At 65.6% G+C, this 56965-nt stretch carries 52 protein-coding genes and 2 tRNA genes (1 of these 54 cut by a window edge); 39 read left to right on the forward strand and 15 right to left on the reverse strand.

Annotation, left to right across the window (positions count from 1 at the left end; genetic code table 11):
* Window positions 1-566 precede the first annotated feature (566 nt).
* Window positions 567-1466 carry a CPBP family intramembrane glutamic endopeptidase gene (locus tag SPR01S_RS04530; RefSeq protein WP_169803377.1) on the reverse strand — a complete coding sequence of 300 codons (900 nt, stop codon included), beginning with the start codon at window positions 1464-1466 and terminating at the stop codon, window positions 567-569.
* 627 nt (window positions 1467-2093) lie between these two features.
* On the opposite strand from SPR01S_RS04530, the gene SPR01S_RS04535 reads away from it, so the two are divergent.
* The 7 genes from SPR01S_RS04535 (at window position 2094) to SPR01S_RS04565 (ending at window position 13621) form a co-directional block, all read left to right on the forward strand.
* The gene (locus SPR01S_RS04535) at window positions 2094-2318 is read left to right on the forward strand and encodes a helix-turn-helix transcriptional regulator (RefSeq protein WP_066585570.1); all 225 of its coding nucleotides are present in this window, start codon (window positions 2094-2096) and stop codon (window positions 2316-2318) included.
* Window positions 2311-2880: a S26 family signal peptidase gene (locus SPR01S_RS04540; RefSeq protein WP_066585572.1), complete on the forward strand. Its 570-nt coding sequence runs from the start codon at window positions 2311-2313 to the stop codon at window positions 2878-2880. The genes SPR01S_RS04535 and SPR01S_RS04540 overlap by 8 nt, the downstream gene beginning before the upstream one ends.
* Window positions 2868-3431, forward strand: coding sequence for a lytic transglycosylase domain-containing protein (locus SPR01S_RS04545; protein WP_066585573.1), 564 nt, complete (start codon window positions 2868-2870; stop codon window positions 3429-3431). Before SPR01S_RS04540 ends, SPR01S_RS04545 begins: the two co-directional genes overlap by 13 nt.
* Before the next feature lie 180 nt (window positions 3432-3611).
* Entirely contained in the window at window positions 3612-9650 is a 6039-nt protein-coding gene (locus SPR01S_RS04550) for a hypothetical protein (RefSeq protein ID WP_066585575.1), read from the forward strand.
* Between the two features lie 620 nt (window positions 9651-10270).
* The gene (locus tag SPR01S_RS04555; RefSeq protein WP_084250938.1) at window positions 10271-11284 is read left to right on the forward strand and encodes an ArdC family protein; all 1014 of its coding nucleotides are present in this window, start codon (window positions 10271-10273) and stop codon (window positions 11282-11284) included.
* Complete coding sequence (locus SPR01S_RS04560) at window positions 11275-11685, forward strand: DUF2958 domain-containing protein (protein ID WP_066585577.1); 411 nt, start codon at window positions 11275-11277, stop codon at window positions 11683-11685. Before SPR01S_RS04555 ends, SPR01S_RS04560 begins: the two co-directional genes overlap by 10 nt.
* A gap of 124 nt (window positions 11686-11809) precedes the next feature.
* Entirely contained in the window at window positions 11810-13621 is a 1812-nt protein-coding gene (locus tag SPR01S_RS04565; protein WP_084250939.1) for a ParB/RepB/Spo0J family partition protein, read from the forward strand.
* Between the two features lie 52 nt (window positions 13622-13673).
* Here SPR01S_RS04565 and SPR01S_RS21455 read toward each other — a convergent pair whose 3' ends face one another.
* Window positions 13674-13826 carry a hypothetical protein gene (locus SPR01S_RS21455; protein ID WP_157081945.1) on the reverse strand — a complete coding sequence of 51 codons (153 nt, stop codon included), beginning with the start codon at window positions 13824-13826 and terminating at the stop codon, window positions 13674-13676.
* 386 nt (window positions 13827-14212) lie between these two features.
* Here SPR01S_RS21455 and SPR01S_RS04570 point away from each other — a divergent pair, with 386 nt between their 5' ends.
* Window positions 14213-14533 (forward strand): DUF736 domain-containing protein, encoded by a 321-nt coding sequence (locus SPR01S_RS04570; protein ID WP_066585707.1) that lies wholly within the window; start codon window positions 14213-14215, stop codon window positions 14531-14533.
* Window positions 14534-14578: 45 nt separating this feature from the next.
* Here the strand turns inward: SPR01S_RS04570 and SPR01S_RS04575 are convergent, their stop codons facing one another.
* Complete coding sequence (locus tag SPR01S_RS04575) at window positions 14579-15082, reverse strand: thermonuclease family protein (protein ID WP_369405259.1); 504 nt, start codon at window positions 15080-15082, stop codon at window positions 14579-14581.
* Window positions 15083-15321: 239 nt separating this feature from the next.
* Here SPR01S_RS04575 and SPR01S_RS04580 point away from each other — a divergent pair, with 239 nt between their 5' ends.
* The 3 genes from SPR01S_RS04580 (at window position 15322) to SPR01S_RS04590 (ending at window position 18483) form a co-directional block, all read left to right on the forward strand.
* On the forward strand, window positions 15322-15681 hold the full coding sequence (locus SPR01S_RS04580; RefSeq protein ID WP_245661867.1) for a hypothetical protein: 360 nt from the start codon (window positions 15322-15324) through the stop codon (window positions 15679-15681).
* Between the two features lie 330 nt (window positions 15682-16011).
* Window positions 16012-18006, forward strand: coding sequence for a DUF3363 domain-containing protein (locus SPR01S_RS04585; RefSeq protein WP_066585582.1), 1995 nt, complete (start codon window positions 16012-16014; stop codon window positions 18004-18006).
* Between the two features lie 84 nt (window positions 18007-18090).
* The gene (locus SPR01S_RS04590; protein ID WP_066585584.1) at window positions 18091-18483 is read left to right on the forward strand and encodes a ribbon-helix-helix domain-containing protein; all 393 of its coding nucleotides are present in this window, start codon (window positions 18091-18093) and stop codon (window positions 18481-18483) included.
* Between the two features lie 39 nt (window positions 18484-18522).
* Here SPR01S_RS04590 and SPR01S_RS04595 read toward each other — a convergent pair whose 3' ends face one another.
* Window positions 18523-19362, reverse strand: a complete 840-nt coding sequence (locus tag SPR01S_RS04595) for a DUF4062 domain-containing protein (RefSeq protein WP_066585587.1) — start codon at window positions 19360-19362, stop codon at window positions 18523-18525.
* Window positions 19363-19521: 159 nt separating this feature from the next.
* Between SPR01S_RS04595 and SPR01S_RS04600 the strand changes: the two genes are divergently transcribed.
* The 12 genes from SPR01S_RS04600 to SPR01S_RS04655 all read left to right on the forward strand — a co-directional run bounded on the left by SPR01S_RS04600 (window position 19522) and on the right by SPR01S_RS04655 (window position 31106).
* The gene (locus SPR01S_RS04600) at window positions 19522-21534 is read left to right on the forward strand and encodes a conjugal transfer protein TraG (protein WP_066585588.1); all 2013 of its coding nucleotides are present in this window, start codon (window positions 19522-19524) and stop codon (window positions 21532-21534) included.
* 3 nt (window positions 21535-21537) lie between these two features.
* A complete protein-coding gene (gene trbB / locus SPR01S_RS04605) occupies window positions 21538-22551 on the forward strand; it encodes a P-type conjugative transfer ATPase TrbB (RefSeq protein WP_218016705.1) in 1014 nt (337 codons plus the stop codon).
* A gap of 2 nt (window positions 22552-22553) precedes the next feature.
* The gene (locus tag SPR01S_RS04610; RefSeq protein ID WP_084250940.1) at window positions 22554-22886 is read left to right on the forward strand and encodes a TrbC/VirB2 family type IV secretion system protein; all 333 of its coding nucleotides are present in this window, start codon (window positions 22554-22556) and stop codon (window positions 22884-22886) included.
* Window positions 22886-23161, forward strand: coding sequence for a VirB3 family type IV secretion system protein (locus tag SPR01S_RS04615; protein ID WP_066585591.1), 276 nt, complete (start codon window positions 22886-22888; stop codon window positions 23159-23161). Before SPR01S_RS04610 ends, SPR01S_RS04615 begins: the two co-directional genes overlap by 1 nt.
* Window positions 23155-25569: a conjugal transfer protein TrbE gene (gene trbE, locus SPR01S_RS04620; RefSeq protein ID WP_066585593.1), complete on the forward strand. Its 2415-nt coding sequence runs from the start codon at window positions 23155-23157 to the stop codon at window positions 25567-25569. Before SPR01S_RS04615 ends, trbE begins: the two co-directional genes overlap by 7 nt.
* A 23-nt stretch (window positions 25570-25592) precedes the next feature.
* Complete coding sequence (gene trbJ / locus SPR01S_RS04625) at window positions 25593-26333, forward strand: P-type conjugative transfer protein TrbJ (RefSeq protein WP_066585595.1); 741 nt, start codon at window positions 25593-25595, stop codon at window positions 26331-26333.
* Between the two features lie 123 nt (window positions 26334-26456).
* Window positions 26457-27770, forward strand: a complete 1314-nt coding sequence (gene trbL / locus SPR01S_RS04630; protein ID WP_066585598.1) for a P-type conjugative transfer protein TrbL — start codon at window positions 26457-26459, stop codon at window positions 27768-27770.
* A gap of 4 nt (window positions 27771-27774) precedes the next feature.
* A complete protein-coding gene (trbF, locus tag SPR01S_RS04635) occupies window positions 27775-28593 on the forward strand; it encodes a conjugal transfer protein TrbF (RefSeq protein ID WP_066585601.1) in 819 nt (272 codons plus the stop codon).
* Window positions 28590-29438 carry a P-type conjugative transfer protein TrbG gene (gene trbG, locus SPR01S_RS04640; protein ID WP_066585604.1) on the forward strand — a complete coding sequence of 283 codons (849 nt, stop codon included), beginning with the start codon at window positions 28590-28592 and terminating at the stop codon, window positions 29436-29438. Before trbF ends, trbG begins: the two co-directional genes overlap by 4 nt.
* The gene (locus tag SPR01S_RS04645) at window positions 29435-30667 is read left to right on the forward strand and encodes a TraB/TrbI/VirB10 family type IV secretion system protein (protein ID WP_066585607.1); all 1233 of its coding nucleotides are present in this window, start codon (window positions 29435-29437) and stop codon (window positions 30665-30667) included. The genes trbG and SPR01S_RS04645 overlap by 4 nt, the downstream gene beginning before the upstream one ends.
* Window positions 30667-30888, forward strand: coding sequence for a DUF2274 domain-containing protein (locus SPR01S_RS04650; RefSeq protein ID WP_066585609.1), 222 nt, complete (start codon window positions 30667-30669; stop codon window positions 30886-30888). Before SPR01S_RS04645 ends, SPR01S_RS04650 begins: the two co-directional genes overlap by 1 nt.
* Window positions 30885-31106 carry a helix-turn-helix domain-containing protein gene (locus SPR01S_RS04655; protein ID WP_245661868.1) on the forward strand — a complete coding sequence of 74 codons (222 nt, stop codon included), beginning with the start codon at window positions 30885-30887 and terminating at the stop codon, window positions 31104-31106. The genes SPR01S_RS04650 and SPR01S_RS04655 overlap by 4 nt, the downstream gene beginning before the upstream one ends.
* A 39-nt stretch (window positions 31107-31145) precedes the next feature.
* Here SPR01S_RS04655 and SPR01S_RS04660 read toward each other — a convergent pair whose 3' ends face one another.
* The 3 genes from SPR01S_RS04660 to SPR01S_RS04670 all read right to left on the reverse strand — a co-directional run bounded on the left by SPR01S_RS04660 (window position 31146) and on the right by SPR01S_RS04670 (window position 33700).
* Window positions 31146-32315 (reverse strand): tyrosine-type recombinase/integrase, encoded by a 1170-nt coding sequence (locus SPR01S_RS04660; protein WP_157081947.1) that lies wholly within the window; start codon window positions 32313-32315, stop codon window positions 31146-31148.
* 310 nt (window positions 32316-32625) lie between these two features.
* A complete protein-coding gene (gene arr, locus SPR01S_RS04665; protein WP_066585612.1) occupies window positions 32626-33042 on the reverse strand; it encodes an NAD(+)--rifampin ADP-ribosyltransferase in 417 nt (138 codons plus the stop codon).
* 10 nt (window positions 33043-33052) lie between these two features.
* Window positions 33053-33700: a glutathione S-transferase family protein gene (locus tag SPR01S_RS04670; protein ID WP_066585722.1), complete on the reverse strand. Its 648-nt coding sequence runs from the start codon at window positions 33698-33700 to the stop codon at window positions 33053-33055.
* Window positions 33701-33798: 98 nt separating this feature from the next.
* On the opposite strand from SPR01S_RS04670, the gene SPR01S_RS04675 reads away from it, so the two are divergent.
* Window positions 33799-34371: a TetR/AcrR family transcriptional regulator gene (locus tag SPR01S_RS04675; RefSeq protein WP_066585615.1), complete on the forward strand. Its 573-nt coding sequence runs from the start codon at window positions 33799-33801 to the stop codon at window positions 34369-34371.
* Window positions 34372-34424: 53 nt separating this feature from the next.
* On the opposite strand, the gene arsH is transcribed toward SPR01S_RS04675, so the two are convergent.
* From arsH to SPR01S_RS04705, 6 genes are all read right to left on the reverse strand, one after another.
* The gene (gene arsH / locus SPR01S_RS04680; protein WP_066585617.1) at window positions 34425-35147 is read right to left on the reverse strand and encodes an arsenical resistance protein ArsH; all 723 of its coding nucleotides are present in this window, start codon (window positions 35145-35147) and stop codon (window positions 34425-34427) included.
* Window positions 35144-36220: an ACR3 family arsenite efflux transporter gene (gene arsB, locus SPR01S_RS04685; RefSeq protein ID WP_066585724.1), complete on the reverse strand. Its 1077-nt coding sequence runs from the start codon at window positions 36218-36220 to the stop codon at window positions 35144-35146. Before arsB ends, arsH begins: the two co-directional genes overlap by 4 nt.
* Window positions 36221-36227: 7 nt before the next feature.
* On the reverse strand, window positions 36228-36656 hold the full coding sequence (gene arsC, locus SPR01S_RS04690) for an arsenate reductase (glutaredoxin) (protein WP_066585619.1): 429 nt from the start codon (window positions 36654-36656) through the stop codon (window positions 36228-36230).
* A 35-nt stretch (window positions 36657-36691) separates the two neighbouring features.
* A complete protein-coding gene (locus SPR01S_RS04695) occupies window positions 36692-37045 on the reverse strand; it encodes an ArsR/SmtB family transcription factor (RefSeq protein ID WP_066585621.1) in 354 nt (117 codons plus the stop codon).
* 193 nt (window positions 37046-37238) lie between these two features.
* On the reverse strand, window positions 37239-39716 hold the full coding sequence (locus SPR01S_RS04700) for a TonB-dependent receptor (protein ID WP_066585624.1): 2478 nt from the start codon (window positions 39714-39716) through the stop codon (window positions 37239-37241).
* Window positions 39717-40009: 293 nt separating this feature from the next.
* Window positions 40010-40615, reverse strand: a complete 606-nt coding sequence (locus SPR01S_RS04705) for a prolyl hydroxylase family protein (RefSeq protein ID WP_245661873.1) — start codon at window positions 40613-40615, stop codon at window positions 40010-40012.
* A 155-nt stretch (window positions 40616-40770) separates the two neighbouring features.
* Here SPR01S_RS04705 and SPR01S_RS04710 point away from each other — a divergent pair.
* From SPR01S_RS04710 to SPR01S_RS04745, 8 genes are all read left to right on the forward strand, one after another.
* Window positions 40771-40847 (forward strand) — tRNA-His (locus SPR01S_RS04710).
* Window positions 40848-40950: 103 nt separating this feature from the next.
* Complete coding sequence (locus tag SPR01S_RS04715) at window positions 40951-42003, forward strand: Leu/Phe/Val dehydrogenase (protein WP_066585628.1); 1053 nt, start codon at window positions 40951-40953, stop codon at window positions 42001-42003.
* A gap of 104 nt (window positions 42004-42107) precedes the next feature.
* Window positions 42108-42830, forward strand: a complete 723-nt coding sequence (gene ccmC, locus SPR01S_RS04720) for a heme ABC transporter permease CcmC (protein WP_066585631.1) — start codon at window positions 42108-42110, stop codon at window positions 42828-42830.
* 106 nt (window positions 42831-42936) lie between these two features.
* Window positions 42937-43371, forward strand: a complete 435-nt coding sequence (gene ccmE, locus SPR01S_RS04725) for a cytochrome c maturation protein CcmE (RefSeq protein ID WP_066585634.1) — start codon at window positions 42937-42939, stop codon at window positions 43369-43371.
* A complete protein-coding gene (locus tag SPR01S_RS04730; RefSeq protein ID WP_066585636.1) occupies window positions 43368-45302 on the forward strand; it encodes a heme lyase CcmF/NrfE family subunit in 1935 nt (644 codons plus the stop codon). The genes ccmE and SPR01S_RS04730 overlap by 4 nt, the downstream gene beginning before the upstream one ends.
* A complete protein-coding gene (locus SPR01S_RS04735; protein WP_066585639.1) occupies window positions 45299-45826 on the forward strand; it encodes a redoxin family protein in 528 nt (175 codons plus the stop codon). The genes SPR01S_RS04730 and SPR01S_RS04735 overlap by 4 nt, the downstream gene beginning before the upstream one ends.
* Window positions 45827-45948: 122 nt before the next feature.
* Window positions 45949-46338 (forward strand): cytochrome c-type biogenesis protein, encoded by a 390-nt coding sequence (locus SPR01S_RS04740; protein WP_439646722.1) that lies wholly within the window; start codon window positions 45949-45951, stop codon window positions 46336-46338.
* Window positions 46338-46982: a tetratricopeptide repeat protein gene (locus SPR01S_RS04745; protein ID WP_066585641.1), complete on the forward strand. Its 645-nt coding sequence runs from the start codon at window positions 46338-46340 to the stop codon at window positions 46980-46982. Before SPR01S_RS04740 ends, SPR01S_RS04745 begins: the two co-directional genes overlap by 1 nt.
* Window positions 46983-47017: 35 nt before the next feature.
* On the opposite strand, the gene ald is transcribed toward SPR01S_RS04745, so the two are convergent.
* Complete coding sequence (gene ald, locus SPR01S_RS04750) at window positions 47018-48124, reverse strand: alanine dehydrogenase (RefSeq protein ID WP_066585643.1); 1107 nt, start codon at window positions 48122-48124, stop codon at window positions 47018-47020.
* A gap of 124 nt (window positions 48125-48248) precedes the next feature.
* Here ald and SPR01S_RS04755 point away from each other — a divergent pair, with 124 nt between their 5' ends.
* The 7 genes from SPR01S_RS04755 (at window position 48249) to SPR01S_RS04785 (ending at window position 55811) form a co-directional block, all read left to right on the forward strand.
* Window positions 48249-48692, forward strand: a complete 444-nt coding sequence (locus SPR01S_RS04755) for an Lrp/AsnC family transcriptional regulator (RefSeq protein ID WP_066585647.1) — start codon at window positions 48249-48251, stop codon at window positions 48690-48692.
* A 139-nt stretch (window positions 48693-48831) separates the two neighbouring features.
* Entirely contained in the window at window positions 48832-50769 is a 1938-nt protein-coding gene (locus SPR01S_RS04760) for a potassium transporter Kup (RefSeq protein WP_084250943.1), read from the forward strand.
* Window positions 50770-50889: 120 nt separating this feature from the next.
* Window positions 50890-51396, forward strand: a complete 507-nt coding sequence (locus SPR01S_RS04765; protein ID WP_066585649.1) for a 2'-5' RNA ligase family protein — start codon at window positions 50890-50892, stop codon at window positions 51394-51396.
* A 55-nt stretch (window positions 51397-51451) separates the two neighbouring features.
* Window positions 51452-51528: transfer RNA gene (locus tag SPR01S_RS04770), tRNA-Met, on the forward strand.
* A gap of 183 nt (window positions 51529-51711) precedes the next feature.
* The gene (locus SPR01S_RS04775) at window positions 51712-52725 is read left to right on the forward strand and encodes a DUF4238 domain-containing protein (protein ID WP_066585652.1); all 1014 of its coding nucleotides are present in this window, start codon (window positions 51712-51714) and stop codon (window positions 52723-52725) included.
* A gap of 775 nt (window positions 52726-53500) precedes the next feature.
* Window positions 53501-54853: an oligogalacturonate lyase family protein gene (locus SPR01S_RS04780; protein ID WP_066585654.1), complete on the forward strand. Its 1353-nt coding sequence runs from the start codon at window positions 53501-53503 to the stop codon at window positions 54851-54853.
* 172 nt (window positions 54854-55025) lie between these two features.
* A complete protein-coding gene (locus SPR01S_RS04785) occupies window positions 55026-55811 on the forward strand; it encodes an IclR family transcriptional regulator (protein WP_066585656.1) in 786 nt (261 codons plus the stop codon).
* Window positions 55812-55848: 37 nt separating this feature from the next.
* Here SPR01S_RS04785 and SPR01S_RS04790 read toward each other — a convergent pair whose 3' ends face one another.
* Window positions 55849-56965, reverse strand: the 3' portion of a protein-coding gene (locus tag SPR01S_RS04790) for a hypothetical protein (protein ID WP_157081949.1). It continues 794 nt past the right edge of the window; only the last 1117 of its 1911 coding nucleotides appear in the window; its start codon lies off the right edge, out of view; the stop codon is at window positions 55849-55851.

Raw genomic sequence — 56965 nt, forward strand, 5'->3', positions numbered from 1 at the left:
GGGTGGTTAGCGGCCGTTCACAAGAATGCTCGCGAGGGGTGGGCGGCGGGTATGATTTTCGTGGGCACCTCAGACATCGAGCGATGAGGTGCACTGAGCGCCCGATCTACAAGTTCTTCATCGGTGAGCGGCTCCAAGCACTCAACTATTAGCCAGCGAGCTTCAATCGGATCCGGACATCCTGCGCAGAAGTCGATGAGCACCTGATCGACTTCGGTTTGTGTAAGGCCGCTCGCTTTTGGATTCATGAGCGTTCCAAGGAGGTTCAACAATTCGGCCCTATCAAGTGATCTTGCGTTCAAGGCTCGCCTCCTTGCTTTGCCAGCTATCATCCCAAGCGGAACGTGTCAGCATTGAGTTCAGGCGAAAGCGATGTCAGCAATTGGGTCGGAAGCGGAATGGCGGTTTCCGGCTCGGCTCGGTCACCTGTCAAAGGCCGATAATCGGTGAAGAAGCGGCGACTACGATAGGTCGCCAATGAGGGGTGGCGGGGCTCTGGAGCGTTCGTCCAGAAATCCCCGTAGTCCACGCGCCTCGTCATGCGAAGCGAGGTGGCTGGAGGCGGCCTACACCCCTGGCGCTCCCAGCCTGGGCGGTTCGTTCGCGGGTAGAGCGAACACCGAGAGGCTGGCAATAACCAGCATAGCCAGGGTCAGGACGCTGCCCTCCGGACCATCGAATCCGCCTGTCAGGTAATCGGGCCCGATCGGTACGAGTTTGACCAGCAGGGCCGGCAGGTGAGCATCCAGCCCCGTAATGGGGACACCGAATCCAACGCCGGCAAACCAATTCCATCCGGCATGCCAGCCCATGACCCCCCAAATGCTGTTGGCGCGGCGCGCCCAGGCGCATGCGAAGACCGAGAACAGGAATGAGAGGCAGGTCACGCGCAGGGGCTGGTGCGGGGAATAATGGAGAAACGTAAAGGCAACCGAGGTCGCGACGATCCCCGCGACGAGATTCCATCTTCTCGTGACGGACGAGAGAAGCCAGCCGCGAAAGATGAATTCCTCGACGCCCGACTGGAAGGCGAAGCAAGGCAGCAGCAACGCGATCCAGGCAAGAGACGAGGCCGAGGCGAATGCCGGAAAACCCGCCTCGACCCGATAGCCGCCGGCCAGCCAGATTGCCGAAATCGCCAGACCCATCATCGCGATGCCGATGGCCAGGCCGCCCAGGAACTTTCGCAGCCGGCCGGACCCGGTAAGCCCCAGGGTCTTCAGTGCGCGACGCTCGACATAACGGGACCATGCGTAAGTTGCCGCGGCCATGGTCGCGAACGGCAGCAGGAGGAAAAGGCAGAAGGCCGCCGCAGTCAGCGGATCGCCCTTGGCATCGACCAAACCCCAATGCTCCATGAGGAAGTCGATTGGAACGCTCGAAAGAGCGACCAGCAAGATGCATATAACCGGGGCAAGCCAAACGAAGGGCAACCAGCCTCGATGCGGGGTCGGCTCGTAAATCATGTTCGGCACTGTATTGCCGTTATAATACACCTGTGCCGAAGTCAAGACTTCTACTTTTCGGCCATCCTGCTCGAGCTCAGGTCCGGGAGTCCGGCACGCCATCTTGAACGCAAGGCAGATTGGCGTCCGCCCCATAAAACGTTTTCCGCACGACGGGTTCAGGGATTGCTGAAGCTTTCGTAAGCGGATTTTGCCGGGATGCTTATCGAAATGACCGTCCCCTTGCCGAACTCGCTTTCGAGCGTGAGGGCGCCACCAATGCGTTCCGCCGGTTCCCGCATGCCGATCAGCCCGAATGAACGCCGCCGCGATCTTGACCGGTCATCAGCGGATCTACACCTCCGATAGGCCAGCAATGAATCGATTGGCTGGATGGGCGTGCCGCGGCGGACAGTCGTCTATAGTTGAGGATGGCTAGCGCCTGGAATCCTCGAGATTTCCGCTGCTCAGCTCCAGGCATTCGTCTCAGCCTGTGCGGAACTGCGCCAACGCTGAACCCTGTCCCGGTGTGGCAGGGGGGTCGAATTCGCGCATAGCCGTTTTCGACCCTGCACGGCGCGGGTCGAGCGGGCGAAAAGGAGCCCGACGCGGCGCACTCGGGCGCTGCGCTGGAACCCCGGATGCGCCATGCCCGATGTTGACGACCGCGCCGCCAAGGCGCGTACGAGCTGTCCGTTTCTGACCGCCAAGCAGGCGGCCTACCATCTCGGGCTGGCGGCCAGTTCGATGAAAGGGCTGCGCGCCAGGGGCAGGGGGCCGCGGTGCCGCCTCCACGGCCGTGCCTGGTATTATCATATCGACGATCTCGAGGCGTGGTCCCTCGCGCAAGTCCGGGGCGAAGGTCGTGATTGATCGGGTCGATCGTGCGCTCGCGAGCTTTGGCGACGCGCTGCGCCGGGCGCGTGCCCGCCGCCGCCGGCTGGTCTGGTTGAGCGGGCTCACGGCAATCGGGTGTCTGGCCCTTCTGGAGCCGATGGTTTTGCCATCGCGGCCACGGCTGCTCTGGAATGCCAGCGCGAGCATGCCGATTGGCCTCTATCGCGTCGGCCCAGCGCAAGCGCTCCGGGTCGGCGATCTCGCCATCGCCTTTCCGCCCGCCCCGGCAGCGGCGATCGCGGGGGCGCGCGGCTATGTGCCGCGCGCGGTACCGCTGCTCAAGGATATCGCCGCGATCGCCGGGCAGCGCGTCTGCGCCCAGGGCACGGTCGTTTCGGTCGACGGCTGGCCGGTTGCTCTCCGCCATCGGCTCGATCGCCGCGGCCGTCCTTTGCCATGGTGGTCGGGCTGTCGTCGCCTCGGCATGGGCGACCTGTTCCTCCTCGGGCGGTCGGCGGATTCGTTCGACGGCCGCTATTTCGGCCCGACCGATCGACCGGACGTGCTTGGTCGCGCGGTGCCGTTATGGCTGCGCTGAGATTGCTGGCGATCGCCGTGGCATTCGCGCCAGTGCCGGCCGCTGCCCGACGCGTGGCCGACTGGCAACCCTATATGGCCGAAGCGTCGCAGCGTTTCGCTGTGCCCGTCTCCTGGATCGCGGCGGTGATGCGCATCGAAAGCGGCGGCCAGACGACGCTGGGCGGGCGTCCGATCGTCAGCCGCGCGGGGGCGATGGGGCCCATGCAGGTGATGCCCGCGACCTGGGCGTCGCTGCGGGCCGCATTGGCGTTGGGCCAGGACCCGTTCGATCCCCATGACAATATCCTGGCAGGCGCTGCCTATCTGCGGATGATGTACGACCGCTTCGGCTATCCCGGTTGCTTTGCCGCCTATAATGCCGGGCCCGCCCGATATGCCGCCTATCTCGCGGGGCGCCCGCTCCCGGCGGAAACCGTCGACTATGTGGCGGCGGTCGGATCGCTGCGTACAGGCGATGCCGGGGTGACCGGGCGGGTTGGGTCCGGTGGTGTAGTGCGCGCGATTACGCCCGCTGCCGCCACTGTCTTCGCCATCCCGCCGCGATGGTGACCGGGCCTCGTTCGCGCGCGCACACCCGCTAACCTCATCATCTTGGCACCATCGGCTTGCTATTTGCCCCAGGCTTCAAGCAGATGGCGCGATGGGCGAGGGGGCTGAACTTCACGACTGTCTGCGGTTCGGCGTTTGCCGTGCGCCCGGCCTGTTCGCCGGGACGTCGGCGCGCGGCTGATGGCAGTGCCGGGCATCGATCCGCCCCAACAGGAAACGCGGCCGCCGCGGCTCGAAGGCTGGGACTGGCAGCAGCTCGAGCGCCTGACCGAAGCATTGCTGGCACACGAACCCGATGTGGTGACGGCCAGTCAGTATGGCATTCCGGGGCAGACGCAGTTCGGCATCGACACCAAGGCCGAGCTGCAGGGCGGCGGCTGCCATGTCGCGTCGTGCAAGGCTCATGCGGCAATCGAGAAGGGCGATCTCGCCACCTGGTCGACGGCGTTCCTGAAACATTGGGACAGCAAATGGAAAGCCAAGCGCGTCGGGCGCTTTATCCTTACGACGACCGCGCCGGTCGCGCCCACCCATGTCGTCGACGAGGCCGACACCGAGCGCGAGCGGTTCCGCAAGGTCGGGGTTCAATATGAATTGTGGGGGCAGCCCCAGCTGATCGAGCGGATGCGGCCGCACCGCGGCATCGTCGCTCAATATCTCGGCACCGACTGGGTCGACCGGCTGTGCGGGCCGCGGCAGCGCGAAGCGCTGCAGGCGCTCGGATCCTCGGTCGGGACCCAGCCGGTCGAGACGAGCCAGATCGCCGAATTGCGCGCCATGCTATCGGGCGAGGCCGAGAAGAAGGTCGCGCGCGCGCTCGACGACTTGCGCGCCGGGGAGGTCGGCGCGGTCGAGCGCAGCCTGGCGGAGTTGCGTGATCCGCAATTGTGGTGCCAGCTCGAGCCGGGCGCTCAGGCGCGCGTGCTGCGCTTTGCCGCCTCGACGGCGCTCCATCGCGAGGACCTCGATGGCGCCGCCGCGCTCGATGCCGAAGCGACGGCGATCCAGCCGGCGGCCGAACCGCGCATCGCGGCCCGGATCGCCGCCGTGCGCGACGGTGCCCGCGCCGGCCTCGCCACGCTCGGCACGCCTACGACCCGTGACGGCCGCCAGCTCCAGACGGCATTGTACCTGTCATGCGGCGATATCGACAGCGCGGAGGCGGTGCTCGCGCTCCTCGCCGCCGATGAGCCCGATCCGGAAACCACCCGGCTCCAGGCCTGGGCCCTGCTGATGCGCAACAAGCGAACCGAGGCGCTCGACCTCGTCGAGCAGCTCGAACGCGAGGCCGGACACTGGACCGCGTCGATACGCACGATTGCCATTGTACGCTACGCCGCCGCCTTGTCGCCGATGCTGGCGCCCGAATGGTTCCTCAATGCCAGCCCGGTCGATTTCGATCTCGTCCGCGACGATGACGAAGCCCATGCCTGGCTAGTCAGCGCCACCACCGGCCTGCAGTCGCTCGTCGACCGCGGCGGCGATCGCGACGATCGTCACTGGCTGCTCGCCGCGCTTTCGAACCAGCTTGAGCGCCGCGCTGACGCCGAGGCGCTGGCGTGCGCGCTCCTCCTGAAAGATCCCGGCGATCCGATTCCGGTCGCCTGGTCGCTCTCGCGCCGATTCACCGTGGACCTCGCCGAAAGCCGGCGGCTTTATGCCGACCGTTATGCCGCCGGCATGACCGAGCAGATCGAAGCCCGTATCCATGCGCTGCTGCTCGTGTCCGAGGGCGATACCGCCGCTGCCCGTGTGGCGCTCGAGGCCCATCTCGCGGCCCAGTCGGGCGAGGCGCGCAGCGAGGCGGAGACCTGGATCGCCCGGCTCGCCGCTGATCTCGGCGAGGGTGATACCGGGACACCGGTGCCGGCGACCGACACGTTCGTCGACGACATCCAGGCCGCGCGGTCGAGCGGCGACTGGTCGGGGGTCAAGCAGGGGTTCGACACGCTCGCCGGGAGCGGCCAGCCGCAGACGCTCGCGGCGGCCCAGCTGATCGCTGCAGAAGGCCAATGGTCGATCCTCCAGCCGCACCGGAGCGCGATCCTTGGTTTCGCGACGGCTGAGGCGGTCCGCATCGTCGCGTATCTCATCGCCTCGACCGGCGTCGACGGCGAGCTGGTCGAGTTCATCGAACAACATCGCGCCGTGTTCCGCAACGGCGTGCCGCCGCCCGATGTCCGGCGGCTCATCGTCGACCAGCAGCAGAAGGCGGGCGACCTGGTCGGCGCACTCGAGACCGCCCGCGCGCTCAGCGCCGAATCGGGCGCGGCGGTCGACCGCCACCTCGAGGCGCGGCTGCGGGCGGGTATCGGCGATACCGGCGGCGCGGCGCGGATCGTGCGCGACCTGATGCGCAGCGCCGATCTGGCCCCCGACGCCGCGCTTGCCTGGGTCGAGACCTTGCGCGCGAGCGACATGACGCTCGCCCAGGAACTGTGGCGGTTCGCCGTCGAGCGCGATGCGCAGCGCCGCCTTGCCGTGTCGGCGTTCGTCCAGGCCTTCTCGATCGGGCTCGAGAATGAGGCAGCGCCCTTCCGGCTCGACTTCATGCAGGCCGCCGATGAGGGGACAGGGCCCGCCCGTAAATTCGATGTCGCCGAGCTGCCGGCCTTCATCGCCTCGCAGAACGCCACCGCCGAGGAGCATTGGGCGCTCTATCTCGACGGCCGCATCCCCGCCCATCTGCTCGCCGAGCACCAGAACCTCTCGCTCGACGCCCTGCTGCTCGAATCGCCCAACAGCGCAGCCGGCCCGCTCAAACTCCGGCTGTGGCGGAACGGCGCCCGGCCGCGCCATCTCGATGTCGGGCTGCCATGGTCGCAGTGGCGTCTGCACATGGATATTTCGGCGCTGCTCGTCGCCGCGCATGCCGACCTCCTCGATATCGTCGAACGCCACCCCAATCCGGTGCGGATCTCGCCGGCCGTGCCCGCGGCGCTCGTCGACATGCATCGGCGCGTCGCACCGGCACAGCCCGCGCGCCTCGCCTCGCTGCGCACACTCGCCGATATGTTCGGCAACGGTCTCGTCGAGCGGGCGCGGGAGAGTGGCGGTCGCGTCGTCGCGCTGCGCGACCCGGATGGCGATCGGGACATGGACATGGATGTCGGCCAGCTGGTCGATGCCGCCTTTGCGGCCGGGGTGATCGACGAGGCCACGACGTTGCGTGCGCGCGCCGCAATGCCGGCGCCGGCCGCCGACCAGGCCGCGGTGACCACGCCGCTTGTCGCCGGCGACCGCCTGTGGCTCGCGGGTGCGGCCGCCGAGCAGCTCCTTGAGCTGGACCTTTTGTCCGCGCTGTGTCTCGGGTTCGATGTCGGGATCGACCCCGAGGTCGCGCGCGGGATACGCCATTATGTCGCGGCCGAGGAGGGCAAGGCGCGCCGCGCCGCGTTCCTCGACAGCTTGCGCGAGCGGATCCGGCTAGGCATCGAGGCAGGCCGGTTCGAGCTGATCCGGCGACATGCGGATCGCGAGGTTGATACCCGCAACCCCACGACCCTGTGTCTTATCGATCTGCTCAACGCCGAGCCGATCGACGGCGCGGTCGATTGGTACGAAGACCGCCAGCTGACTGGCTATCCGGCCAATAACAGCCATGTGATCGTCGAGCTGGTCGACATTCTCGGCGCGCTCGTCGCCGATGGCGTCCTGAGCGAGGCCGAAGCGCGGGCCCGATTGAGTCGCTTGCTCGGTGACGGGGCCGGGCTGATCCAGCTCGAGTCCGCCGACGTGGTCCCGGCAATTCTTGCGGCGCCCGTCGTCGACGGCGAATTGCGCGAGACGCCTGCCTTGGTCGCGATCCGCCGCAACCGCGCGGCACACCGGCTGTTGGAGCCGCGGCTGAAAGTCGGGAAAAGCGACGATCCCGACGATCACCGCCCCGACGAAACGCGCTTGGTGCTGGCCGATATGAGGCTCGCCGAAGAATGCCTCGCGGCGATCTGGTCGGACCCGGTGCAATCGATCGCGAGTTGCGCCGCGCGCTCTGAATGGGTCTGGGCAACGCTCAGAATGGAGCGATCACTGCGGGCGATTCCCGAGGACGCCCCCGGCGGCGCGGCGCGCACGCTCGCAGCGCTCTCCTTCCATTCGGCGGTCGAGACGCTCGCGATGCCGGGCGAGGTGCCGCTTGGGCTGCGCCGCATCCGCCGGCGCGCCTTTGCCAACTGGTTCTGGCTAACGGCGCTCGGCCCCCACCGCAAAGGCGATCCCGACATCCTCGAGCGCATCGCCGATCTCTTCGAAGCGCTTTATCTGCCCCGTTTGACCGGGCGCGACCCAACCGCGACACGCCCTGCAGTCGAGCTGTCGCTGATCAAGATTCGCGCCGGGGCGCTGCCGCAGCCCTTGATCAGCGTGCTGGCGACGCGCCCGATCGGCCCTTGGCTCGGGCTGCACTCGAACGAGGTTGTCACTATTCGCGGCGCGCGCTTCGAGGCCGATCGCTTCTGGCGCGCCGTGCGCACCGCGCGTCGCTACGGTCCGACCAACGTGCGCACGCTCGAGGGCAAGAAATGCCGTATCGTGCGCACCGACAATGGCGTCGCGATCAGCGGAGCGGTGCGCGCGCGGCTCGCGGATACGCTGTGCAGCCTGTTCGACCCACGGGTGCGCCCGATCGACCGATATGATGAGTTGCTCGCCGAGCTCGAGCTGACCGCGGCCGATCTCGAAAAATTCAGGGTCGAGGGGCGCGCGGCCCGCACGCCCAACCGGCTGGTCAGCGCGCTGATCGCCGCGCGCAAGCGCAGCGCCCGCGCGGTCTATGGCGATCTCGATGCCGCATTCCAGCCCAATCTGCGCATCGCACTCGGCGCCTTCTACCCGCCGCCAGCGAGCGCCCTGCTGCGCTACCTGCGGATCGAGCCGGGTGACGCTCCCTTCACCGACCGGCTGCGCACAGCCGGTCCGCGCCTCGCCGCCGATGTCGGCGCGCGGATGGCGCTGCGCCGCTTGAGCGGTTTGCCGATCGCCGGTCTGCTCGGCCTGGCCGGACTTCCGCTCTCGCCCGAGATTCAGGCCGAGCTCGATCGCGCCGTGACGCCGATCCAGCTTTATCGCCGCGCCGAGAACGCGCTCCGTGACGCGCCCGATACGGCCGGACGGCAAGCGATCGTGCACGCGCTGATCGAAGCGCTGCGCGCGACTGGCCCGGCGCTGACCGCCATCCTGCGCTGGACTGTGCGAGCCTTCTGGGAGGATTCGGAATTCCGGGCGCTGGGCGCGGCCGATCGGCTGGCGCTCACCTGGGTGCATGCCAATCGCGTGCTCGACACGTTCCTGCGCCGCAACGCCGATACCGACTTACTGACCCGCTTCTTCACCGAAGGCCATTTCGACGAGAATATCGCCGATCGCCTCAACTTCGCACGGTTTGGCGACCGCGACGCCGCGTCGTCGAGCGGGATGTCCGCCGATGCCTTGCTCTATCACGCGCTCGGGGCGTTGATCGGCGACGCGCCGATGGCCGATTATGTCGACGAGGGCGAGCTCGACGATCTGGTGAACGGTCTCCAGATCGCCGAGCCCGATGGGTCGGTGCCGATCCCGGCGCTGATCCTGCGCAACTTTGCCGGCCAGAACCTGCTCGGCAGCTTCCTGACGGCCCATGCGCCGGCGCTCGATGCGCTGATCGGGGATCCGATGGTGAAGCGCGCGAGTCTCGGCGACGACGCGATCCGAGATATCAGGGCGAACCGCGAAGACGGCATCGCCTGGTCGATGCTGATGCAGCATTCGCGCACCGGGCTGTCCCCTGAGCAGGAGGCGTCGGCGCAGGCCCTGTTGCGCGACAGCGATCTGGAGGGGCTGTCGATGGGGGCGCGCGACGGACTGCCGGTTCCGCGTGCCATGATCCGCACGATCGGACTGTTGTTGCCGCAAGCCGACCATGGGAGAGCGCTCGACGTGATCCGGGCGGTGGCGCGCGCAGCAGCGGCGGACGGCCTGTCGCCCTTGCTGTCGGGCGATCGCGAGGAAGGCAGCGCGCTCGATCCTGTCCATGAGCTGCTCGAACTCGCCGGATGCTATGCCGGGATCGAGGAAGCCGATCTGTTCGAGCGGTTCGAGGCGGCGATCGTGGCGGCGGTCGAGGAATGGCCGGCCGCGGCGCCGTCGTTGCGCAAGCTGGTCGACCGGCTGATCCGCAGTAACGGCGTGATCCACGCCGAGGCGCTGTGGCGGCTCTACCTCTACCTCAACGCCCGTCCCTGATCATTTATGGTCTCGCGCCTCGCGGGCTGGCCGCCCGCGACCGCCGCTCTATGGCGCTGGCGCATGGCGCCGCGCCACCGAGCCCCTGGACGGGTCTCGGCCGAAGGTGACGATCGGACTGGCGGGTCGGCTGACGCCGACCTTGGTGGAGCGGGGCTGAGGACGCGTTCTGGCGCCGCGCTGCGCTTGCCGCCAGGGAACGGCGCCTGACGAAAAGGGCCCCGCCGGCACACCGGCCGCGCGGCCGGGCGGGGCGCCCGGTTTCGCTGGCGGACGACAGGCCCCGTCCGCTGGCGCGAAGCCCGGTTCGACCCCGCTGATCCGCCCGTGCGGCGCGGAGGTCCGTTTTTGTCCGGGGCGGCAGAGCCGCCATCAAGCGGTCGCCGCGCGGGCGCGGCGGCGTTGTGGTCGCCCCCGGTCAAGCGCGGGTGGGCGGCGCTCCCGCCTAGGCGCGGCCGCGGGCGCGGCAAGCCGGCGCTACGCGCCGGCTCCTCCATTGCATTACGGTCCTGATCGGATGCCGCCCCCGCTCGGGGCCGCGCCTTTCTGGTCGCTGGTTGCCGCCCACCCCCGCTTTCCCGGGGGCCTGCTGGGTTCGGGGCGGGATCGGAGGCACGGACGTGGCACAGGCAACCAACCGCAGCGCGCGGCGCGCGCGCAGGACCCGCACAACGGCGAACGCGCGCGCGCATGCGCCGCGCGTCAATATCTATGACGAGGCGACGCAGCGCATCATCGCCGAACTCGAGGCCGGGACCGTCCCATGGGTGCGGCCGTGGGGTGGGGTCGCGGCGGGCCAGCCCGGTCTGCCGGTCAACGCCACCACCGGGCGGTCTTATTCGGGGATCAATATCCTGATCCTGTGGGGCGCGGTCATCGCCGCCGACTATCCCAGTCAGGGCTGGCTCACCTTCCGCCAAGCGCTCGACGCAGGCGGGTCGGTCCGAAAGGGCGAGAAGGGGACCGGCATCGTCTATGCCGACCGCTTCACCCCCCGTGATTCAAAGGAATCGCTCCGGGGGAGCGATTCCGGTGATCGCGCCGAAAAGGCGCGCGCCGCCAATGATGGCGGCGACGCGCGCGTGGTGCCGTTCCTCAAACGCTTCACCGTGTTCAACGTCGCGCAATGCGAGGGTCTGCCCGACCGCTACGCCGCCACCCCGCCACCCTTGCCGCCGCAAGCCCTGATCCCCGCCGCCGAAGAAGTGATCGCCGGAAGCGGGGTCGGATTTCGCATCGGCGGCGACCGCGCGTTCTATGCGCCCGGCCCCGATCTGGTCTGCGTTCCCCCGCAGCCCGCCTTCTTCGAGGCGCTCGATTATTACCGGGTCGCCTTGCACGAACTGACCCACGCCACCGGTCATCCGGCCCGGCTCGCGCGCAACCAGACGGGCGCGTTCGGGTCGAAAGACTATGCCCGCGAGGAACTGGTCGCCGAAATGGGCTCGGCCTTCCTGTGCGCGGCGCTCGGCATCGTCCCGACCTTGCGCCATGCCGACTATCTCGCCTCATGGCTTGAGGTGCTGCGCGAGGACAATCGCGCGGTCGTCCGCGCGGCAAGTGCGGCGAGCAAGGCCGCCGACTGGCTGCTCACCCGCCGCGCGCAGGAAGCGGAGGCGGCCCAATGCGCTTGATCCCCGAGGCCATGCGACTTGCGCTGCGCGCCAACGCCATCGCGCATCACGATGCGCAGCTATTCGGCCACGTCGACCTTGACCCCGCGCCGGTCGTCAAACTCTTCAATCCGGTCGGTGCGGCGACATGGCTCGCTACCGAACTCGACGAGGACGGCGACACACTGTTCGGCTTGGCCGATCTCGGCTTCGGCTGCCCCGAACTCGGCTATTTCAGCCTCGCCGAAATCGCCGCCGTGCGGCTGCCGTTCGGCCTTCACATCGAGCGCGACGAGGCATTCGCCACCGACGTGCCGCTCTCGCGCTGGGCCGACGTTGCCCGTCGCAAAGGCTCGATCATTCTCGCGCAGGCCGCGCTCGCTTGCCCGCACCCGCTTCCGCCCGATCCATCGGACGGCTGAGGGCTCCCATCGAAGTAGTACTTTGATGGGGCCCTGACGCAGCGGGCGCGTTTCGCCCGCAATCCTAGCCGGTCCCGTATCAGTGGAAGTGGCACGGGACCGGCGCTCTTGAAGGAGCAATGCCATGAAACTCGACTTTATCCCGCTCGACAAGCTGCATCGCAGCCATTCGAACATGCGTTTCGCCAGGAAAGCGCCCGACGTCACCGACATCCTGCCCTCGATCCGCGCGCGCGGCGTGATCGTGCCGATCATCGTCCGCCCCGAACCCGACGAGGCGGGCGCGCCCGGGTTCGGCGTGATTGCGGGCGACCGCCGTTACACCGCCGCCGTGCTGGTCGCGAACCACGTGGCGGCGGCGGGCGGCGATCCCGAGCCGATGCCGTGCGCGATCATGGAGGAAGGCGACGATGCCGCCGCGCTCGAAGCCTCGATGATCGAGAATATGGCGCGGCTCGACCCGGACGAGGTGAAGCGCTGGGAAAGCTTCACCCGGTTGGTCAAGGACGGGCGCAGCGTCGAGGATATCGCCGCGACGTTCGGGCTGCCCGAACTTGCGGTGAAGCGCACGCTTGCGCTCGGCAATCTCTTGCCACGCATCCGCAGCCTCTATTCGAGCGGTGAGATCGACCGCGCGACCGTCCGCACGCTGACCTTGGCGAGCAAGCGCCAGCAAGCCGATTGGCTCAAGCTGGTCGACGACCCGCAAAGCTATGCGCCACGCGGGTCCAACCTCAAATCGTGGCTGCTCGGCGGACAGACGATCAAGGCCGACTACGCCTTGTTCGACGCGACCGACGCCAAGCTCGCGACCATCGCCGACCTGTTCGGCGAGGACCAGTGCTTCGCCGATGCCTCGGCCTTCTGGACGGCGCAGAACGCCGCCATCGAGGCGCGGCGCGAGCAGTATCTGGCCGCTGGCTGGGCCGAGGTTGTGATCGTCCCGCCGTCCGAGCATTTCGCGACATGGGAATATGAGAAGCGCGCCAAGCGCAAGGGCGGGCGCGTCTATCTCGACGTGCGCGGCTCGGGCGAGGTCGTGATCCACGAAGGCTATGTCTCGCGCCGCGAGGCCGAGCGCGCCGCGCGCAATGTCGTCGCCGGCAGCGAGAAGCCCAAGCGTCCCGAAATCAGCTCGGCGACGCAGGCCTATGTCGATCTGCACCGCCGCGCCGCCGTGGCGGCGACATTGACCGAGCATCCCGGCGTCGCGCTGCGCCTGATGCTCGCCTTCGCGATTGCGGGGGCGCCGCTCTGGAACGTGAAGCCCGACCAGAGCGTCGCGCGCGACGAGGCTGCCCAGGAGAGCGTCGAGACGTGCGCCGCCGAAACCGCGTTCGACGCGCGCCGCCGCGCGGTCCTCGCCTTGCTCGGCTGTCCCGAGGACAAGCCGACCGTCACCAACGCTTATGGCAGCGACGACCGTCATCTGGTGACGATCTTCCTGCGGCTGCTCGATCTGCCCGATCCGGCGGTGCTCGATGTGGTCGCGGTGGTGATGGGCGAGACGCTCGGCGCGGGCCATGCCGCGATCGAGGCCGTCGGTCTGACGCTGGGCATCGACATGGCGCGGTGGTGGCAGGCCGACCCGGCGTTCTTCGACCTGATCCGCGACAAGCAGGTGCTGACCGCGATGGTCGCCGAGGTGGCGGGCCAGACCGTCGCCGACGCCAACGCCAAGGAGAAGGGCGCGACCTTGAAGAAGATCGTGACCGATCATCTGGCGGGCGCGGACGGGCGCGCGCAGGTCACCGGCTGGGTGCCGCGCTGGATGCGCTTCCCGCCCGCCGCCTATACCGAGCGCGGCGGCGTGGCGACGGTCGCGGCCAATGCGAAGGTCGCCGCAGCCAAGGCGGCGGCGGAGGAACCAATGGTCGAGCGCGTCGATGACGTGGTGCCCGAGGTCGCGCCGGAACCCGAGCGGCTGGCAGCCTGATCGCGGGGCGGGCGGCGGCAGCGCCGTCGCCCGTTACCCAATAGGGGAGGGATCAGATTTCGGCCGCTTGCCGCGCGCCGTCCCGGTCGTGCAGCATTTCGTAGCTGGCGCGCGACTGGGGTTTGTACCCGATCTTCTCGCGACACTCGCGCGCCCAGCGTTCGGCCTCGTCGGCCCGCCGGCGATATCCTTCGACATCGGTCATGCTGCCGAGATAGTCGGTTGCGCGCCGGTGCCAAGCGAAAGGCGCCGCGACAGCGCGAATGTTGCGGCCAGTCTGGCTCGATCTTGACGCCCACGCTCCCGTCAGACGGATCCCGTCGAACAGGGCCGCTCGGTCTACTTCGACGCGGGCAGGACCATATCCCGGTGGCGAACGCTGACGACCTATGGCCGGTCGGCGCCGCCCGAAACCATCGCGCCCGACTATTTTCCCCAGGCGCTTTCAGCGCCTTCCTCGCGCGGCAAAATAGCCGGGTCGCTCCGGTCCTCCGCTCATCGCTTCGGCCTTCGGTTCGGCGCCGCCTTGTCCCGGCCAGCTGGTCTGCGTGTCGCCGGGAATGGTCCCGGCCGCATGAAGGAGTGAAGACCATGCCTGCCATCGGATATGTGACCAAGAGCGAAGACGGTTCGTTCAAGGGCCAGCTCAAGACCCTCAGCATCAGCGCCGACATCGCGATCGTCACCAATCGCAGCAAGTCCACTGAGCAGCAGCCCGACTATCGGGTGCTGTCCGACGGCGTCGAAATCGGCGCGGGCTGGCTGCGCAAGTCGGAGACCTCGGGCCGCGATTATGTGTCGCTGAGCCTCGCGGCGCCCGAGTTCGGACCCCGACGCCTCTACGCCAATCTCGGCCAGGCGGCCGGCGGCCCCGAAGACCGGTTCGCGGTGATCTGGAACCCGGCCGACTGATCGGTGACCCGCCCCGGCGCTTCGGCGCCGGGGCTCTTCGTTGGATCAACGGGCGAGGTCCGGGCAGGTCGCCGCGACGAGCCCGTCATTGTCCCAGCGCGGCTTGTAGATCGCTTGCCCGTGCGCAAGTTGCCAGCAGGACAGGTCGCCCTTCGCGCCTTTCACCATCGCAAGCGTGCGGCCGTAGCGATCGGTGCCGACGATTGCTTCGGGGAGCGACCCACCGTCGCCCATCGCGTCGCCGAGGCTGCGGCTCGATTGATAAGGGTCGCCGGGCGCGCAGTCGCGCCCTTCAGCGCAATGGCCGGGAAGCTCCGGTGCGTCGATCCCGAGCAGCCGGATACGGCCGCCGTCGCAGTGGAGCGTGTCGCCATCGACGACGCGGCAATGGGTCGCGCTGTCGGCATAGTGCACCGGGCTTCCGCCTGCCCCCGCCGTCGATCCAGCACCGCTCGATGCCCACCAGCCGAGCGCGCCGCCCGCCACCACGACGGGGACGAGGGCTCCCATCGGCAAGGCTTTGCGCGCACGGCTGGTCGATCTGGTCATGTGCGGTGAACGCTCCGGGGCCAACGGGGAGGGACGTTACTCGTGGTCGTCCGAGCATGGCGGCCGGCGGCGCGGCTATCAAGGCCCGTGGGTGCCCCCCAATTTGCTGCGCAAATCGGTTCCCCCCACGTCCGCTTCGCGGCGCCTCCGCTTCGCTCCGGCGGCCCTGACAGCCGCGCCGCCGACCGCCGTCGACTGAGGTGTCTTCGAGGATGAAGACGCAAGCGATGGAGATTGTCATGACCATGATTCAACCGATTTCGGCGGCGTCGGATCGCGTGATGGGCGCACTGATCGCGGGTCTCGAACTTGAATTCGGGCGGGGTGCGGCGGAAGCATTGGCGGACCGGTTTATCGCAGCGGAGGAGTGCGATTTCTGCTGGGATGCGCGCGTCGAAGAGCGCTGGCTGGGGGCCTATTCAGCCGACGTCGAAGACGATTTCGAGCTCGATCGGATCGCAATCCTGGGCCGGCTGGACGGACGCTGGCTGGTCGCAGTGGTCATCGTGGACGGCGACGAAATGGCGCACGGCATGATGGGAAAGCGCGCGTTTCGCAGCCGAAAGGCAGCGCGGATTGCCTATGATCGGCTGCGGTGATCGCGCGTTTCGACTGCAGCCGGGATGTTGTGTCGCAGGGCATCGCATCCCGGCTTCTTCTTTGGCTGGCGGGGTGAGCTGTAAGGAGCGGTGATTGGGGGAGGGAAAGGGTTGAAGGCAGGGGGTTGAAGGCAAGATAAACCGCGTCACGGCTCGTCGCATGCGTGACGCTAACGCTTTGTCTGCACATCCTTTTTCCTGGAGCCTGTTTGTCTCCGATGACGGTCGCGGAGAGACTGTCACGCCGGATGTCCGTCGAAAATGGCGGATTTCCGCAGTTCCTGCGCGAGATACTTTAGCGCCTCGGTGAACCTCTCCATATCTTCACCGATGGACAGTGAGGACGACGATTTCGAGCCGAGACTGGGCCGGATGCGCCCGCGCGGCCGGGCGCCCCGGCTACGCGCCGTGCTTGTCGTTCGCGTGCGCCGCGCCGCTAGCGGTACGCCCCGCTATGCGAAAGCGCCGAGCAGCGGACGGTTCAACCAGCGAGGCCGCGGCGCGCGGGTGGCAGCGGCGCTGCCGCGGGATAACGGCTGGTCATTCGATCGCGGCCTGGGGCTCAACGTCCGGGCGCGCCGGGTGGCGGTGAAGGTCCGGGTCGTAAAACTGGGCGGCAAGCTCGCCAAGGTTACCGCGCATTTGCGCTATATCGAGCGCGACGGCGTCGCGCGTGACGGCGCGGGAGGGCGACTCTATTCGACGTTCAGCGATGATGTGGATGGCGAGACATTCGTCGATCGCCAAAGTGGAGACCGTCACCAGTTCCGGCTGATCGTTTCACCCGAGGACGGCAAGGAGTTCGCGGATCTGCGCCCCTTCACGCGCGACCTCATGGCGGCAATGGAACGCGATCTTGGCACGACGCTCGACTGGGTCGCCGTCGACCATCACGACACCGGTCATCCTCACACCCATATCGTGATCCGCGGGCGGTGCGAGGACGGCAGGACGCTCAACATCGCGGGCGATTATATCGCGCATGGCATTCGGCATCGCGCATCGGAAATCATGACGCGCGCGCTCGGGCCGCAGACCGAGCGCGACGTCGCCGACCAGCTTGCGCGCGAAGTCGATGCCGATCGTTTCACGCGCCTGGATCGCGCGCTGCTTGGCCGGGCGTCGGCAGGCCTCGTCGATCTCCGGTTCGGCGACGAAGACCCCGCGTTCCACCAAATGCTCGTCGGTCGGGCGCGCGCGCTGGAGTCGCTGGGCCTGGCGAAGCGGGAAGAGCCCCTGACCTGGCGGCTCGACGATAATGCGGGCGCGCGCCTCACCGAGATGGGGCGCCGCGGCGACATCATCCGCACCATGCATCACGAGATGCAGCGTGCGGCAATCGCGCGCCCGCCGGAACTCTATGCCCTGGACAGCGAGGACGGTCTGCGTGCGGCCGTGGTAGGTCGCCTGATCCGCTTCGGCGCGAGCGACGAGTTTCACGATCGCCGTTTCGCGCTGATCGACGGGATCGACGGGTATACCCATCATGTCGATATCGGCGAGAACCGCGACCATTTGATCGTCGGCGCGGTCCTTCGGCTCTCGCCGCGCGAGATCGAGGTGAAGGCGGTCGACCGCACAGTCGCCCAGGTGGCGGCAGCCCATGGCGGCAGGTACAGCGTCGATCTGCATCTCGCCCACGATCCCGACGCGTCCGAAGACTTTGCGCAAAGCCATATCCGGCGGCTCGAGGCATTGCGCCGGGCAGGTGCCGCCGTGGAGCGCGAGACCGATGGCACATGGCGGATCTCGACCGATCACATCCGTGAAGTCGAGGCGGCAGAACGACGCCGCATCCAGGATGCCCCGGTCGTCGTCGAGCATTTGTCGCGCGAACCGTTAGCCCGCCTCGTCACGCACGATGGGCCAACGCTGCTCGACCGCGAGCTTGTCGGCGAACGCATGACAGAGAGCGCCGGTTACGGGTTCGGGGAGGATTGGCGCACCGCACTCGACCGGCGGCGGCAATGGTTGATAGAGCAAGATCTGGCGGAGGCGCACGGTCAGACGGCGTCCTATCGCCCCGACCTCATCCAGCGCCTGCGCACGCGCGAGCTGTCGGCACTTGCGACGGGCCTGTCGACCGAACTCGGCCTCGATTATCGCGAGGCGGTGACGGGCGATCGCATTGCTGGCCGCCTGACCCGCGACGTCCAGAGCGGTGGCAACCGCTATGCGCTCATCGAGCGCGCCCACGACTTCACGCTGCTGCCCTGGCGCGACGTGCTGGACCGGCAGATCGGGAAACCCGTCAGCGGGATCGTCCGGCCGAACGGCGTGAGCTGGACCTTGGGTCGCGACCGAGCCGGGCCGAGCATTTCCTGATCCTCAGCGCACCGCTGGTGCCCGCTACACGCGGTTCAACCGCCAACGCGGGCGCGCGACACCGACTCGCTTCCGGAGTCCGCGATGAAGACCTTCAAGAAACGACACCAGTTGTTCCTTCCCGAGAATTTGTCGCGTCGATTGGAAACGATCGCGCGCAACTCCGGCCGCGCCCGCTCCGAAATCCTCGTCGAGGCGCTCGAGGCATGGCTCGAACGAAGGGGCTCGGCCGATGCCAGCGAAACAGTCCTGGCGCGGTTGACGCGCATCGATCGCGCCTTGCTCCGGCTCAACGGCAATGGCGACCTCCTATGGGAGGCGATGTCCCGGTTGGTTCGCCATCAGTTGATCACCGCCGCGAACCTACCGCCGGTAACGGAGAATGCCCGCGCGATTGGTGACAAGGCGCATCGGGCATTCCTGCGCGAGATAGCGGAGCGGCAGGGCAGGGACTTCCCGCCAAGTGGCAACGATTGAAAGGGCGGTCGTCTCGCGGCGCCGTGGGTAGCGGTGGCGCTAGGCCGGCTTTCCGGCTTCGACATAATTGTAACCAGCGTCGGTGACCTCGTAGAAGTCGGTGCTTTCCTCCCTGATCAGCCCTTGTTGTTCGAGGTTCTCGACCGCTGCCATCCACCGCGCGAGGTCGCGATTCGTCTCGCCCCTGCCATACGCAAATCCGCTGGTCTGGACCGACTGGCTGTCGAGGCTTCGGCTGATGATGACGATGCCATCGCCGCCGGCGGCAGCGCGCAGCAACGTGTCGCCATGTTCGCTCAGCGCGATCGGCGCGTCGCGCAGGCCGTCCTCGAAGAACTGGACAAGATCGATCTCGGTGTGACCGCGGATATAGCCATTGTTCTGGAGCATCTGCTGAAGATGGCGGCGAAAGTCGTCCTTGAACGCGGCAACGCTCGCATAAGAGGCGACGAGCCCCTTGGCTTGCGCCCAGCTGCGAAACTCCTTCACGGCAGCATATTGGTTCGGGTCGACGCTGCCGGGGCTGACGGGCGCATCGGAGAAATAGAGCATCACGGGTTTTCCCGTCTGATGGTGTTCCTGAACCTCTTCCACCGTGCCGCTGCTCGCCTTGCCGGTCGGCGTACCGAGCCGCGTCCAGAAGATTCCGACGACGACGTCGGCATGTGCGAGCACGCGATCGTTGATCATTTGCTGAGGCCGGCCGTCCAGTTCCGGCGACGCATGCGTGTCCCAGCCGATCGGCAACAGCACGACTTGCTTGTCGCGCGCGTGAACCGCGTTCCACTCGGCAATGACGTCACGAACGATGTCACGCTCCGCGCTCACGTCGCCGGGCGATGCGATCATCACCTCGATCACTTTCGCATCATAGGGCATTCGGACGGGCTCCAGGCTTTCGCGGTCGCGGACGGATTCTCAGGATATCGCGCGTCGCGGGAGCTGAATAGCGCCGCGTGACGCCGCGCCGCGCTCTCCCGTTTTTCGCGGGCATGGGGGATTTTTTGCCCCGCCGGATCGACCGGCAGGAGCGACCTCGTGACACCCACCAAATTGCTGATCGGGCAGATCGTGCTCGTCTTCGCGATCGTGATCGCCGGCGTGTGGATCGCGACACAATGGGCGGCCGCGATGCTGGCATACCAACCCGAGCTCGGCACACCCTGGTTCTCCGTCGGACGCCTCCCGGTCTATCACCCCTGGGCGCTGTTCGGCTGGTGGTATTCCTACGACGCCTATGCGCCGCAGGTTTTCGACAAGGCCGGGCTGATCGCCGGTGCATCGGGTTTCGTCGGGTGCGGCGCGGCGGTCTCGGGATCGCTGTGGCGCGCACGGCAACGAAACAACGTCACGACCTATGGCTCGGCCCGCTGGGCATCGGCGCGCGAAATGGAACGCGCCGGGCTGTACGCCGATCGCGGCATTTTGCTCGGCCAGCTCGACGGGCGCTATCTGCGGCACGCAGGGCCCGAGCACGTTATGGCATTCGCGCCCACGCGCTCGGGCAAGGGCGTCGGCCTCGTCGTCCCAACGCTGCTCAGCTGGACTGGCTCCGCGATCGTCCATGATATCAAGGGCGAAAACTGGACCCTCACCGCAGGATGGCGATCGCGCTTTTCGCATTGCCTGCTCTTCAATCCGACCGATGAGCGGTCGGCGCGCTACAATCCGCTGCTGGAGGTTCGCCGTGGCGCTGATGAAGTCCGCGACGTGCAGAATATCGCCGATATTCTGGTCGATCCCGAAGGCGCGCTCGAGCGACGGAATCATTGGGAAAAAACCAGCCATTCCCTTCTCGTAGGGGCGATCCTTCACGTTCTGTACGCGGAAGAGGACAAGACGCTCGCGCGCGTCGCGACGTTCCTCTCGGACCCGCGCCGCAGTTTCGTCGCGACGCTCAAGCGGATGATGGAGACCAACCATCTCGGCACTGAGGACGCGCCGCGTGTCCATCCCGTCGTCGCCTCGGCCGCCCGCGAGCTGCTCAACAAGAGCGAGAACGAACGCTCCGGCGTCCTGTCGACCGCAATGTCCTTCCTGGGATTGTATCGCGACCCGACCGTCGCTGCGGTCACCTCGGCCTGCGACTGGCGGATCGCGGACATTATCGAGGCCGTCCGGCCGCTCTCGCTCTACCTCGTCATCCCGCCCTCCGACATCAGCCGGACCAAACCACTCGTGCGGCTCGTACTCAATCAGATCGGCCGGCGCCTGACCGAGCGGCTCGACGGCGCCGGCAGCGCGCGCCGCCATCAGCTGCTCCTCATGCTCGATGAATTCCCGGCGCTCGGGCGGCTGGATTTCTTCGAGACCAGCCTGGCCTTCATGGCGGGCTACGGCGTCCGCGCCGTCCTCATCGCCCAAAGCCTCAACCAGATCGAGAAGGCTTATGGCGAGCACAATTCGATCCTCGACAATTGTCACGTTCGCGTCGCGTTCGCGACCAATGACGAGCGCACGGCGAAGCGCATCTCGGATGCGCTTGGCACCGCGACCGAGCAGCGCGCGATGCGCAACTATGCCGGGCACCGGCTCGCACCCTGGCTCGCGCATGTCATGGTCAGCCGTCAGGAAACTGCCCGGGCGCTGCTGACGCCCGGCGAGGTCATGCAGCTGCCTCCGACCGACGAGCTGGTGCTGATCTCGGGGCTGGCGCCGATCCGGGCTCACAAGCTGCGCTATTACGAGGACCGCAACTTCACGGCGCGCGTCTGCCCCGCGCCGGTGCTGGGGCAGGGGCCCTATGCCGATTGCCCGGCCGATCGGCCCTGTGACTGGAACGCCGACGCCCGCACGTCGGACGCGCGTCTTGCCGCGCCTGCCGAGGACGAAGGCGAGGGTGCCGATGGCGGGCTCGAGCAGCAGCGTCATCCCGGGCTTGGCGAAGACGTACCGTCGCACGTGCTCGTCCAGGAGCCCTTGCCACTGTTCGACGAGGTCGACGACGACGGCGCCGCCGACCAGCGCGCGATGGAACTCGCGCGCGGTGTCGCCACGCGCGGTTACGGTCTCAACGAGGCCGATCATCACGACCTTTTTCCCGGGATCTGAGCGATGACCGACGCTCCTCCCGAACCTGTCGGCGTCGACACCGTTTCGGTCGCGCGCCGCCGTGCCATGCTGCGCACCGCGATGGGGCCGGCGATCGCCGCCGCGCTCGGCGATCCGCGTGTGCTCGAAGTGATGGTCAATCCCGACGGCGCGCTCCGCCTCGACCGACTTGGCGAGGGACGAAGCGACACCGGCGTGCGCTACGAGCCGGCGCAGGTCGAGCGGATCGTCCGCCTCGTCGCGAGCCACGCGCGCACCGACGTTCACGCAAATGCACCGATCGTTTCGGCCGAACTCCCGCCGCACGGGTCGGGCGCGGGCGAGCGGTTTGAAGGCGTGTTGCCGCCGGTCGCGCTTGCACCGTGCTTCTCGATACGCAAGCCGGCGACGCGGCTCTACACGCTGATGGACTATGTCGCCGACGGGATCATGTCGGCGGACACCGCGCGATTGCTGTCGCTCGCGGTCGTCGATCGTCGCAACATCCTCGTCGTCGGCGGCACGAGCTCTGGCAAAACCACGCTCGCCAATGCGCTCCTCGCCGAGATGGCGCATCTCGACGAGCGGCTCTTGATCATCGAGGACACACGCGAGCTGCAGTCGCCCGCCGCCGACACGGTCGCCCTCCGCACGCGGCCCGGTAGCGTGACGATGGCCGATCTCGTCCGCTCGACGCTTCGTCTCCGCCCCGATCGCATCATCGTCGGCGAGGTGCGCGGCCCCGAGGCGCTCGACATGCTCAAGGCCTGGAACACCGGGCATCCGGGCGGAATCGCGACGGTCCACGCCAACAGCGCGCGCTCGGCGCTGCTGCGGATCGAGCAACTCATCCAGGAAGCCGTGGTCACGGTGCCGCGCCGGCTGATCGCCGAGGCGATCGACATGGTGGTGTTCATCGCCGGGCGCGGCGCCTCGCGCCGCGTCGAGACGATCGCCCGCGTCGCCGGGCTCGATCCGGACGGCGGCTACGCCGTGATCGACCTCTCCCAACCACCTGCACCCCCAGAAGGAGACTGACCATGATTCTGTTCCGCGCGTGCCGGCGTCTCCGGCTCACCCTTTCCAGTATCTCGCTCGGCATCGGCATCGGCATGGCGACGCCGGCTTACGCCAGCGGCTCCGGCATGCCCTGGGAGCAACCGCTCCAGCAGGTGCTGGAATCGGTGCAGGGGCCGGTCGCCAAGATCATCGCGGTGATGGTGATCATTACGACGGGCTTGACGCTCGCCTTCGGTGAGACCGCAGGCGGTTTCCGGCGGCTGATCCAGATCGTGTTCGGCCTCTCGATCGCGTTCGCGGCCTCGTCCTTCTTCCTCTCGTTCTTCAGCTTCGGCGGCGGGGCGCTCGTCTGATGCTCGTCACCGGCAGTCATCATATCGACGGATTCGAGGCGCCCATCCACGGGAGCCTGAGATCGCCGATCCTGTTGGGGGGCGCCCCGCGTGGGCTGGCGATCGTCAATGGCACGATCGCCGCCGCGGTCGGTCTCGGGCTGCAGCAATGGCTCGCCGGCCTGATCCTCTGGGCGATCGGGCATTCAGTCGCGGTCGCCGCAGCGCGCCGCGACCCGGACTTTGCCCCCGTCCTCCTGCGCCACCTTCGCCAGCGGAGTCATTTCGCATGCTGAACTTGCGCGAATATCGGCATCGCGCCGATCGCCTCGCCGATCATCTGCCCTGGGCGGCGCTCGTCGCGCCGGGGGTCGTCCTCAACAAGGACGGCAGCTTCCAGCGCACGCTGCGCTTTCGCGGCCCCGATCTGGAGAGCGCGACCGAAGCCGGACTGGTCGGTGCGTGTGCCCGCGCCAACAATGTGCTCAAGCGTTTCGGCACCGGCTGGGCGCTGTTCTTCGAGGCCGAGCGCGTCGAGGCGCTCGACTATCCGGCCAGCGATTTTCCGGATCCGGTCTCGGCGCTTGTCGACGAGGAACGTCGCGCCGCCTTCGAAGCCGAGGGCGCGCATTACGAGAGCCATTACTATCTGACGCTTGTTTTCCTGCCGCCGGCCGATGCGAGCGAGGCGGCAGGGCGCAAGCTCGTCGAGACAGAAACGCCCATGGCGCGCGACTGGCGCGCGGCACTTGCCGGATTCGTCGCCGAGTGCGACCGGGTGCTCGACCTGTTTGCCGGGTTCATGCCCGAGGTCCGGGCGCTCAACTCTGGCGAGACGCTCACCTATCTGCACGGGTGCGTCTCACCACGCCGCCATCCGGTCGTGGTTCCCGAGACACCCATGTATCTCGACGCGCTGCTCGTCGACTCGCCGCTCACCGGCGGGCTCGAGCCGCGGCTCGGGCAGATGCATCTGCGTACAGTCACCGTGCTCGGGCTCCCCAATATGAGCCGGCCCGGCATCCTCGACGCGCTCAACGCGACCGACTTTAGCTATCGCTGGACGACGCGGTTCATCGCGCTCGACCGGACCGATGCGACCAAGACCCTGACCCGCATTCGCCGGCAATGGTTCAACAAGCGCAAGTCGATCTCGGCGATGGTGCGCGAGGTAATGTACAACCAGCCGGCGCAGCTGCTCGACAGCGACGCCGACAACAAGGTGGTGGACGCCGACCAGGCGCTGCAGGCGCTGGGCGCCGACTATGTCGCGTTCGGCTATCTCACCACGACGATCACGGTGAGCGACGTGGATCGCGCCCGGGTCGAGGCGAAGGTCCGTTCGGTCGAGCGCATCGTCAATGGCCTGGGCTTCACCTGCGTGCGCGAAGGCGTGAACGCGGTCGAGGCGTGGCTCTCCTCGCTCCCGGGCCATGTCTACGCCAATGTCCGCCAGCCGATCGTCCATACCCTCAACCTCGCGCATCTGATGCCGCTCTCGGCGATCTGGGCGGGACCGACGCACAACAAGCATCTTGGCGGACCGCCGCTCTTGATGGCGCAGACTTCGGGATCGACGCCGTTCCGGCTCTCCACCCATGTCGGCGACGTCGGGCACATGCTCGCGGTCGGGCCGACGGGCGCCGGCAAGTCAGTGCTGCTCGCGCTGATCGCGCTTCAGTTCCGCCGCTATCCTGGCGCGCAAATCTATATCTTCGACAAAGGCTATTCGGCGCGCGCTGCGGTGCTGGCCATGGGCGGCAGGCATCACGCGCTCGGACTTGGCGGTGGAGACGGGGAAGGGCTGGCCTTCCAACCGCTCGCCGGGATCGACCGGATCGACGAGCGCAGTTGGGCGGCTGAGTGGATTGCCGCCTTGCTCACTCACGAGAAGGTCGGTGTGACGCCCGAGGTCAAGGATGCGATCTGGTCGGCGCTCGGTAGCCTCGCAACGGCCCCGGTCGAGGAGCGCACGCTCACCGGGCTCGCGCTGCTGCTCCAGTCGGGGGCACTCCGGCTGGCGCTCGCCGCGTATACGCTCGAAGGTCCCTATGGCCGGCTGCTCGACGCCGCTGAACAGCAGCTGTCGCTGTCGTCGGTCGAATGTTTCGAGACCGAAGCGCTGATGGCCGAAGCCGGTGTGGTGGCACCCGTGCTCACCTATCTCTTCCACCGATTGGAGGAGCGGTTCGACGGCCGGCCGACGTTGCTCATCCTCGACGAAGCCTGGATCTTCCTCGACCATCCTTTGTTCGCTGCGCGCATCCACGAATGGCTGAAGACGCTCCGCAAAAAGAATGTCGCGGTGCTGTTCGCGACGCAGAGCCTAGCCGACATCGCTGACAGCGCGATCGCGCCTGCGATCATCGAGAGTTGCCCCCAGCGCATCCTGTTGCCCAACGAGCGCGCGATCGAGCCGCAGGGCAGGGCCGCCTATGAGCGGTTCGGGCTGAACGACCGTCAGATCGAGCTGGTCGCCCGCGCCACGCCCAAGCGGGATTATTACCTGCAATCGGCGCGCGGTAACCGGCTGTTCGAGCTCGGCCTCGGGCCCATCGCGCTCGCCGTGTGCGGCGCCTCCGATCCTGCGAGCCAGCAGCGCATCGACAAGCTCCTAGCCGAGGGCGGCGACGATTTCGCCGCGCGGTTCCTCGCATCGGCGGGCCTCGACTGGGCCGTCCCGCTCCTCGCCTCCCTTCGCTGACCCTCCAACAGAAAGGATCTCCCATGTCTCGGCGAATTGCTCGTTATCTCACCACTATGGCCGCTCCGGCGGTGCTGCTGCTTGTCGGGGGCACGGTCCTCACCGCGGCGCCGGCGGCCGCACAGATCACGGTGTTCGACCCGACCAACTACTCGCAGAACCTGCTGACGGCGGCGCGTGAGCTGCAGCAGATCAACAATCAGATTCAGCAACTCCAGAACCAGGCGACGATGCTGACCAATCAGGCGAAAAACCTGATGCGGCTCGACTTTCCCGAAGCGCAGGCGCTGACCCAGACGATCAACCGGGTCCAGCAGCTGATGGATCAGGCGCGCGGCATCAGTTTCAGGATCGATACCGCCGGGACCCAGTTCAGCCAGCTGTACCCGCAAGGCCTGACCTCGGTGCTCACCACCGACCAGAGCCTGGCGGCCGCCAGGTCGCGCTACGACGCGGCAATGGCCGCCTACACCAACACGGTGAATGTCCAGGCCAGCGTCGTCGGCAGCATCGCCAGCGATACCAGCACGCTGGCCGCGATCACCGCGCGCAGCCAGTCGGCGCAGGGTCAGCTTCAGGCGAGCCAGGCGACCAACCAGCTGCTCGCGCTGGTCGCCAAGCAGCAACTCGAAATCTCGCAGCTGATGGCCGCGCAATATCGGGCTCAATCGCTCGAAGCTGCAACCCGCGCCCAGGCTGAGGCGGAAGGACGGGCGGCGGCGCAAAAGTTCATCGGCAACGGCAAGGCCTACACCCCCCGATAGGGCCACCCCCACGCCGATGGTGACGGCGGGTGCGCCCCCGCCCGCCGTCACACCCCGCGAGGCGCGCGGCACCGCTCCCCCGTCGCGCGTCTCGTGGGGCTCCAATGCAGCAGGACAATGCGTATGGACGACCTGAGCGTCATCGACCGGTTCATGGCCGGGTTCACCCAATATATCGACAACGGGTTCGGCTTGTTGGGGGGTGACGTCCATTTCCTTGCCGCCACGCTGATCGGCATCGATGTGACGCTCGCGGGCCTATTCTGGGCGCTCGGCGGCGAAGCCGATGTGATGGGGCGCTTCATCAAGAAAATCCTCTATGTCGGCGCCTTCGCCTACATCATCGGCAGCTTCTCGACCCTGGCCGGGATCATCTTCAGGTCATTCGCTGCAGCCGGCGTCACCGCCAGCGGCGGTACCATCAGCGCTGGCGATCTTCTGAAACCCGGAACGCTGGCCGAAGCCGGTTGGGAAGCGGCCTGGCCGCTCCTCCAGCAGATCAACGGCTTAACCGGTCCGGTTGCCTTCTTCACCAACGTCGGCACGATCCTGATCCTGCTGATCGCCTGGCTGCTGGTTGTCCTCGCCTTTTTCATTCTCGCGATCCAGGTCTTCGTGACGATCATCGAGTTCAAACTCACGACACTCGCGGGATTCGTGCTCGTGCCGTTCGCGCTGTGGAACCGCACGAGCTTTTTGGCAGAGCGCGTGCTCGGCAACGTCGTCAGCTCGGGCATCAAGATCATGGTGCTCGCCGTTATCATCGGCATCGGTTCGAACTTTTTCCAGCAATACGCCACCTCGCTCGACGCCAACACGCCGGACATCGTCAAGGCGCTGACTCTCGTTCTTGCGGCCCTCACCATTTTCGGGCTCGGCATTTTCGGCCCAGGGGTCGCGGCCGGTCTGGTTTCCGGCGCGCCGCAGCTCGGCGCGGGTGCCGCGGTCGGCACGACCTTGGGCGCAGCTGGCGTCATCGCGGTCGGCGGCGGCGCGGTCGCGGCGGGCGCGGGCGCTGCGGGTAGCGCGGCACTCGGTGCCGTCCGCGCGGGCACGTCAATGGGGTCGGCGGCCTCCACTGCCTACAAACTCGGCCAAGAAGGCGCTCAGTCGAAGAGTGTCGGCGCCGGGCTTTCCGGAATCGCCCAGGCCGGTGCCGGTGCAATGCGCGCGAGGGCGGCCGAGGCAGCCGGATCGTTCGGCATCGGCGAGGCGGCCGCCTCGGGCCGCCAGGCGGCGTTCGACGCGCTGACCAATCGCACCGAGGCCAAGGCTGCCAAAGCGACTAGCGGCGAGGGTGGGGCGCCGGGCTGGGCGCAGGCGCTGCGCCGCGAATCCGAAGCCCGCCACCAGCGCCAGATCGTCGCCCACACCTTGAAGGAAGGCGATTCCGCCAGCGCTGCCGCCAACCCCGACATTTCAGAGAAGGAGGATTGACCCGATGATCTTCAAACGTGCCGTCCAGCGCTATGGGCGGACGCCCGAGCCCGCGACTCCCTTCCAACGCGCCGGCCAACTCTGGGATGAGCGGATCGGTTCGGCCCGCGTCCAGGCGCGCAACTGGCGACTGATGGCGTTCGGTGCGCTCGGGCTCACCACGGCAATGTCGGGCGCGGTCGTCTGGCAATCGCTCCAGAGCCGCGTCACACCCTATGTCGTCGAGGTCGACCGTCTGGGCGAGGCGCGCGCGGTCACCGAAGTCGAGGCGAGCTATCGGCCGACCGATCCTCAGGTAGCGTGGCATCTCGCCAGGTTCGTCGAGAACGTCCGCTCGGTGTCGCTCGACCCGGTGCTGATGCGCCGCAACTGGCTCACCGCCTACGACTTCGTGACCAAACGCGGTGCGATTGCGCTCGGCGACTATGCGCGCAGCGCCAACCCGTTCGGTGCCCTGGGTGACAAGACCGTCTCGGTACAGGTCACGAGCGTCGTTCGTGCGTCCGACCAGTCGTTCCAGATCAAGTGGATCGAGACTGCCTACGACCGAGGCGCGCAGACCGGCACGAGCCATTGGACCGGAATCCTCAGCATCAAGCTGATCCCGCCCGTCGATGCCGACACGATCCGCAAGAACCCGCTCGGGGTTTATGTCGATGCGATCGACTGGAGTCGCGAGCTCGAGCCGCCAAGTGCTGCGCCGTCCCCGCCGGCGAGTGCGCCCGCGGTCCCTGCCGTCGACCCGACCGTGCCTTCGGGTTCGCCGCTCGATCCCACCTCCGGCGCGCGCCCGGCGCCCGCCCTCCCGGAGACCCAGAAATGACCAGCCTTCGCTCCTTGCCATTGCTCGCTCTCGCGATCGCGTCGAGCGCGTCCGCCTCGCCGGCAAAGCGAGTTCCTGCGCGTCCAATTGCGGCCCGGGCTGTTGCCGCCGCCAACGCGGCAAGCACGGTTGAGCCCGCCGCCAACACCTTCATCGCCGCGAGCGCGGTGCTGCCGTTCGTCGACGGCCAGATTTACCATGTGCTGACCGCTCCCGAAGCGGTGACCGACATCCTGCTGCAGCCAGGCGAGACGCTCGGCTCGGTCGCGGCGGGGGATACCGCACGCTGGGTGATCGGGGACACGACCAGCGGCAGCGGTGCCGACAAGCGCGCGCACGTTCTGGTGAAACCCATCGGCCCTGGTCTCGCCACCAACCTCATCATCACCACCGACCGGCGAACCTACCATCTGACGCTGACCAGCACCGCTGGGCCGGCAATGTCTGCGCTGTCCTGGACCTATCCGCAGGACAGCATGCTGGCGCTGAAGCGCGCCGCCGATGCCACCGCCGCCGCGGTGCCGGTCGCCGCGGGGCTCGACATCGACCAGCTGCATTTCGATTACGCGATATCGGGCGACAAGGTCGCCTGGCGTCCCTTGCGCGCCTTCGACGATGGCAAGCAGACCTATATCGAACTGCCCGCCGGGCTCGGCGCGACCGACGCACCACCGCTGTTCGTGATCGGCGCCAAGGGCGCGGCCGAGCTCGTCAACTTCCGCCTGCGCGGTCGCTATTATGTCGTCGACCGGCTCTTCGACGTCGCCGAGATGCGGCTCGGCACCAAGCACCAGCAGATCGTGCGGATCGTTCGCGGAACGGCGCGGCGCGGGAGGGCGGCATGACCGAGCCGCTGATGAACGACGACGCGCCGGCGCCGATCCCGGAGAAGCTCGATCCCGAATCGCTTGTCCTGCGCGCTCGGCCGGCCCGCGCAATTCGCTTCCGCCGCGGGGTCATCGTGTCGCTTGCCGCGGTTGCGGCTGGGGGCGTGGCGGTGACATCGTGGTTCGCGTTCGAACCCCATGCGCTCCATCTCGCTGCCAATCCCGACGACCAGCAGCCCGGCGTCAAGCCGCCGAGCGACACGCTGAGCGCGCTCCCGGCGAGCTATGGCGACACCCCGAAGCTGGGCCCACCGCTGCCGGGCGATCTGGGACGACCGATCCTCGATCGCCAGCGCCAGCCCGCGACCGTCCCAACCGGGCAACCGGTGCCGCCTTCCGGCATCGACAAGGCACAGGCTGCTGCCGAGGCGCGGCAGCGGCGGCTGGAGGCGTTGGCGGCCGCGCGCGCGTCGGGATTGATGGTCCAGTCGTCGACTCGCCCTGCCGGCACGTCTGCCGGAGCGGCGACACCGGTACCATCGTCAGCGCCGGGCGAGGCGGCTGCAAAATTGCCGCTCGATCCCGCGAACGATCCCAACGACCAGCAACGCAAGATCGACTTTGCCTCGAGCGCGACAAAGGACGTCGAGGTCAACCCGAACCGGATCGCGCCCGCGCCGTCTCCGTACACGCTCTCGGCGGGAAGCCTGATCACGGCCAGTCTGAGCACGGGGCTGCGCTCCGATCTGCCGGGAATGGTCACGGCGCAGGTCACGCAGCGCGTGTTCGACAGCGCGACGGGCTCGATCCTGCTCGTACCGCAAGGCGCGCGCCTGATCGGCAAGTACGATTCGGTGGTGGCTTTCGGGCAGCGCCGGGCGCTGGTCATCTGGCAGCGGATCATCTTTCCCGACGGGAGTTCGATCAGGATCGATAATGCGCCGGCGAGCGATCCCTCCGGCTATGCCGGACTCGCTGACAAGGTGGACTTCCACACCTGGGCCCTCCTCAAGGGCGTCGTGCTCTCGACAATGCTTGGAGTCGGGGCGGAGTTGCAGTTCAGTGGTCGCGGCGATCTGGTCGATGCACTGCGTCAGTCGGCCGAGCAGAACGTGTCGAGGGCAGGGGATCAGATTACCTCGCGTAACCTGCAGATCCAGCCAACGATCACGGTGCGACCCGGCGCTTCGGTCAGGCTGCTCGTGAACCAGGATCTCGTATTGAAGCCTTGGCAGGAGCCGCGGTGATGGCCGATCTCAAGCTCGGGCGGCTTCCGGACCGCACACCGGTCAAACTCAGCATACAGGTGACGCCGCAACTCCAGGCCGATCTGACCCGCTATGCCGACGCGTATGAGGCGGCTTATGGCCAACGCGAGGCGATCGCCGACCTCATACCGTTCATGCTCACCAGCTTTCTCGCCACCGATCGTGGTTTTGCCCGCTTTCTGGCCAAGGAAACGTCATGATGTCGCGAGCTCGACTGGAATCGGGGGAGGGGCAAGGGCCGGCGCTGTCGGAACGGCTCAGTGTTCGCATTCCTGTCGCCGTCGAGCTCACCGGCATCAGCCGATCCAAACTCTATGAGCTCATCAGGACCGGACAGGTGGCGATCGTCAAAGTCGGGGCGGCGACGGTGATTCCGATGGAGAGCCTCCGCCAGTTCATCGACGCAAACAAGCGCTGATCCGGTCTGGCCTTGACTGTCGGCCGCAGCGTCCGACACCTAGATCGCCAACGTGTCCAGGGCTCTCACGGCCTCGTCGCCAACGAGGTGGCCGTAGTGCCGTTCGATCATCTGCACGCTCGTGTCGGAGATTTGCGCGACGGTGAGCAGGGGAAGCCTGGCGACAACAAGGTCAGTCAGCACGCAGTGCCGAAGAGTGTACGCGGTCGCTCCAGTCGGGAGGCCCGCCCGCGTCACGGCGTCCTTGATCGGTACTTTCCAGCCGTCCTTCTCCCAGCGGCGCCCGTCATCGCGCGAGAAGATATACGCAGCAGGGAGCTTGCCCTTGATGCGCTCGACCAGGAAGTCGGACACGCTTTGTGGAAGCATGATCTGCCGCGGCTTTCCGTTTTTGTCCTTGCCAATCGTGAGCGTCCGGGTCCGCTTGTCGAAATCGCCCGTCCGCAGACCTGCGAGAGCACCGGGGCGTAGAGGCAGCAGACAGAGACCCCGCAGGAACGGGTGCACCTCCGGGTCGGCGGCTTCCAACAACTTCTTGCGCTCGTCGCGATCGAGATAGAGGTCGCGGCGGCGATCAGCCCCCTTGGCCGGCTTCAGCGCCTCTTGCCATGCTGCTTCGGTGTTTGGAGCACCAAGCGGCAGAACTCTCCCTAGGGCTGCCCGAAGTGGAACCATGTCGCGATTGACGGTGGCGGCGGACCGCTCCTTGGTCTCGTTCTTCCCGAGTTTGCGTCGACCGACGAGGGCAGGAGCGTTCTCCAAGCGCTTTCGCCATTCCTTCGTGTGCCGCCGACGAAGCTTGTCCAGCTTCACCTTGGCGATGGGGTCTTTGTAAACGTGCCGTCGAAACACCCCTTCCGCGATCGACCCCGGCTTTTCCTCCAGATAAGCTCGACAGGCGTCCGCGACGGTTTCGAGCTTCTCCGAAGGCGTACCGCCGGTTTCCACCAACTCAGCCCAGGCTTCGGCATCCTTCTTCGCCTGGGTGAAAACGTCGTTGCCCGTGAGGGCGCCGTAGTCGCCCAACGCCTTGCGGGAATATTTCCCCGTATCCTCGTCGAAGGCTCGAGCGATCCATGTGCCTTTGCCCCCGCGCTTGGACGGGCGGAAGCCGATGTAGCAGCCTGCGTGGAGTCTCTGCCAATGCGGCTCCTTGTTCGCGTTGGGCTTAAGCTCTTCGCGTTTTCCGATCTTGCTCAGGTCAGGCATGCCAATCACCGCGATGCAAACGTATGAAACGTATGAAACACGTATGAAATACAGGGGTGAACGGCGCTGAACAAGAGTGTATATATTACATGTACTTAGCTGTCCGAGAATGTCCGTATTTGTCCTAGTTCCCATCCTTCACACGGGTGGGGTCACAGGTTCAATCCCTGTCGCGCCCACCATCGCTTCCTGGCGATCGGTATCAACGGCGGCCTTGCGGGGTCCGCTTTTTCATTGCCGCCGATTCATGCCGGCAATCGAGCTACACCGCCGACCGGTTTGGCGACACTTTGCAGGAAATGGGCCGAGTCTAATCCTCGATGATCGTATCGCGGCCCTGCTCCTTCATGCGGGCGAGATTGTCCTTCATCTCCTGAAGTCGCTCAGGAGAATGGCCGATCCAATCCTCGACCTCGCCGATGATCCGTAGCGGATCGACCGAGCGGTAGGACGCGGTCATGTTGCCGGGAAACTTCTTATCGGTGAGGTTCGGATCATCCTCGAATGGACCGGTCGGCTCAACGATGAAAATGCGGCCTCTGGCTTCTCCCTTAGCGAGTTCCGCGCCCCAGGTGGCCGCGTCGAGCGTCGCTGTGAAATAGACGTGTTTCAGTCCGCGTTCGACGAAATTGCTTCCGAAGCCCGGTGTGATGAGGCCGCCGATATCGAGCTCTGCCTTGGTGCCGTGATAGAAGATGGTCCCGGTAGGGACGTCCTTGGCGTACACTGGAGTCTCCTCAGGCTGGGTCGGCCGCGGCGAAATGGGCCATCTGGTCGTCATATGCTTTTGCGAAGGCGGGCCGAGCCGTGGCGCGGGCGACGAACGCGCGGCAATTGGGGTGGCTTGCCAGCCCGTCGAATCGATCCACCTGTCGCAGGACATCCGCCATCAGGAGATCCGCCACCGAGAAGCGGTCGCGCACGAGCCATTCGCGGCAGGTCAGGGCCGCCTCCATGCGGTCGAGTCGGGCTTTCAGGAATTCCTCAACGAACTTCGCTTCGGGCGCTTCTCCCGGGAAGCCCATGAAGCGGAACAAGGCCCATGGCTGGCACGGCAAATCGACCGAATTGAGCGCGGCGATGACCCAGGCCATGACCTCCGCCCGGCCGTACCGATCCGTCGGCATCAGGGCTTCACTCTTCTCGGCCAGGTGCAACAGGATCGCGCCACTCTCGAAGATCGTCAGGTCTCCATCGGTCAACCATGGTACCTGACCGAACGGCTGCGCCGCGAAATGGTCGGGGCCGCGATCGTGAAACGAGGTGCTTTCCACCCGATAGGCCAAGCCGGCCTCTTCCAGCGCCCAGCGCACTCTCAGGTCGCGGACCAGACCGCGTGGCAGTTCAGGGACCCAGTCATAGGTCGTGAGGACGAGTTCGCTCATCATTAGCTCCCAGGACTTGACGGCCAATCAAACGGAGGAATATTCTCCGGTTATGAATACGTCAAGGAGATCGGCGAAAAACCGGCTGCGAGTTCGCGGTGCGGGCTGACGCGCTAAAGAACCGCCAGCGACTGATCGACGTCGCGATCGAGTTGGTTCTGGAAGTTGGCGGCGAGCCGGCACGAGACGCCATCGCCGAACGGGCCGGCGTTGGTATCGGAACGCTCTACAGACACTTTCCCGACCAGCAGTCGTTGTTGCATGCCGCCACTCGTCACGTGTTGGAAAAGAGCGTCGCTGCCGGAGAGGCGCTGATCGAAGCCGTTCCCGACGGTGTCGACGCGCTCCGCCAATATATGCACATGGCGCTGGATAACGGCATCGGCGCGGTGAACATTCTCCATCCTCTCCTAGAGAAACCTGACTGGCCCGATCTCCGCGTCCGGGCGGCTACGCTGATGAAATCGATGGTTGGCCGCGCCGCGCGCCAGGGTACTCTCCGCAAGGATCTGTCCGAACGTGACATCGTGTTCGGCTTGACGCGCTTCGCCCGTCCCTTGGCGGTGGGATTGTCATCGGACGAGGAACGGTCGCTTGCCCATCGGCACCTCGATTTCTACCTCGACGGGCTGTGCGCGGAGCAGTCGCGACGCGGCGCTCTGGAGCCGTAGGAGGGCCGGGCCGGTTCGCAGTTGGCCGAACCCGGTAATGCATTGTTCGCCGATCAGATACCGGCGACAGGATCGACCGTGATGCCGGCGGATTTACGTTCCGAATAGCGATCGACCAATTGCGCCGCGTGCGGGCGCAGCAGTATCGTGAAGCGGACCAGTTCCTCCATCACGTCGACGATGCGATCGTAATAGCTGGAGGGCCTCATCCGGCCCGCCTCGTCGAATTCCTTGTACGCCATCGCGACCGAGGATTGGTTGGGGATAGTGTACATCCGCATCCACCGCCCCAATAACCGCATCGTATTGACCGCATTGAACGATTGCGATCCGCCGGAGACCTGCATCACGGCGAGGGTACGCCCCTGGGTGGGGCGCATGCCCTTCGACTCAAGCGGTAGATGGTCAATCTGCGCCTTCATCAGTCCGGTGATCTGGCCGTGGCGTTCGGGGCTGCACCAGACATGGCCCTCCGACCACATCGACAATTCGCGCAGTTCGTTGACCGCCGGATGATCGTCGCCAGGTATTTGATCGGGCAGCGGGAGATCGGAAGGATCGAAGATGCGAGTCTCGGCGCCGAAGAATCGCAACAGGCGCGCAGCTTCTTCGGTGGCCAGCCTGGAAAAGGAGCGCTCGCGCAGCGACCCGTAGAGCAGCAGGATTCGCGGGGCGGGCTCGTCGGGGCCAAGGCCGAGGGCGGGACGCCGGTAGGCGAAACGCGGATCGAGCGCCGGGAGAAGATCGGGCTCGGGAAGCGAGCGAACGCGGTTCATCGTCCTGCCGAGCTTGCTTCGTACCAGGTGCGGGTCCGCTTCACGATCGCGACCACCGACAGCATGACCGGCACTTCGACCAGCACGCCGACCACCGTCGCCAAGGCGGCACCGGATTTGAGGCCGAACAGCGAAATCGCGGCAGCCACCGCCAGCTCGAAGAAATTGGACGCGCCGATGAGTGCCGCCGGTGCAGCCACGCACCAGGCGACGCCGAACCGGCGCGAGAGCCAATAGGCCAGCCCGGCGTTGAAATAGACCTGGATCAGGATCGGCACCGCGATCAGCGCGATGACCAGCGGCTGGGCGAGTATCTGTTGCCCCTGAAAGCCGAACAGCAGCACCAATGTCGTGAGCAATGCCGACAAGGATACCGGGCCGATCACCTTGAGGAACCGGTCGAGCGCCGCCGGTCCGCCCGAGGCCAGCAATGCGCGGCGGATCACCTGCGCCACGATGACCGGGACGACGATATAGAGGATTACCGACAGCAACAGGGTATTCCACGGCACGCTGACCGAGGCGACGCCGAGCAGCAATGCGACCAAGGGCGCGAACAGGAACACCATCAGCACGTCGTTCAACGCGACCTGGCTGAGCGTGTAATTGGGCTCGCCGTCGCACAGGTTGGACCAGACGAACACCATCGCGGTGCAGGGAGCGGCCGCCAGCAGGATCAGCCCGGCGATGTAGGACGGGATCTCGCCGGCCGGCAGCAGGGGAGCGAACAGCCAGCCTAGAAAGACCGTGCCGAGCGCGGCCATGGAGAAGGGTTTGACCGCCCAGTTGATGAACAACGTGACCGCGACGCCTTTCCAATGCTGCCGAACTGACCCCAGCGAACCGAAATCGATCTTGAGCAGCATCGGGATGATCATCAGCCAGATCAGGGCGGCGACGACCAGATTGACCTTGGCCACCTCCATCGAGGCGATCGAGGCGAACACGCCGGGAAGCGCATAACCAAGCGTGATGCCGACCAGGATGCACAGCGCTACCCAGATGCTGAGGAAACGTTCGAAGAAGCCGATGCCGGGCCGCGCGGCCAGTGCGGGGGAAACCGTCGCCATCATCGATTCCTCATGCGCTCGCGCGCTGGCCGCGCTCGTCCACGACTTGCTCGCCGCCTTCCTTGGCGAATGCACCGCGCTGCGGCGCCGGCAGGATGTCGAGAACGACTTCGGACGGCCGGCACAGCCGCACGCCAAGCGGCGACACCACGAGCGGACGGTTGATCAGGATCGGATGGTCCATCATCGCGTCGATCAAGGCGTCGTCCGACAAGTTCTCGTCGCCAAGGCCGAGTTCGGCATAGGGCGTACCCTTCTCGCGCAGCACTTGGCGAGGTGTCAGTCCCGCGCGCTCGATCAACTGCCGGAGCATGGCGCGCGAGGGCGGGGTCTTGAGATATTCGATGACGTGCGGCTCGATGCCGGCATTGCGGATCATCGCCAGCGTATTGCGCGACGTGCCGCAGTCTGGATTGTGATAGATGATGATGTCGGTCACAATTCCCCCCTCACGAATGTCGGTTGTCCCCGGGTTCACGCTGCACCCGTCGCGCCGCAGCGGCCGCGCAGGACGGTGTCGGCGAGCGAAGCGCAGATTTCGGGCGACCCGCCGCAGCAATCTTCCATCAGATATTCCAGCAGTGCCGTCATGGTCTCGTATCGAGCCGAGTAGATGACCGACCGTCCATCGCGCACGCCGGCGATCAAGCCGGCATGGCTGAGGATGGTGAGATTGGCCGAAAGTGTGTTTGCCGGCACGTCCAACCGGCGTGCGATCTCGCCGGCCGCGATTCCCTCGTGCCCCGCCTGAACCAGCATGCGGAATACGGACAGGCGGCCTTGATGCGCGAGGGCGGAGAGGGCTGTGACGGCGCTATATATTTCCATAATTCCTAGATACTGGAAATATCGATGCGTTGCAATGGCCGATGGGTAAGGGGCATGAGTCTTTCGGCTTAGGAACGCGAGTCTGCGCGGTTGCGAGGCAGCTGCCCTCGCGGCCGATCCTCGTCACCCCTGGAGATAAAAAAGGCGGCCTCCTTTCGGAAGCCGCCTTTCCCCTTTTATCCTAATCCGGGGATCAGAACTTGACTGCCGCCTCGAAGCCGAAGGTGCGGGGCGGGTTGAAGTTGGCATAGTCGCCCAGCACCGCGGCGTTGGCCGCCGACCGGCGATAGATATGCTGTTCGTTCAACAGATTGCGGCTCCATGCCGACAGCGTGAACTTGGTCGTCTGGTTCAGCTTGATGTCGGCAAGGGCGATGCGGCCGTTGACGATGAACGAGCTGTCGGTCTTCACGCTCTCCGACTGGAAGCTGTACTGCGCATCGGCATAGTTGGCGTCGATGTGGAAGCGCAGCGCCATGTCATTGATCGGGATCTCGTAATCGATATAGCCCGACGCGGCGTTGGGCGGCGTGTAGACGGTGTACACCGGCGTCAGCACGCCGAAGGTCGGACCCGGGTTCGGGTTCGGCGTCGCCGGCACCTTGATCGAGGTGTAGGCGTAGGACGCGCCGATCGTCAGGTTGTCGATCGGCCGGGCAGTGAAGTCGACCTCGATACCGCGGATCTTGGAGATGCCGGGGGCATTCTGCGTATTCTCGGTGTGGAGGTTGAACGTCGGGTTGGGGATGTTCGTGCCGGGCAAGAACTGGGTCGTGTCGACATTGTCGAAGTCGATCTGGGTACCCGAACGATTCATCAGATAGCCGGCGATGTTCAACCGGACCCGATGGTCCAGCATCTCGAGCTTCGCGCCGATTTCATAAGCCTTCACCGTTTCCGGGCCGAACGCCCCGAAGGTCGATGAACGGTCGTTGGCGCCACCCGCGCGATAACCGGTCGAGTATTTGGCGTAGAGATTGACACCCTTCGCCGCATCGAGCGCCAGCACGATCAGCGGGTCGAACCGGCCCTTGTCGTACTTGAACGTCCAATTCGTCGGGATACCCGAGACGAGGTAGAGCGTGCCGTCGCGCTTGTCCTTGGTGTAGCGACCGCCGACCGTCAGGTGGAGGATGTCGCCGGCAAATTCAGGCGTATAGGTGAACTGGCCGAACGCGGCGTAGCTGCGCGCCTTGGCGAAGCTGGCGCGCTGCAGGAAGCGCGAATTGTAATCCCAGCCCTGGTTGCTTGAACTGATCGGACCGAACACCTGCGACGGCAGGATCGTATAGGCGGTGCCGTCGATGTTCCACTGGTTCGACGCCGGGGTAGCGGCCGATTCCCGCGCCTGTTCGTAGAAATAATAGAGGCCGGCGACGTAATCGATCTGCGGCAGGCTGCCGACCGCCTGGAATTCCTGGCTGAACTGGCTCTGATAGAGGTCCGACAGGCTGTAGCGGCTGAACTTGCCGTTCGGCGCGAACGGAACGCGCTCCGGACCGCCCGAATTGTCCCACTGGTTGGTCGACACCTTGCGCCATGCGGTGATCGAGCGCAGCTCGATTTCCGGCGCGATCTTGTAGGCCAATCGGGCCATCACGCCCGACGTCTTGTCGACGCTATACTGCTGCGGCACGCCGACGTCCGCCACGTCCTGGCGATCGGTATGGACCTTCACCAACGGCGGCAACGGCGCGATGCAGGTCGTCGGTGAAATGGTATTCGAGATGCACGACGGCGAGCCGGCCGGGGCGCCCGGCAGGATGATACGGCCGGTCGTGGTGTCGACGACGCCGACCGGGCGGCCCTTCGGGTTGAAGTTCACCAGCTGGCTGAAGAACGGCGTGTTCTCGTCCTTGGCCTGGTCATACGAGAAATCAGCGGTGAAGCCCTCGAACGGGGTCCAGCGCGCCGCGATGCGGCCGCCGACGCGGTTATAGGCGTTCCAGCCGATCTGTCCGGCCAGCGGATCCTTCACCGTCGGACCCTGATGCTGAACGACACCGTCCAGCTTCACCGCGAAATTGGCGAAGGACGGCAGGTCGAGATGCATCTCGCCATTATAGCTGCCGTAATTGCCGAAGCCGCCGCTCATGCGGCCGCCGAATTCGCCGGTCGGCGCCTTGGTGACGATGCTGAGCGCGCCGCCTTCGGTGTTGCGGCCGAAGAGCGTACCCTGCGGACCGCGCAGGACTTCGATTCGCTCGACGTCGAAGAGGGCGGCGTTGAGGCCCTGCGAACGGCCGAGATAGACACCGTCGATATAGACGCCGACGCCTGGCTCACGCGCGGTCTGGTTCTGGTCGAACGGCACGATGCCGCGGATACCGACGGTCAGCGCCGACTGGCGCGCTTCGAAGGTCGCGACGCGCAGCGACGGGATGCCGCCGTCGGCCAGGTCGATCAGGCTCTGGACGTGGCGATCCTTGATCGTCGCGGTGTCGAGCACCGAGATCGCGATCGGCGTCTTCTGCAGGTTGGTTTCGCGCTTGGTCGCGGTGACGACGATGTCGGGAACGCCAGAGCTGGTATTTTGCGGCGCGGCGGCCGCATCTTCGGGCGCCGGGGCGGCGGCCGGTGCCTTCGGGTCTTCGGCGGCGAAAGCCGGACTGGCGGTAACCGCGATCAGCGCGCTGGCCAGCAGCGTGCTCCGCAAGGTCGAGATCCCCATTTAAATAGCTCCACTGGGTAAGGCGGCGGCTGGTTGCCGTCCGTCTGTTCGTGACGATCGTTCTGCGAGTCGGTGATTCCCGCCCGCCACGTCGTCGCGTTGGCCCCTATGAGTGGATTGCGTCGGCGCAGTTGCACTTGCGTGACTCCGCCATGGCTATTTGATGAAAGTCCTGTGACAATCCGAGAGCCGGGCGCGTCATTTCAATGGCGTGCTCCGCTCCAGTTATTTGCGGTCGCAGCATTTTCTTGTGGAAAACCGCTCGCCACTTTTCGAAGCGACGCCCGAGAATGTCACGAATCCCAGCCCCAGGGGCGCTCGCGGAACCACTTGGTAATGACGTACTTCATGCCGGCGCGCACCTTCATGCCTTGATGGATGGTGCTCGGATTGGGGCTGCCGTCGGGGCGCAGATTGTTCCAGCACAGCAATTTGCCGGTTTCCGGCTGGACGATCTTGTCGATCGCCTTGAACCGAGTCGCGCCGCCAGCTTCCGGCTCGTTCAGGTAGATCATCGCGGTCCAAGTGCGGTTGCCGGCGACCGACGTATATTTATCGAAGTCGATGCCGTCGGGCTCGAAATAGTCGGTGTGAGCCTTGAATTCCTGACCCACCGCATAACGCTGGCCCTGGATCGGTTCGCCATGCGCTGGGTCGAGGCCCATGAACGCCACAATGCGGCGTTCGAGTTCGGCGACCAGCGGAATCGCCTCGTCGAGGTCGCAGGTCTCGCTGGTGCGGAAGGCATGGTCGCCGTTGAAATCCGATATGGTCGATGGCCGTCGCTCCGCGTCGATCAGGGCGATCAGCTCGCGGCACATCTCGGCATCGATGAAACCCCGCTTCTGGAACAGCGTCAGTTTCTGGCTCGGTGTGCGCTGCACCGCGGGCTGCGCCATTATATGCGCCACGACCGGCTCCGACGGGTAGCCCGAACCGAGATTGAGGGGCGGGAGGGGCAGGGAGGTCGACATGGCGATCAGCCTAGCCAAATGATAGTATGTCGTCAGCCTTGACCTGCACGGGTCGGTGCCGCTAGGGGCGCGCGTTCACGGCGACCGTAGTTCAATTGGTTAGAGCGCCGGCTTGTGATGCCGGAAGTTGCGGGTTCAAGTCCCGTCGGTCGCCCCATCATTCCAGCCATTTCGCGCTCGCGGCGCATTCGGGCTGGCCATCGCCGCTCTAGAAGAATATTACGCGGCTTCGTAATTTTCTTTGCCACACCGGAGCCAGCATGACTTCCGTTTGGGACCTCCCCGATTTCGACGACCATGAGGGCGTTCATTTGTTTCGCGATCCGAAAGCGGGGCTGACCGCGATTATCGCGGTGCATTCGACTCACCTCGGCCCGGCGGCGGGCGGCGTGCGGTTCTGGCATTATGCCGATGCCAATCGCGCCATCACCGACGCGCTCAGGCTGTCGCGCGGGATGAGCTACAAGAATGCCATGGCCGGACTTCCGCTGGGCGGCGGCAAGGGTGTCGTGCTGGCGTCGAAGCCGGGCGAGTCGATCAGCCAGGCGCAGCTCGAGGCGTTCGGCGCCGCGGTCGAGTCGCTCGGCGGGCGCTATGTGACGGCCGAGGATGTCGGCATGTCGGAAGCGAGCATGAAAGTGATCGCGACGCGAACCAAACATGTGTCCGGCCTTCCGGTGGCCGCGGGCGGCGCGGGCGGCGATCCGGGCCCGTTCACGTCGAGCGGCGTCTATCAGGGCGTCAAGGCCGCGGCGAAGCGTGGCCTCGGCGTCGATGCGATGGCGGGCGTGCATGTCGCGATCCAGGGCGTGGGCAGTGTAGGCGGCGGTCTCGCGCGGTTGCTCGCCGCTGACGGGGCCAAGCTGACGCTGGCCGACGTCAACATCGACAAGGCGAAGGCGCTAGCGTCCGAACTGGGCGCCGCGACCGTGCCGACCGAAGAGATCCTCACGCTCGACGCCGATATCGTCAGCCCCAACGCGCTCGGCGCGATTCTGACCGCCGACACGATCGCAGCGCTCAACACCAAGGTGATCGCTGGCGGCGCCAACAACCAGCTCGCGACGCGCGAAGACGGCTCGCGGCTCCATGCCCGCGGCATCCTCTATGCGCCCGATTACGTGATCAACGCCGGCGGCATCATCAATGTCGGGCTCGAATATCTCGGCCAGGGCGACCGCGCCGAGGTCGAGGCGCGGATCGCGCGGATCCCCGAGCGCCTGATCGAAGTGTGGGACGAAAGCGACCGTACCGGCGAACCGGCATCGGACGTCGCGGACGCGATCGCTCGGCGACTGATCGGGCGGGGCTGAGGCGCGTAAGCCAAGCGTAGCGTCGTTACCGCCGCTCGTTTCGGGTTGATATAAGTAGATGGACGGGGTGACTGTCGGTCGAACTTTGCGTAGGGCCGTCAGCCGTGGCTAGTCTTCACGCCCTCGCCAATCCCGCGCGTTTCCTGCGCCTGGCACGTCCGCTGACGCCGGCCCTCCTGCTGGCTGGCGCGGTGTTGACCCTGTTCGGCTGCTGGGCTGGACTCACGCAGACGCCGCCAGACTATCTGCAGGGCGACAGCGTGCGAATTCTCTACATCCACGTGCCGACCGCCTGGTTGGGCATGGGCGGGTGGAGCGGGATCGCGCTCGCTAGTCTGTCCTATCTCGTCTGGCGGCATCCGCTGGCACGCGTCGCCGCGCGGGCGATCGCCTTGCCGGGCGCTGTGTTCGCATTTCTGTGCCTCGCCACCGGATCGATCTGGGGGCGGCCGACCTGGGGTACCTGGTGGGAGTGGGACGGCCGGCTGACCAGCATGTTGCTGCTGTTCTTCGTCTATCTCGCTTATATGGCGTTGGCGCGCGCAGACGCCGACCGTGGCGGGGACGGGCGGCTGCCGGCGATCTATGGCATCGCGGGCACGGTGCTGCTGCCGATCATTCGCTATTCGGTGGTGTGGTGGAATACCCTCCATCAGGGCGAAAGCATCGGGCTGACCAGCTCGACGATCGACTCCTCGATGTTGTGGCCGCTCTGGTTCACGCTCGCTGGCTTCACCTTTCTGTTCGCCGGCATCGTGCTGATGCGGATGCGGGCGATGCTGGCGCGCGAACGGCGCGAGGCAAGGATGCGGAGGATGGCGGCATGAATCAGTGGCTGTTCGTCGCCGCGGCTTATGGCCTGACGCTTGGCGCGACGGTCGCGCTGATCGGCTGGAGCTATGCCGCGATGCGCGCCGTGGAGCGCGAGCGCAAGTGAAGCCGAAGCATCAGCGACTATGGCTCGCGGGGCTGGCGATCCTGGCGATCGCCGGGGCAAGCGCGCTCGCTTTGTCCGGGCTCAAGGACCAGGCGGCGTTCTTCTACGCGCCGTCCGACGTGAAGAAGCAGGGGTTGCCCTTGGGCAAGGCGGTTCGGCTCGGCGGCCTGGTCGAGGCCGGGTCGATCAAGCGCGCCGCCGACGGCGTGACGCTCGACTTCGTGGTGACCGACGGCGCCGCCAGCACGCCGGTGAGCTTCAAGGGGATCGCGCCCGATCTGTTCCGCGAGAAATCGGGCGTCGTCGCGGAGGGGCAATTCCAACCCGACGGCAGCTTCGTCGCGACCAATCTGCTCGCCAAGCACGATGAGAAATACCAGCCGCCAGAAATGGCCGGCAAGCTCCACGAGACGAGGTCGCTCAAGCAATGATCGCCGAGGGGGGACTGGCGGCATTGTGGCTCGCCGCCGTGATGGCGGTGTTGCAGCTCGTGCTGGCGTCGAGCGCGGTGATTGGCGGTCGAGCGGAAATGGCGCGAGCGGTGCGTCCGGCGGCGATCGCGCAAGGCGTGCTGACGGCGCTGGCGATGCTGTGCCTGATCCTGGTGTTCGTCCAGTCCGACATGTCGGTCCTGCTGGTCGCGGAGAACAGCCATTCGCTCAAGCCGATGATCTACAAGATCGCCGGGGCTTGGGGGAATCACGAAGGATCGATGCTGCTCTGGGTGACGATCCTGGGGCTGGCCGGCGCGGCGGTCGCGATCTTCGAGCGGCGGCTCGACCAACGCACGCTCAACGCGACGATCGGGGCACAGGCGCTGATCGCGATGGGCTTTTATGCCTTCCTGCTGTTCGCCTCGAACCCGTTCGCACGGCTGTTTCCGTCGCCGCCCGACGGCAACGGCCTCAACCCGCTCCTCCAGGATCCCGGCTTGGCGTTCCATCCGCCGACCTTGTATGTCGGCTATGTCGGCATCTCGGTCGCCTTCTCGTTCGCGGTCGGGGCGCTGGTCACACGCGATGTCGGGCCGGCCTTTGCCCGCGCGATGCGCCCCTGGGTGCTGGGCGCGTGGATCTTCCTGACGATCGGCATCACCGCCGGCAGCTATTGGGCTTATTACGAGCTCGGCTGGGGTGGTTGGTGGTTTTGGGATCCGGTCGAGAATGCCAGCCTGATGCCCTGGCTGGCCGCGACCGCCTTGCTCCATTCGGTATCGGTATTGGCGACGCGCGACGGCTTGCGCGCCTGGACGATCATGCTGGCGGTGGTCGCTTTCTCGATGAGCATGATCGGCACGTTCCTGGTCCGCTCGGGGATTTTGACCAGCGTGCACGCCTTCGCCGTCGATCCGAAGCGCGGCGCGTTCCTGTTGGCGTTGCTGGCGATCTATATCGGCGGCGCGCTGGCGCTTTTCGCGGCGCGGATCGGGACCGTCCGGCAAGGCAATACCTTCGCGCCGGTCAGTCGCGAAGGCGCGCTGGTGGTCAACAATCTGCTCCTCTCGGTGGTCCTGGGAATCGTGCTGATCGGCACGCTCTATCCGCTCGCGGCGGCAGGCTGGGGCGTGCAGTTGTCGGTCGGCAAGCCATTCTTCGACAAGACGGTGGGACCGGTGGCGCTGGCGCTGGTCGTGTTCATGGCGATCGGGCCGCTGCTGCGCTGGCGACGCGACGAGACGCAAGCATTGCTCAAGCGGATGACCTGGCCGGTCGCGGCGTCCTGCGCCGCCCTGATCGTGCTGGTGCCGTTCGCTTGGGGCGCGGGCGTTTTGCCGCTGGCGGCCCTTGTGCTTGCCGCCGGGCTCGCGGTCGCCAGCGTCGCGCCGTTATGGGGACGCAATTTGCGCCGCACCCCGCTCTTCACCTGGGGCATGGTGGTCGCGCATCTGGGCGTCGCGGTGAGCCTGGCGGGCATGGCGAGCGACAGCGCCTTCACCAAGGAAACCCTGGCGGTTTTGCGCCAGGGCGAGACGCGCGCCGTCGGGCCGTATCTGGTCACCATGACCGGTATCCGTCCGGTGGTCGGGCCCAATTGGTCGGCGATCGCCGCCGATCTCAGCATCCGCCGCGGCGAGAACGGCAAGCCGTTCATCCTGTCGCCGCAGTCGCGCTTCTTCGCCAGCCCGCCGACAACGACCAGCGAAAGCGCGATCGCGACCCGGCTCGACGGGCAACTCTACACCGTGCTCGGGCAGGCCGACGGCAAAGGCGGATGGCAGGTTCGCTTGTGGTGGAAGCCGTTCGTCACCTTGATCTGGCTGGGCGGGGCATTGATCGGGCTCGGCGGCGCCTTGTCGTTCCTTGGCCGGATCCGCCGTCGCAACCGGGCGGTCTATGAGGAACATGAGGAGGCAGTGGCGTGAGGCGCATGCTGCTCTGGCTGCCGCTCCTGCTGTTCGCGGCGCTGTTCGGGCTGGTCGCGCTCGGGCTGTTCAAGCCGGCGGACCGCACCGTGCGCTCGGCGATGGTCGACAAGCCGCTGCCCGATTTCACGCTGCCGGCGATGCTGGCGAGCAAGCCGGGCATCGCGCGCTCCAGCTTCGGTGGCGGCAAGCCGCGCCTGATCAACGTGTTCGCCAGCTGGTGCGTACCGTGCATCGCCGAGGCGCCGGAACTGATGAAATTGAAAGCCGCCGGCGTGCCGATCGACGGTATCGCGATCAACGACACGCCCGAGGCGATACAGACGTTTCTCGACCGCAACGGCGACCCCTATCAGCGGATCGGCAACGACAAGGCCAGCCAGGTGCAGATCGCCTTGGGCTCGTCCGGCGTGCCGGAGACCTTCCTGATCGACGGGCGCGGGCGGATCGTTCGGCAATATGTCAGCAATCTGCAGGACGATCAGGTCGACGACATCCTCAAGACGTGGCGGGGGATGCGATGAGACCTCTCCCCCGCTTCCTGCGTCATGCCGGGCTTGTTCCGGCACCCAACGAGAGGCAGGCGAGTTGCGTGGAGTCGAAAGGCATACGCTTGCGGCGCGTTGGACCCCGGCACAAAGCCGGGGTGACGGTAGTGTTGGGGCTGATCCTGGCCGCCATCAATCCCGCACTCGCCGAAAAAGCCTCGCTCGCCGACACCCAGCTCAGCGATCCTGCCAAGGAGGCGCAGGCCAAGGCGTTGATGGAGACGATCCGTTGCGTCGAGTGCCAAGGGCAAGCGATCTCCGACAGCAACGCCGATATCGCCGGCAACATGCGCTCGCTGATCCGCGAGCGGATCAAAGCCGGCGAGAGCCCGGAACAGGTGCGCGCCTGGCTGATCCAGCGCTATGGCGATTATATCAGCTATGACCCGCCATTGGGCGGCGCGACCTGGCCGCTCTGGGCAGCGCCGTTCGTGCTGCTCACGATCGGAATCGTCATCGCGCGGTCGAGCTTCAGGAGGAAGCGCTGATGGGCTGGATTATGCTCGCGCTGATCGGGCTGATGACGGCGGCTTTGCTCGCCGTGCTCCGCCTGCCGCGGACCTTGTGGCCGATGGCCGGCGCCGCGCTGATGCTGGGGGCGGCCGGCTATGCCTGGCAGGGTCAGCCCGACCTCGCCGCGCAGCCGGTCGCGGCCGACGCGGTCAAGCTGCCGCAGAGCTTCGCGTACAAGAAGCTGCGCGACACCTTCTTTGGCCGCTTCGGTGGCGAGTCGATGTATTTCGGCATTTCCGATGTCGCGCTGGCCAATGGCGATCCCGACTTCGCGGCGCGCGCGCTGACCGGCGGGGTCGATTATGCTCCGCAGAACGCGGCGATGTGGAGCGAACTCGGCAACGTGATCGCGCTGCACGATCGTGGCATGGTGTCGCCGGCGTCGTTGCTGGCCTATCGCCGCGCGATGATGCTGGCGCCGCAGAATCCGGGGCCACCCTTGTTCCTCGGTCTCGCCTACATTCGCGCCGGAGAATTCGCCAAGGCGCGGCCGCTGTGGAAGCACGCGCTGGATCTGACCCCCAAGGATGCGAGCTATCGCGACGAGATCGCTCGCCGGCTGGCGCTGCTCGACACGCTGCTCGCCGAAATCGCCCGCGAACCATCCGCCCCACGCTGAACGCGGGGCGGATCGTCAGAGGGCCTTCCGCCTGATCAGGCGCGCCAGGCCTCGAACGGGAGATCGAGCGCTTCGGCCACCGCCTGGTGGGTGATCTTGCCCTTGTAGACGTTGAGCCCATTGGCGAGGTGCGGGTCGGCCTTCATCGCCGCCTCGGCGCCCAGATTGGCGAGCTTGAGCGCGAAGGGCAGGGTGGCGTTGTTGAGCGCGAAGGCCGAGGTGCGGGCGACCGCGCCCGGCATATTGGCGACGCAATAATGGATCACGCCGTCGACCTCGAACACCGGATCCTCGTGCGTCGTCGCGTGGCTGGTCTCGAAGCAGCCGCCCTGGTCGATCGCGATGTCGACCAGCACAGAGCCGCGCTTCATCGTCTTGACCATCTCGCGCGTGACGAGCTTGGGCGCGGCCGCACCGGGAACCAGCACCGCGCCGATCACGAGGTGCGCGTTCTTGACCGCCTGCGCGATCGCCGACTTGGACGCATATTGCGTCTTGATCTGGCTCGAGAAGAACATGTCGAGCTCGGCCAGACGGTCGTTGTTGATGTCGTAGATGGTGACGTCGGCGCGCATGCCGACCGCCATCTGCGCGGCGTTGACGCCCGAGACGCCGCCGCCAAGGATCGCGACCTTGGCCGGCGCCACGCCGGGCACGCCGCCCAGCAGGACGCCGCGGCCGCCCTGCTCCTTTTCGAGATAGTGCGCGCCGACCTGGACCGACATGCGGCCGGCGACTTCGGACATCGGCTTCAAGAGGGGCAGACCGCCGCGCGCCGCGGTAACTGTCTCATAGGCGATGCAGGTCGCGCCGGACTTCATCAGGCCCTCGGCCTGAGGCTTGTCGGCGGCGAGGTGGAGATAGGTGAAGAGGACATGGCGCGGCTCGAGCATCGCCACTTCCTGCGGCTGCGGCTCCTTGACCTTCACGATCATGTCGGACTCGGCGAACACGGTCTTCGCATCGGGCACGATCCGCGCGCCGGCGTCGATATAGGCCTGGTCCTCGAAATCGATGCCCATGCCGGCCTTGGTCTCGACGATCACTTCGTGGCCGGCGGCATGGAGTTCGGCGACCGACGAAGGGGTCAGGCCGACGCGATATTCGTGATTCTTGATTTCCTTGGGGACACCGACTCGCATGTGAACTCTCCTGAGGGGTTTGGCTGCAAATAGCGCCGACGAGGCGAGAGAGGTTCGCAAGTTTTTTGACAGGAGCGACCCCTGGCAGGATATGTTTGCGTGATTATATTTCAATGAGAGAAAAATGCTCGACCATCTCGATCGCAAGATCCTCAAACAACTCGTCGTCAATTCGGACCTGACAAGTGCGGAACTCGGCGAGGCGGTAGGCCTGTCGGGAAGCGCTGCGCACCGCCGCGTCGGCAGCCTGCGCGACCGCGGGCTGATCGCGGGGTTCCGCGCGGTACTGTCGCATGAGGCGCGGGGACATCCCGCGGTGGTCATGGTCAACGTCACGCTCCGCGACCAGCGGCAGGAGACGATGGCGGCATTCGAGGCAGAGATTAAAGAATGTCCGGAAGTACGCGACTGTTTCCTGATGAGCGGCGAGGCCGATTACATGCTCCATGTCGAGGTGACGCGCGACGACAGTTTCGAGCGGATTCACCGCGAGACGCTGTCGCGCCTGCCCGGCGTCACGCGGCTCGCGTCGCACTTCGTCATTCGCGAGGTCATCCGTCGCCCGTGACCGGCTGGCTGACCCATAACGAGCCGGCGCATCCAATGCCCCGTTGCGGGCGTTCCTATGCAATGCTAGGGCGCCGCCACCGTAAACAGGGGCTTCATACGGTCATCATGACCTTTCGTGCGAACGCGCGGCGCTTGCCGTGAGCGCGGCCACTCCTTCCATCGCAATAACCGACGGGCACGGCGACGACGCGCACGCCGGCCACGCGCATGCGCATGGTAATGACGGGCTGATCAAGCTCGCCCTCGGCGCGATCGGTATCGTCTTCGGGGATATCGGCACCAGTCCGCTCTACGCATTCCGCGAGACGTTCGCCGGGCATCACAAGCTCAGCCTCGACCATGCCCATATCATGGGCGTCACCAGCCTGATGTTCTGGTCGATGATGGTGGTGGTGACGATCAAGTATGTCGCGATCATCATGCGCGCCGACAATAAGGGAGAGGGGGGGAGCCTGGCGCTGCTCGCACTCATTTCCAGCAAGGCGCAGACCAAGAAATGGACTGCAGGCATCATTCTGCTGGGCGTGTTCGCGACGTCGCTTTTCTATGGCGACTCGATGATCACGCCGGCGGTGTCGGTCTTGTCGGCGGTCGAAGGTCTCGCGGTGGCGCAGCCCGGCATGGCGCATTTCGTGCTGCCGATCGCCATCGCGATCCTGATCTTCCTGTTCGCAATCCAGCAGAGCGGCACGGCGAAAGTGGGGCTGTTCTTTGGCCCGATCATGCTATTCTATTTCCTGACGATCGCGCTGCTGGGCTCGCTCAGCGTCGCCAAGTCGCCCGAAGTGCTGTGGGCGTTCTCGCCGACTTATGCCGTCGAATTCTTCCTGCTCGATCCGGTCCGCGCATTCCTCGCGCTGGGCTCGGTGGTGCTGGCGGTGACCGGTGCCGAAGCGCTCTATGCCGATATGGGGCATTTCGGGCGCAAGCCGATCGGCATGTCCTGGCTGTGCTTCGTGCTCCCGGCGCTGATTCTCAATTATATGGGCCAGGCGGCATTGCTGACGCGCGACGGTGCGCCCGCGCTGGAAAGCCCGTTCTATCTGCTGGCGCCGGACTGGTTGCAGCTGCCGCTCGTCATCCTGGCGACCGCAGCCGCGGTGATCGCGTCGCAGGCGGTGATCTCGGGCGCCTTCTCGGTGACGCAACAGGCGATCCAGCTCGGCTTCGTGCCGCGCCTGCGGATCGAGCATACCAGCGCGGCGACGGCCGGGCAGATCTATATTCCGCTGATCAACTGGATGCTGATGACGATGGTCATCATCCTGGTATTGTTCTTCCGCACCTCGTCCAATTTGACGAGCGCTTACGGCATCGCGGTCACCGGCGCGATGACGATCGATACCTGCCTGTTGGCGGTCGTTCTGTTCCGGCTGTGGCATTGGCCGAAATGGGCGGCGATCCCGCTGCTCGGGCTCTTCTTCCTGGTCGACGGCGCTTATCTGACCGCCAATCTGACCAAAATCCCCGATGGCGGCTGGTTCCCGCTTTTGGTCGGGCTGATCGTCTTCACCATCCTGACGACCTGGGCCAAGGGCCGGCATCTGATGATGGCGCGGCTGCGCGAGGCGGCGATGCCGATCAAGGTGTTCATTTCGTCGGCCGCGACCTCGGCGACGCGCGTCCCCGGCACCGCGGTGTTCATGACCTCGACCGCCGAGGGCGTGCCGCACGCGCTGCTCCATAACCTCAAGCACAACAAGGTGCTGCACGAGCGCATCATCCTGCTGACGGTCAAGATCGCCGACGTGCCGTTCGTGCGCCAGGCCGAGAGGGTCAAGCTCGAGCATCTCGGCCATGGCTTCCACCGCCTGGTGCTGCGCTATGGTTTCATGGAGGAACCGGATGTGCCCGCAGCGTTGGCGCTGGTCACCGGCTGCGGCGACAAGTTCAAGATGATGGACACCAGCTTCTTCTTGGCGCGCCAGACATTGTTGCCGTCGAGCAAGCCGGGCATGGCGATCTGGCGCGAAAAGCTGTTTGCCTGGATGCTCCGCAACGCCGAAAGCGCGATGGAATTCTTCCGCCTGCCGACCAACCGCGTGGTCGAGGTGGGGAGCCAGGTCGAGATCTGAGCGAGCCGACCTGTCCTTTTGCCGTCACCTCCGCGCAAGCGGGAGCCCGTCTCTCAACTTTGCATGAAGGGTGAAGGCAGGAGATGGGTTCCCGCTTTCGCGGGAATGACGAGGAAAGTGATGCAGGCGTCGGCACCAATTATCATAACCGCCATCATCGGGCGGGAGGACCAGGCATGGCTCGACGCGCTGCGCCGCGCGCATTTTCCGCCCGAGCGCAATTTCCTCGCCGCGCACCTGACGATGTTCCACCATCTCCCGCCATCGCTTGCGGCTGAAGTGCGGCAACGGCTCGGCGACCTTGCACGGGAAGGGGCACCGGCCGCGCGCATCGCCGGACCGATGTCGCTCGGCCGTGGGGTTGCCTATCGTATCGACTCCCCCGAACTGGAGGACCTCCGCGCCCGGCTCGCCGATTGCTGGGCCGATGTGCTGACGCCGCAGGACCGCGCGCCGTGGCGCCCGCATGTCACGATCCAGAACAAGGTCGAGCCGGCGGAGGCGCGGGTATTGTTCGAGCGCCTGAAACGCGACTTTCGGCCGATGCGACTCGAGATAGATGGTTTCGCCAGCTGGTATTATCGCGGCGGACCCTGGGAGACGCTTTCGCGCCACATGGTCGCTTGACCGCGTCGGGAGCGCTACTTATAGGCCGCCGCTCGCGGCAACGCGGGCCTTTCGGGGCGGAGTAGCTCAGCTGGTTAGAGCACGGGAATCATAATCCTGGGGTCGGGGGTTCAAGTCCCTCCTCCGCTACCATATTGAACCCCCGACGGGTAAAATAGAAGGATAATAAAGAGTTATCTGAAGGTTTGGTGTCGCACCGCTACCAATTCATCTGAAAAACGGCCGAAAACAGCCGGTTTGTCCGTCTTGACTCCCCGACGATGGTTGAGTGCGACAAACTCTGGAAATCAGAGCGGACAAACTTATTTGTCAGCCATGGCACCGCAGCATCAGCCTTACGTTCCGCGACTGCTGTTGAAGGGCTTTTTAAGTCGCGATCCAGCTAAGGCATCGAAAGAGCAGGTCCATGTCTTCGATCTGGAGACGGGAAACTCGTTTACGCCGCCTATCGACAAAATCATGGGCGAGACACGGTTCAACGACTTTTGGCTCGACGACGAAACGTTAGCGACGATTGAACCTGCGGCGAGTCGGATCGAGAGCCGCCTGGCGCCCCTCGTTGAGAATATTCGCGCAACGAAACGGTTGGAGCGGTCGCGCGAGGAGCGAGAGGATCTCGCCCTCCTTATGGCGTTTCAGTTCATCCGGACGAAGAAAATTCGTCTGCTTCCCGAGAGTCTTGATCGACAAATCCGGGTCCAGGTCGAGGAGATGGGTTTCGACCCCGGAAGAATAAAGGGCCTCCCGCTATTGAGCGAGGAGATACTCAAGCGAGAGCATGTGAGGCATCAGGTTCAGAACCTCGATACTTATGCGAAAATTATCGCCGAGAAGGAGCTGTTCCTGATGATGGCGCCGGACGGATGTACCTTTTATATCGGTGATAACCCGGTCGTCATGCACACCGATGAGGAGCGGAAGGGATCAAGAGGCCACCTTGGATTGGGCGCTCCTTACATCCAAATTTATCTTCCGCTGTCCGCCGACGTAATGCTCTGCGCCTATGATAAAGCGGTCTTAGGCCAGCTCATGAGAAGCAATGATGCGGAGGCCAGGCAAATTCAAATGGAGGCGCTTGGTATGCTCACCCGAGGTGAAATCACCCCATCTCAAATGAAGCGGACGCTGAATGACATGGCAGCGCTTGATGTTACGACGCCATTGATCAAAACCATTCGCGCCGGCGAGGCGGTGGCCGTGGCAGCCGAACAAGTCCAATGTTATAACTCACTCCAGGCTTTCCACGCGCATCGCTTTGTAATCGACCCCGACGGCAAGTTCGAAGTAGCAGCGGAAATGGTGGCGGAGCGAAAGGCTGCGGCCGATTGAGAGTGGGAGATGGCTGGAAAAAGCCGTCACCTATGTTTGCGCGAAAGGCAAAATGACCCATCGTGGAATGCCCGATCCGCACGGCCCCGGCGGCAAAACCCACCCCACCAGGGTTTCTTTAAACCCATGAAAAATAAAACAAAAGTTCCATCCGTTGTAGTGTGCGTAACGACTGTTTCGCTCCTCCGCTACCATTTCGACAGTCCGGTTGGACGTCTGGCGGATGATTTGGCGGTGGCACCGCCATTGTCGCACCGCCATTGTCGATACGCACACCTTCCGCTTCCAAGCCTTTGGCCTCATCGGACTGCGCTCTAGAGTCGTTTTCAGCTTCGCTGAATCGGTACCGGCCCGCTCCCCCACCCGGCCGCCCATAGAATACCCTGTTCGGCGGCCGGGTGGGGGAGCGGGCGGAGCAGAAGGTTCCGGCGATGCGCAGCATCGTTGGAATGACTGCGTAGGGCGGTACCGCAACCGTTTCAGCTTCGCTGAAACAGAGTTTAGGCAGGGCGCCTTTCTCCAATTCGGACATTCTGTCTGGCCATCGGCGGCGAGTTTCTCGCCGTCGCGTGAGCCTGCCCGGACGCCACTGCGCGTTCTCGCGAGCCTCGCTGCCGCGTCATCGGGGTTGTCCGATGAGATCAAGCGCGACTGAGACGCTGCAGGACAGCAAAATTTTTAGGTAGTCCCACAATCTGGGATATGCGCACAATATTTGGCCTTTACACTCCGTGCCGATCTGTCTGACAATCCGCTTTTTGAAGATTGGGAAGACATGAAGCTGATCGCCGCCGCATTGCTCGCCCTGACTGCCATCGTCGGGTCGGCCGCGGCACCGGCCGCAGATACGCCGCGCGAATGGGTCGACGCCAAGACCGGGCACCATGTCGTCCGAATCTCGACCGGTCCCGGCATGTCGAGCCTCTATTTCAATCAGCAGGCCTTCACCCCGCAAGGGGACAAGATGGTCATCTCGACGGCGCAAGGGATCGCTGCGGTCGATATGAAGACGTGGAAAATTTCACCCATCGTCATCGGCAAGGGACTGCAATTGCTGTTCACCGGCCGCAAGACGCGCACCGTCTATTATTCGACGCGGGGCCGCTCGATCGACGGCGCCGGTGCGGCGGACCGCGATGGCCAGACTGGCCCGATCGAGGTCTGGGCGGCGGACATCGACAGCGGAAAGACCCGGAAGATCGCGGACGTACCGGCTGGCGGCATCGCCACGATCAACGCCGATGAAACCTTGCTGGCCGGAGCGGTGACCGAACGGGCGATGCCGCTTCAGCCGGGCGCGGCCGGGCGTGACTCCCGTTTCGACCAGGCGGCCTATGCCGCCAACGGCCCCGACGGCAAGCCGTTGACGTTCGCAGAGGCCAAGGAAGTACGGCTCAACGAACGGCTCGAAGCCAAGATACCGATGGAGATATTCACCATCGATATCCGAACCGGCGAGCGCAAGAGGGTGGTCGCGTCGACCGACTGGCTCAACCACCTTCAATTCTCGCCCACCGATCCTGGTCTGCTGATGTTTTGCCATGAGGGCCCCTGGCACAAGGTCGACCGGATCTGGACGATCAGGACCGACGGCACCGGCCTGACCAAGATCCATAGTCGTACGATGAACATGGAAATCGCCGGACACGAATTCTGGTCACCCGACGGCAAGACCATCTGGTACGACCTGCAAACGCCGCGCGGCGAAGTTTTCTGGCTCGCGGGATACGATCTCGCGACGGCCAAGCGGCGCTGGTACAAGGTCGACCGCAACCAATGGTCGGTCCATTACAATATCTCGCCCGACCAGACCCTATTCTCCGGCGACGGCGGTGACAGCGAAATGGTCGCGCACGCGCCGGACGGCAAATGGCTGTATTTGTTTCGCCCCAAGGCAATTCCCGATGTCGCGGGCATCCATGCGTCGGGCTCAGAGGCGCTAATCGCGCCCGGCACATTAGAGGGCGAGAAGCTCGTCGACATGTCCAGGCAGGATTATCGGCTGGAGCCCAACGCCCGTTTTTCACCCGACGGCAAATGGCTGATCTTCCGCTCGAACATGGAAGGTGAGCCGGGAATCTACGCGGTCGAGATCGCCCGCTCGGGAGTGACGAAGCGGCCCTCGTGACTATGGGCGGTGCTGGTGATGTGCTGTGTGGTCGGTCACGCCGGTCCCTTTCTCTTCCGTTTCGAGCTTCGGACAGCTAGTGAAAGGGCGGGGAGGAAACTATCTCGTTCCGCGACCCTCAGACTAATCAGCATTCACCAGTGCGCCAACGTTAGCGCGGAGATAGAATTCGATGTCGAAAGATACTGACGTCAAGGATCCCTACGCTTCGTTGAAGGGCGCTCAATCGTTGATGCGCGCGTTGGACATTCTCGACCAAGTAATCAACGGCCCGGTGAAATCGGCGGACTTGGCGCGAAATCTCGATCTCACGCGATCGACGACGCATCGACTTGCCCAGGCCCTGAGGGCGCGCGACTATCTTGCGATCACCCCGGACGGATATTCGCTGGGTCCGAAGCTTCTCCAGCTCGGATCGATGGCGCAGGAGCAGACCGATTACGTGCGGGTCGCCAGGCCGCATCTCGAAGCGCTTTCGGCGGAAACCGGATATTGCGTGTTTCTCGGCAAGCGCGAGGGCGACTGGTCTCGCCACCTCGATCGGGTGACCGGGCGGCAGCGGCTGCGTGTGGCGACGGCACCCGGGGACCGGCGATTGATTGTCGAAACCGGCATCGGCAAGGCGCTGCTGCTCGACCAATCGGAAGACTCGCTCACCAAATTGTTCCAGGCCGAAAAGCCCGACGCCAGCGCGAAGAAGCTGAAAGAATGGCTCGACGCGATGCGCGAGAACAAGGCGCGCGGTGTGGTGCTGCACGAGAGCGAAGCCGGCGATTTCGTTCGGTCCGTCGCTGCGCCGGTGCGGAACGACAAGGGCAACATCGTCGTCGCCATCAGCATCGCCGGAGCGGCCGCCTATCTGACGGACAAGGTCCTCGACGAGCTCGCCGCCCCGGTGAAAGCGGCGGCAGCGAGCATCGGTGCCTCGCTTGGATATAGAGCGTCCACTTCCGACTAAGCCCCGGTGTCAGTAGAGCGGAAATAGGCGTCGCTCATCACGGGTTCGGCATGGTGAACAGCCGGTCATAATCGCGCCAATGTGCATTCATGGTGCGGACCTTTTGCCGCAGCACGGATTGGAAATTGGGGCCTAGTTTCATGATCGTCTCCTCGCCGTTGCTGGCGGCGAGATCGAGCAGCGGGCGGCTGCTGCTCGACATCAGCTTGTCGAGCGCCACCGCCGTATCGATCTCGCGTCGCGCGGTGTTGATCATGTCGGCGCGCGCCCAATCGCTCTGTGTGCCCAGGACCGGATGGGCTTCGGGTTTTGCGTTCAGCGCCGTGACACGGTCCAGCTGGGCCTGATAGCCGACCATGTCGTCGGCCGACTGCAACAAATAGCCGAGTGCATGAACCCTCTTGCTCGTGAGCCGCCAATAGTCCGCAGCGTCGGACGTGGTTGCGGAGGCGGCGAGGGTGTCGAAATCCTTCTGCGCGCGTCGGACGCGCGGCATGGAGATTTCGATGGCGCGTTGGAACAGCAGGTGCGCGCCCCATCCTTCGTACATGCGCATTGCCTGGATGTCGGCCAGATTGGACGCCGATTCTTCGGTTCCGGCCTGAAAGAGAAAGCGGCGATAGCCGGCCTTTTCGGCGTCGGTCAGCTCGGCCGGGATCGGCACCATCGGCCGTTCGATCCAGCGATTGAGCACGTGGCCCATGCGCAGCATCGGACCGAAGTCGAGCACGTCGAGATATTTGCGGACATCGTTGAGCGCGCTCCAGGCATCGATCAGCGTGTCGGCCTGGTTGTCGCCCACTTCGGATGCTGCGAAGCGGCGTAGCGCCGAGAGCCGCTCGGCCGTCGTCGCCATCGGCTGATCAGCGGTCGACTTGAACAATCGGAAGGCGAAATCCTCGCTTTCGCGATCGCCGAGCAGATAGGCCTTGTGGGTACCGCTCGACCTGGGGATTGGATCGAAACTCGGAACGACGAGCCCGACGACCGGAGAGAACGCGCCGTCGTCGATTCTGGTGATGCCGGTCTCGAACGGGCGTCCGTCAGGGCCTTCCTTGCCGTTTACGGCGAGATCGGTCGGGAGCTTGCGCTGGATATTTTCGAGCACGTCCGGACCGAAGGTGGGGATCATCCAGGGCCGTGGCGGTATCTGA

The organism is Sphingomonas pruni NBRC 15498, assembly GCF_001598455.1.
Taxonomy (GTDB): Bacteria; Pseudomonadota; Alphaproteobacteria; order Sphingomonadales; family Sphingomonadaceae; genus Sphingomonas; species Sphingomonas pruni.

Excerpts from the sequence above, each read along its gene's own strand:
- SPR01S_RS04530 (WP_169803377.1), bottom strand. The coding sequence starts at position 1,466 with ATGATTTACGAGCCGACCCCGCATCGAGGCTGGTTGCCCTTCGTTTGG.
- SPR01S_RS04535 (WP_066585570.1), top strand. The coding sequence starts at position 2,094 with ATGCCCGATGTTGACGACCGCGCCGCCAAGGCGCGTACGAGCTGTCCG.
- SPR01S_RS04545 (WP_066585573.1), top strand. The coding sequence starts at position 2,868 with ATGGCTGCGCTGAGATTGCTGGCGATCGCCGTGGCATTCGCGCCAGTG.
- SPR01S_RS04550 (WP_066585575.1), top strand. The coding sequence starts at position 3,612 with ATGGCAGTGCCGGGCATCGATCCGCCCCAACAGGAAACGCGGCCGCCG.
- SPR01S_RS04560 (WP_066585577.1), top strand. The coding sequence starts at position 11,275 with ATGCGCTTGATCCCCGAGGCCATGCGACTTGCGCTGCGCGCCAACGCC.
- SPR01S_RS04565 (WP_084250939.1), top strand. The coding sequence starts at position 11,810 with ATGAAACTCGACTTTATCCCGCTCGACAAGCTGCATCGCAGCCATTCG.
- SPR01S_RS21455 (WP_157081945.1), bottom strand. The coding sequence starts at position 13,826 with ATGACCGATGTCGAAGGATATCGCCGGCGGGCCGACGAGGCCGAACGC.
- SPR01S_RS04570 (WP_066585707.1), top strand. The coding sequence starts at position 14,213 with ATGCCTGCCATCGGATATGTGACCAAGAGCGAAGACGGTTCGTTCAAG.
- SPR01S_RS04575 (WP_369405259.1), bottom strand. The coding sequence starts at position 15,082 with ATGACCAGATCGACCAGCCGTGCGCGCAAAGCCTTGCCGATGGGAGCC.
- SPR01S_RS04580 (WP_245661867.1), top strand. The coding sequence starts at position 15,322 with ATGACCATGATTCAACCGATTTCGGCGGCGTCGGATCGCGTGATGGGC.
- SPR01S_RS04585 (WP_066585582.1), top strand. The coding sequence starts at position 16,012 with ATGGACAGTGAGGACGACGATTTCGAGCCGAGACTGGGCCGGATGCGC.
- SPR01S_RS04590 (WP_066585584.1), top strand. The coding sequence starts at position 18,091 with ATGAAGACCTTCAAGAAACGACACCAGTTGTTCCTTCCCGAGAATTTG.
- SPR01S_RS04595 (WP_066585587.1), bottom strand. The coding sequence starts at position 19,362 with ATGCCCTATGATGCGAAAGTGATCGAGGTGATGATCGCATCGCCCGGC.
- trbB (WP_218016705.1), top strand. The coding sequence starts at position 21,538 with ATGACCGACGCTCCTCCCGAACCTGTCGGCGTCGACACCGTTTCGGTC.
- SPR01S_RS04610 (WP_084250940.1), top strand. The coding sequence starts at position 22,554 with ATGATTCTGTTCCGCGCGTGCCGGCGTCTCCGGCTCACCCTTTCCAGT.
- SPR01S_RS04615 (WP_066585591.1), top strand. The coding sequence starts at position 22,886 with ATGCTCGTCACCGGCAGTCATCATATCGACGGATTCGAGGCGCCCATC.
- trbE (WP_066585593.1), top strand. The coding sequence starts at position 23,155 with ATGCTGAACTTGCGCGAATATCGGCATCGCGCCGATCGCCTCGCCGAT.
- trbJ (WP_066585595.1), top strand. The coding sequence starts at position 25,593 with ATGTCTCGGCGAATTGCTCGTTATCTCACCACTATGGCCGCTCCGGCG.
- trbL (WP_066585598.1), top strand. The coding sequence starts at position 26,457 with ATGGACGACCTGAGCGTCATCGACCGGTTCATGGCCGGGTTCACCCAA.
- trbF (WP_066585601.1), top strand. The coding sequence starts at position 27,775 with ATGATCTTCAAACGTGCCGTCCAGCGCTATGGGCGGACGCCCGAGCCC.
- trbG (WP_066585604.1), top strand. The coding sequence starts at position 28,590 with ATGACCAGCCTTCGCTCCTTGCCATTGCTCGCTCTCGCGATCGCGTCG.
- SPR01S_RS04645 (WP_066585607.1), top strand. The coding sequence starts at position 29,435 with ATGACCGAGCCGCTGATGAACGACGACGCGCCGGCGCCGATCCCGGAG.
- SPR01S_RS04650 (WP_066585609.1), top strand. The coding sequence starts at position 30,667 with ATGGCCGATCTCAAGCTCGGGCGGCTTCCGGACCGCACACCGGTCAAA.
- SPR01S_RS04655 (WP_245661868.1), top strand. The coding sequence starts at position 30,885 with ATGATGTCGCGAGCTCGACTGGAATCGGGGGAGGGGCAAGGGCCGGCG.
- SPR01S_RS04660 (WP_157081947.1), bottom strand. The coding sequence starts at position 32,315 with ATGCCTGACCTGAGCAAGATCGGAAAACGCGAAGAGCTTAAGCCCAAC.
- SPR01S_RS04670 (WP_066585722.1), bottom strand. The coding sequence starts at position 33,700 with ATGAGCGAACTCGTCCTCACGACCTATGACTGGGTCCCTGAACTGCCA.
- arsH (WP_066585617.1), bottom strand. The coding sequence starts at position 35,147 with ATGAACCGCGTTCGCTCGCTTCCCGAGCCCGATCTTCTCCCGGCGCTC.
- arsB (WP_066585724.1), bottom strand. The coding sequence starts at position 36,220 with ATGATGGCGACGGTTTCCCCCGCACTGGCCGCGCGGCCCGGCATCGGC.
- SPR01S_RS04695 (WP_066585621.1), bottom strand. The coding sequence starts at position 37,045 with ATGGAAATATATAGCGCCGTCACAGCCCTCTCCGCCCTCGCGCATCAA.
- SPR01S_RS04700 (WP_066585624.1), bottom strand. The coding sequence starts at position 39,716 with ATGGGGATCTCGACCTTGCGGAGCACGCTGCTGGCCAGCGCGCTGATC.
- SPR01S_RS04705 (WP_245661873.1), bottom strand. The coding sequence starts at position 40,615 with ATGGCGCAGCCCGCGGTGCAGCGCACACCGAGCCAGAAACTGACGCTG.
- SPR01S_RS04715 (WP_066585628.1), top strand. The coding sequence starts at position 40,951 with ATGACTTCCGTTTGGGACCTCCCCGATTTCGACGACCATGAGGGCGTT.
- SPR01S_RS04730 (WP_066585636.1), top strand. The coding sequence starts at position 43,368 with ATGATCGCCGAGGGGGGACTGGCGGCATTGTGGCTCGCCGCCGTGATG.
- SPR01S_RS04745 (WP_066585641.1), top strand. The coding sequence starts at position 46,338 with ATGGGCTGGATTATGCTCGCGCTGATCGGGCTGATGACGGCGGCTTTG.
- ald (WP_066585643.1), bottom strand. The coding sequence starts at position 48,124 with ATGCGAGTCGGTGTCCCCAAGGAAATCAAGAATCACGAATATCGCGTC.
- SPR01S_RS04755 (WP_066585647.1), top strand. The coding sequence starts at position 48,249 with ATGCTCGACCATCTCGATCGCAAGATCCTCAAACAACTCGTCGTCAAT.
- SPR01S_RS04765 (WP_066585649.1), top strand. The coding sequence starts at position 50,890 with ATGCAGGCGTCGGCACCAATTATCATAACCGCCATCATCGGGCGGGAG.
- SPR01S_RS04775 (WP_066585652.1), top strand. The coding sequence starts at position 51,712 with ATGGCACCGCAGCATCAGCCTTACGTTCCGCGACTGCTGTTGAAGGGC.
- SPR01S_RS04780 (WP_066585654.1), top strand. The coding sequence starts at position 53,501 with ATGAAGCTGATCGCCGCCGCATTGCTCGCCCTGACTGCCATCGTCGGG.
- SPR01S_RS04785 (WP_066585656.1), top strand. The coding sequence starts at position 55,026 with ATGTCGAAAGATACTGACGTCAAGGATCCCTACGCTTCGTTGAAGGGC.